This is a genomic window from Enhygromyxa salina, assembly GCF_002994635.1.
GTDB classification, from domain to species: domain Bacteria; phylum Myxococcota_A; class Polyangia; order Nannocystales; family Nannocystaceae; genus Plesiocystis; species Plesiocystis salina_B.
In genome coordinates this window covers 1-50,633 of record NZ_PVNL01000060.1, presented here as the reverse complement: position 1 = coordinate 50,633, position 50,633 = coordinate 1, and the positions used below count along the sequence as shown (strand labels likewise).

The following is a 50,633-nucleotide window of genomic DNA, read 5'->3' as shown; positions in this document are numbered from 1 at the left end:
CCCCAAGCCAGCCCCGACCCGCGTGCCCGCCAGCCCGACCCGCGGCGACGCCAAGGGCGAGCCGACGCCCAGCATCACTCCCAACTTCGCGCCTGACAGCAACTCCCCGAGCGACATCGCGCCGAAGAAGGCGGCGCCGAGCAGCGGCGGCGTCAGCAGGTAGGCCGCACCAGCGGAGCTCCCGGTCGCCGCTCGCTCACTCGGCTTTGTCGAGCAGCAGCAGCAGGGCCGGGAGCATCAACACGCTGGCGACCAGCGTGCAGCCGATCCCAATGACCATGGTCGCGCCGAGCTGGACCATGCCCAGATGGCGCCCGAGCAACAAGCCGGCGAACCCGACCATCGTCGTCAACGATGACAGCACCACGGCGTTGCCGGTCCCGCGGATGACCTCGTCGAGCCGGGCCCGGCCGCCGTGGGTCCGCGCGTTGAGCTCCCAGCGATGCATCATGTGCACGCCCGCGTCGATGCCGATCCCGAGCGTCAGCGGCAGCACGACGATCGTCGCGACGTTCAGCCGCAGGCCCACGATCGCAAACCCGCCGACCATCCACCCCATCCCGACCAGCACGGGGAACAGCGCGAGCAATGACTTGCGGAGGTTGGCGAAGTCGAGCAGCAGCAGGACGACGACCAGGCACAGCGAGAAGAACGCGGCGCGCTTGAACCCGTCGACGATCATCACGTTGTGGTGATACAGCGACACGCCCTGGCCCGCGGCCTGCGGGTCGACTGACTCGAGATCCTCGGTGAAGTGCCGCGCGGGTGCGTTGTGATCGGCACCCGAGGCGATGTCGCCGGCGGGGTACACGTAGAGCGAGATCCGCTCGCTACCATCCCGGGCCACGAACCGGAGCGCGAACAGCTTGGGCAGGTCACCCGGGACCCAAACGCCCCGCTCGGCGACGGCCCGCGCCGTGGTCCAGGCCGGCCCGAGCAGCGCGGCCATTTGATCTTCGATCTCGTCGAGGGTCGCCGAAGCCTGGGCGCGCGGCAGCGTGTCGAGCCGCTCCTTCAGCTGCGTGAACGCCTGCTTGGTCTGCAGGATCGGCGCGCTCGCGGTGCTGTCGAGGCCAGCCTGCTCAGCCGCGAACACCAGCTCGTCGAGCGCGTCGACGATCGCCAGGACCTGCTTGGCCAGCGCCGCCGGATCACGCTCACGGCTGGCGAGCTTGCGCCAGTCGGGGTTGCGCTCGAGCCCAGCGAAGTCGGCCCGCAGCCCGGCGAGCCGGTCGTCGGTCAGCTCCGGCAGCATGTCGGTCGGGCTGTCGACGCGGGCCACGCTCTGCATCGATCGCAAGCTGTCGGCCCGGCGTCGGGCCTGATCGAGATCGTCGGCGGTGACCCACGCGAACCAGGGGGTCATCGCCCCGTCCTTCTCGAGGGTCTGGAGTCCCTGCGTCGACTCCCACGACTTGGGCAGGAACTCCAAGAACCCGGGGTTGTAGGTGGGGGTGGCGGCGATCCCCAGCAGCGACAGGACCAGCCCGCCGAGCACGATCAACAGCGGGGAGCTGCGCGCCATTCGGGCCAGGAAGCTGATGTCGCCGAACGGTCGCGGCGGGTCCTCGTGTGCGCTCAAGTCACCGCGACCGAGCACGACCGGCAGCAGCAACAAGGTCGCGACCAGGGCGACGACCAAGCCGATCGCCGTGATCACGCCCATGCGGCCGTACGAGGTGAACTCGGTCGTTGCCACGGTCAAGAACGCCAGCGCGGTCGTGACGGCGCCGGTCACCACCCCCGGCCCCGCCTTGGACAGCGAGGAGAACAATGCCTCGCGGCGGGTCCGGCCCTGGCGCAGATCTTCGTCGTAGCGGGCGAGCAAGTGGACCGAGAAGTCGATGCCCAGACCCATGAGCACCGCGGCGAAGCTCGACGTGATCGGATCCAGCGTGTCGAACAGCAGGTACATGGCGCCGAGGCTGACCAGCGTCCCGACGCCGATCGGCAGCAACGCCACGGTCGCCCGCTTGAACGAGCGAAACCCGATCAACAGCAACAAGAAGATGCCGATCCCAGCGGCCGCGCTGGCCCGGACCATGCCGCTCGCGAGCGCGGCTTCCTCGTCGACGACCAAGAACGGCACGCCGGTCAGCGTGATCGAGACCTCGCTCGTTCCGTGGGCCAGCGCCTGGGCCCGCAGCCGCTCCACCGCCGGGCTGAAGTCGGCCACTTCGTCGCCCGCGAACTCGGGGAACGCCACGACGAGCAGCCGCTCTCCGTCGTTGCTGACGAAGTAGCCGTGCTCGTCGAGGCCGCGCTTGCGCAGCTCTTCGGTGTCCGGGAACGCGCTGGTCGCCGCGTCCCCGCCTGCGATCGTGCGCAGCAGCGCGTCGGTGTCGACCCCTGGACCGACCCCCGCGTCGCCAGCGAGCTTGGCGTCGAGCGCCGTGGCGAGCGCGGCGAGCTGCCCGAGCTGGGCGTCAGCGTCGTTGCGGTCGACCTCGATCTCACCGTCGAGGGCCGCGAGCAGCTGGGTCTCGACCAGGCCCAGCATGCCCTCGAGCCCGCGCTCGAGCGCCCCCGGTAGATCCGCGTCGGCTGGCAGGCGTCGGCGAAACTCCGCGAGCTGGCCGGGTGCGTGGACCAGCAGGGTCTCGGCGACGTCCTTGGCCTCGAGCCGCGCGAGCACCCGGCCGTGGAACATCTCGTCTTGCTCGAGCGCGCCAGCGAACCCGTCGACGACCGCGCGGCGCTGCTCGGGCGTGCCGCCAGCGATGATCGCCACCGGAGAGTCGTGGTGACCGAACTCCTGATAGAAGTTGACGATCCGCCGCTGGTACCAGTTGTCGCCGTCGACGAGCCCGACCCGCGAGGTCTTGATCGTCAGCTGGCTGGCGAACACCATCCCAACGACCGTCAGCAACGCCAAGACTACGGTGACCGTGACCGGCCACCGAAGCCCGAGGCGTCCGAACACGACGAAGAACTTGTCGCGCCGACGATCGAGTCGGTCACGCTGGGACATCGGCACCTGTTAGCTCTAACCGGGCCGTGAATGCAAGAGCTGGGCATCACTGGGTGGTGCGACCCCCACCCCGAACCTGCGCGGATCCGACAGCGTGAACCACCATGCGCGGGGAACCGCGTCCCAACCGCGATCGCGCAGGCCAGCTTGCCGGCGTGCCACCCTGCCAGCCCCCTGCCAGTCGAGTAGCTAAGCAGCTAAGAGCCGGTGTCTTCGAGGTCGGTCCCGTCGAGCTTGGTCAGCTTGCGACGCACGAGCTTCTGCAGCGGCGGCTCCGGAAGCAGGGGCTTGGTCACCACCGGCTCGAGCTCGACCTCTTCACGGGTCACGAGCTTGCGCCCGCCCACGCCGGCCGCCTTGCGCTTGGCCGCGGTCCGCTTGGTCTTGGCCTTGGTCTTGGCGGTGGTCTTGGCGGTGGTCTTGGCTGTGGTCTTGGCGCTCGAGCGTGCGGCCTTCTTCTTGCGGCCGGTCTTGGTCTTGGCCTTGGTCCCGGCTTGCTTCGCTGCGCTGACGGTGTTGAGCTGACGCTTGAGCTCGACGCTGGGCTTGAAGTCGACCGTCTCGCAAGCCTCGATGTCCATCGGCTCGAGCGTGCGCGGGTTGACCCCGCGACGACTCGAGCGCTGCTTCTTGGTGAAGGTCCCGAACTTTGGGTAGGTGAAGCGCGGGCTGGTCGAACGAGTCACGCGCGACCGCACGAAGTAGGCGGACAGCTCGGCGAACGCGAGGTCGAGGATCTTGACGATCACCTTCTTGGTGACCTCGGGCGGCAAGTCGCCACTCCGAGCGCTACGAGCGATACGATCGATCAGTTCGGCCTTCGTCATGGGCGTGAGAGAGCGAGGAGCGAGGCGTCGAAGGTCGTCGGGTCAACACGCACGATGCCACCTGCGGCGCGTACGATCGACCGAGACAAGGCTGGCCACTCTAGGGGCGAGGGCTCGGCGAGTCAACATCCTCGCCGTTGCGGGCCCCGAAGTTTGTCCGCTGTATTGGTTGTATCGGTCGCGGGGTGAGCCAGCGACACGGTGGTCTGATCGCTGCGCGAACCCACGTTCGAGTCGTTCCGTCGACACGCACGTTCGTGCACGAATTGATCAGGTGAACGGACAGCGGTAAGCGAAGTCGCTACCGCTCGTGCGCTGATGTCGGTGCACGCATGAGTGAGAGTGCACGCTCGAGATCATCGAGAACTTTTTGGTCTTCGGACTTGATCACGCCGCCACGATCTGTTTGTGCCCGTGGTCCGCGAGCGCCAGTCCCCTTGCGCTCGGTCCTGATTACGTAGGACGGGTGGTAGGTCACCACCACGGGGATCTCGGCGCCGGTTTTTGGCTCGCGATATCGCTGCGCCTGGCCCCGCATCTTGTACAGCGGCGCGTCGACGCCGAGCAGCAAGCAGCCCGCGAAGCGACCCAGCGCGACGATCACCTTGGGCTCGATCGCCCGCAGCTGCGCGTGCAAGAACGGCGCGCAGCGATCGATCTCGACTGGGTGTGGATCACGGTTTCCAGGCGGCCGACACTTGAGGACATTGGCGATGTAGACCCGATCTCGCCCGAGCCCCAGGTGCGCGAGCCAGCGATCGAGCCGCTGCCCGGCGGCGCCGACGAAGGGCTCTCCCAGGCGATCCTCGTCGGCGCCCGGTGCCTCGCCCACGAACATGAGGTCGGCCTCCGGGTCGCCAACGCCGAACACGATGTGCTGGCGCGTGGCCGCCAGCGGGCAGCGCTGGCAGTCGCCGACGTTTCGCTCGCGCAGGTAGGCGAGCTTCTTGGCCGCCGGCCATGCTTCGGCCCGCGTTGCGGTGACACGCGCGCTGGTGCCAGCCGGCGCCGCAGCCACGGGCGGCGCGACGACAGTCACGACCGGGGCGGCGTCCGGCGGCTGGGGGCGACGCGGTTCGACGACTGTGGCAGGAGCGGCGGCCGGTGTCGCGCCGGGCGAGACAGCGCGCGCCATCTCGGGCGCCGGAGCGCTCGCGTGATCGTGACCGGCTTCGCCATCGCCATCGTCATCGTCGACGGCGACGACGTCGTCGTCGTCTGCTTGCGAGCGCCGCATCTCGATCGGCGCCGCGCCGACATAGTGGACGCCCCGGAACTCTCGCAGGTGCTCGAGGTGACGCGCGAACGCCCGCGCGAGCGCCTCGACCTCCCCCTCATGCTCGGCCGTGCTCACGATCCACCTCCGCTCGGCCACCAGCGCGCCTCGAGCTGCGCGAGCATCCACTCGGCCAGCGCGAGCTTGGGCTGGGGTGGGCCAGCGTCGACGGCCTCGGCGTCCTCGGCGAAGATCATGAATCCCGCGTTGGTCGGGCTGCCGAACCCGACACCTGGGACGCCGACGCGATTGACGAACAGCGCATCGCAGCCCTTGCGCTCGAGCTTGGCCCGTCCGAGTCGGCGCAGCTCGGCGCCCAGCCGCTCGCCCGCGTCGGCACCGGGCGGCGTGTCCACGGTCTGCGCGGCGAACCCCAAGAACCGGGTCCGCGGTCGGTGACGCGCGGCCAAGGTTGCGAGGATGTCGACCTCCGCTCGCCAGCGCATGTCCGACAGCGACGCCAACACCCGATCCTTGTCCAGCTTGCCCGGCGACGGCTCGGCCGGGACCAGATCGGCGACCGCGGCGACCATGGCGACCAAGTCGATGTCCTCCCCGGCGAGCTCGCGCTCGCACGCGTCGAGCATCTGCGCGCCCGTCTCGACATCGACGCGACGAACGCCCGCCGGGGTCGGCAGCGCGACGGGCCCGGCGACCAGCACCACCTCGGCGCCGCTCGCCGCAGCCGCGGCGGCGATGCCAAACCCCATCTCCCCGGTCGACGCGTTGCTGATGAAGCGGACCGGATCCAGGAACGCGCGGGTGGGCCCAGCGGTGACCAGCAGCTTGCGACCGACCCAGCTGCGCCTCGTGGGCGTCACCAGCTCGGGGTGGGGCTGGCGATCGACCAGCGCCCGCGCAGCCGCGGCGATGATCGGTGGATCGATCATCCGGCCCTCGCCGATCCACCCGCACGCGAGCTCGCCCCGATCCGGCCCGACGAACGCAGCTCCGCGCTCGCGCAGTAGCGCGAGGTTGGCCTGCGTGGCCGCGTGCGACCACATGTTGGTGTTCATCGCGGGCGCCCACAGCACCGGCGCCCGCGTGGCCAGCAAGATCGTGGTGGCGAGGTCGTTGGCCATTCCCGCGGCGGCACGAGCCATGATGTCTGCGGTGGCGGGCGCGACCAACACGAGCTGCGCCCAGTCGGCGATCTCGATGTGGCCGACCCGCCCCTCTTCGGCGGCGTCGAGCAGGCTCTGACGGACCGGGCGACCGCTCACGGTCGCGAGCGAGAGCTCGGTGCAAAACGCCGCCGCGGCCGGGGTCGTCACGACCTGGACCTCGCAGCCCACGGCGATCAATTTGCGAACCAGGTCGGGCGCCTTGTAGGCCGCGATCCCACCGGCCACGATCAGCACGACCCGAGTCATCGCGGGGCAGTGTAGGGGATCCGCGTGGCGTGAATCCAACCTGATCGGCGCGCTACCCCAGCGGGACGCTGCCGATGACCTCGATGCCAAACCCCTCGAGCCCGACGATCTTGCGCGGGTTGTCGGTCAGCACGCGGATCGCTTTGACGCCCATGTGCTTGAGCACCTGCGCGCCGAGCCCGAACTCACGAAACCCAGACTCGCGCGGCCGCAGCCCCGGCGAGGCCGGCGCGCGACTGCGCATGCCTTGCAGGTCGAGCTGCTCGGTGACCTCGTGGCCGGGGCCGCCGAGCACATACAAGAACACGCCACGACCAGCCTCGTCGATCCGCGCCAGCGCCGAGCGCATGCGCGTGGCCGAGTCGTCGCCGAACCCAAACACGTCGCCGATCAGCTGCGCACGCTGGGCCCGGATCAAGACCGGCGCGCTGTCGTCGATCTCCCCCTTGCTGAGGGTGACGAACCGGCTGACCGGGCTGACCAGCGACCGATAGCTGCGCATGGTCCAGCCGTCGCGCTCGGTGATGCCGAGCACCGCCGACTCGAACGGAGCGGCGGCGATCTCTTCGATCAGGGACTCGCGCTGCAGCCGGTACTCGATCATGTCGGCGATGCACACGATCGGCAGGCCGTGCTCGCGGCCAAACGCCTCGAGGTCGTCCATGCGGGCCATCTCGCCGTCATCGCGCATGATCTCGCAGATCACCCCGGCGGCCGAGCACCCGGCGAGCCGCGCGAGGTCGACGGAGCCCTCCGTGTGGCCCGAGCGGACCAAGACCCCGCCCGGCTGGGCGCGCAGCGGGAAGATGTGGCCGGGGCTGACGATGTCTTCGGCGCCAAACTTGGGATCGGAGGCGACCCGGATCGTCTCGGCTCGATCGCCAGCGGAGATCCCCGTGGTCACGCCGCGCCGGGCCTCGATCGAGACCGTGAACGCGGTGCCCATGCTGCCGGGATCGGTCGGGACCATCATCCGCAGGCCGAGCTGCTCGATTCGCTCGGTCATCAGCGACAGGCAGATCAGCCCGCGCCCATGCTTGGTCATGAAGTTGACGGCGTTGGCGTCGCAGTGCTGGGCCGCGATCACCAGGTCGCCCTCGTTCTCGCGGTCTTCGTCATCGACCATGATGACCATGCCGCCGCGACGCGCCACGTCGATCGCGTGCTCGACTCGCTCGAAAGGATGAGATTGTTTGATCACGGCTGCACCTGCTCGCTGGAGGACTGCGTTGACGGGGAAAACTGAAGGAGTCGCTCGACGTAGCGCGCGAGCATGTCGACCTCGAGGTTGACCTTGGCCTGGTCGCCCGTCTGGTCGCCGGCCTGACCGACCAAGTCGACCAAGCCGCCGAGGGTCGTGATCGCGAGCGTGTGGGGGATCAGCCCGACCATGAACCCGACCTCGTCGACCTGGTTGACCGTGAGGCTGACGCCGTCGACGACGATCGAGCCCTTGACCGCGATGTAGCGGCGCAGCGGCTCGGGTGCCCAAAACCAGCACTCGCGGGCGGTCCCGCGCGGCTCGACCGTGCGCAGGTGACCGACGCCGTCGACGTGGCCGCTGACGAGGTGCCCCCCGAGCGCGTCGCCGAGCCGCAGCGAAGGCTCGAGGTTGACGACCGACCCAGGCTCGAGGGCCCCGAGGGTGGTGACCGCCAGGGTCTCGAAGCCGACGTCGGCGACGAAGTGTTGGTCACTCGACTCGGTCACGGTCAGGCAGACCCCGGCCACGCACACGCTCGCCCCGATCGTTCGATCGGCCGCGGCGAGCTGGGCCGCGATGACCAGGCGTCGACTGTGTGGGCGCTGGCTGAGCTCGCGGACACAGCCAGTGGTCTGCACCAAACCGGTGAACACGGGCGGGGTATAGCACCCCCGTGCGGACCCGGAGCCGGTTCGGGCTCACCTCACACGCGGCGCCGACACTGGAGCGTACACACACAGCTGATCGACCCCCAGCGTGCGCGTACGCAAGAGCTCGAGTCGCGGCGCGTCGGCGACGCTGGTCCACCCCACCCCCGCGATGACCGGGCGCCCTTCACCGAGCACGAGCGGCGCGCGATACAACCACAGCTCTTGCCACGCGCGCGCGGCCACGAACGCACCGAGCAGGCGGCCGCCACCCTCGACCATCAGCGAGCGCACGCCCCGAGCACCGAGCTGGTTGAGCGCGGCCTCGATGTCGACACCGCCCGCGTCGCGCTCGGGCAGCTCGAGGGCTTCGGCGCCGGTCCTGGCCAGCGCCGCGCGAGCGCGCTTCGAGGCCCGGTGGGTGTGCAGATACAAGACGCCCGGTCGCAGCAGCTCGAACCCTCGCCCCGCGCTGGCCACCCGCAGGCGAGGGTCGAACACGATCGGATCCGGGCTCACGCCACGCACCAGGCGGACGTCGAGCCTCGGGTCGTCCGCGAGCACCGTCGCCGCGCCCACGGCGATCGCGTGATGCCGCGCCCGCAGCCGATGAGCGCTGCGGCGCGCGGGCTCTCCGGTGATCCACTTGCTATCACCGCTCGCCGTCGCGAGGGATCCGTCGATCGACGTCGCAGCCTTGAGCGTCACGAACGGTCGACCACGCGCGACCTGGTGGAGATAGTGGCGGTGGACCTCCCGCGCCCGCTCGGCGAGCAGCCCGAGCTCGACGATGACGCCGTGCGCCCGCAACCGACGAACGCCCGCGCCGGCCACGTGCGGGGCCGGGTCTTCGATCGCGGCGACGACCCGCGTGACCCCGGCGCCAAGGATCGCGTCGACGCATGGCGGCGTGCGGCCGCGGTGGCTGCACGGCTCGAGCGTCACGTAGAGCGTCGAGCCCTTGGCCGCGCGGCCGGCCTGGACGAGCGCCCGGACCTCGGCGTGATCGCCACCGGTGACGTCCGATCGCGCCTTGCCGAGCAGCCGACCACGCTTGACGATCACGGCTCCCACGCACGGGTTCGGGTAGGTCGAGCCGGTCCCCGCGTTGGCCAGGCGCAGCGCCTCGCGCATCCAGTCGACGTCGCTCACGCTCACTCGCCACCAGTCCACGCGGCGCCCCGGCCCGCGCTCGCGGGAGCGGCGGACGCAGACGCCGGGCCGGCGACTTCGGCCGGCTCGTCCGCGGCTGGCTTGCGCGCCGGCTTGCGCTTGCGGGGCACCAACCCCGGCTCACCGCTGTCATCCTCGCCGTCCGCACCCAGCTCGGGAAACAAGGTCCGCTGGCCCTCGATGTTGACGCGCTCGGCCTTTTGCATCTCGCGGAGCAGGTGCTCGAACTCGGCGATCGACTCGAAGCTGCGGTAGACCGACACAAACCGGACGTACGCGACCTGATCGAGCACGTAGAGGTGATGCATGATCCGCTCGCCCAGAGCCTCGGAGCTGAGCTCCCGATCACCTTGGGTCGACGCCCAGGTCTCGATCTGCGTGACGATGCGATCGAGCGCGTCGGACGGGATGCCGCGCTTGCGACAGGCGATGTCGAGCCCGCGACGGATCTTGCTGCGATCAAACGGTTGGCGCTCGCCGGTCCGCTTGAGCACGATCGGCAGGGTCTCGTCGATCCGCTCGCGGGTCGTGAAGCGGTGCCCACACTCGTTGCACACACGCCGCCTGCGGACCCCGTCGCGACTGTCGCGCGAGTCGACCACCTTGGTGTTGCGTCCGCCGCAGACCGGGCACTCCACCGCGGGTCAGCTCCCCTCCCCGTGTTGTCGGGTCAGGGATTCGATCAGCTCGACTCGGTTCGCGTGACGGCCACCCTCGAAGCTCGCCTCGATGAACTCGCGCAGCAGCAGCTTGGCGAGCCCGGCGCCGAGCACCCGCTCACCGAGGCACAGGACGTTGGCGTCGTTGTGGGCGCGGGCCATCTGGGCGCTGAACCCGTCGGCCACGACGCCCGCGCGAATGCCCGGGATCTTGTTGGCGGTCATCGCCACACCTTGGCCAGTCCCGCACACCAGCAGGCCGTACACGTCAGCGGCTCCGCGCGCGCGGTCTCGCAGGACCCGCTGGCAGACCTCGACGGCGATGGAGGGGTAGTCGACCCGCTCCGTGGCGACGGCGGGGCCCGTGCGACTGAGCACCGCGTGGCCCGACTCGCCCCCCCACTCTTCGAACTCGGCGATCAAGGCATCGAGCAGCGTGACGCCGCCGTGGTCGCTCCCGACGTGGAACTGCATGACTGGTTTGTACCCCATCCACGGGCCGCTCGCGTGGGGAGAGAGCGCCCGCCCGCGCGGGAGTTGGATCCTCCGGCGGTGGAGCGAGGCACGCGTCGCGCGGCGGGGTCGACCACGGGCGCCGTCAGGGCGCGCGCTTGAACAGCAAGCAGGCGTTGGTGCCACCAAACCCGAAGCTGTTGGACAGGGCGTACTCGACCTCGACCCGCCGGGCCTCGTGCGGGATGTAGTCGAGATCGCAGCTCGGGTCCGGGTCGTCGAGGTTGATCGTCGGCGGTAGCACGCCGCGCTGCAGCGCGAGGCAGCACAGCGCGCCTTCGACGGATCCGGCGGCGCCGAGCAGATGGGCGTGCATCGACTTGGTCGACGAGACCTGCAGCTTGTCTGCGTGGGCCCCAAACACCTGGCGGATCGCGCTGGACTCGATCTGGTCAGCCGCGGTCGAGGTCCCGTGCGCGTTGATGTAGCCGACCGCGTCACCGCTGACGCCCGCGTCCTCGAGTGCCAGGCGGATGCACGCCTGCGCGCCCTCACCGTTGGGACTCGGCGCGGTCACGTGGTGGGCGTCGGAGTTGGCCGCGTAGCCGACGAGCTCGGCGATGATCGTGGCACCGCGGGCCTTGGCGCGGTCCATGTCCTCGAGGACCAACAGCCCGCAGCCCTCGCCCATCACGAAGCCGTCGCGGCTCTTGGTGAACGGCCGCGACGCCTTGGTCGGCTCGTCGTTGCGCTTGCTCAGGGCTCGCGCGGCGGCGAAGCCACCCACGCTCAAGGCGGTGATCGTGGACTCGGTGCCGCCGGCGAGCATGACGTCGGCGCGACCGTAGCGGATCGCCAGATAGGCCTCACCGATCGAGTGCGCAGCGGTCGAGCACGCGGACACGTGGCTCATGAGCGGGCCCTTGAAGCCCTGAAAGATCGAGATCTGGCCGCCCGCGAGGTTGATGATCAGCGCGGGGACAAAGTACGGGCTGATGCCGTGGCGCCAGCCCTTCTCGCGCATCGCCAGATGCGTCGACTCGATCGTGGTGATCCCCCCGAGGCCCGAGCCCACGTAGACCCCGGTGCGCTCGGCCGGGGGCCGATCTTCATGCAGGCCCGCGTTCTCCAGGGCCATGTACGAGGCCGCGACCGCGTACTGAATGAACAAGTCCATCTGCCGCAGGTACTTCTTGGAGAAGTACTTGGTCGGCTCGAAGTCCCGCACCTCGGCGGCGATCTGCGTGGGCAGCTCGCTCGCGTCGAACTTGGTGATCGGACCCACGCCACTGCGGCCCGCGATCACGGCCTCCCAGGTCTGCTCGGTGTCGAGCCCGAGCGGCGTGATCATGGAGGTTCCTGTGACGGCTACTTTGCGCTCTGCCACGTGTGTCTCGTGTGTCTTGGCTAAACCCTGGGTGAATGGGCGGGCGCCCGCACGATCGGGGGCACCCTCGCCGCGAGCGGCAATCTCGAGCTGTCGCCCGGCGACCGCTCAGCCTGCGTTGTTCTGCTTGATGTACTGAACCGCGTCGCCGACGGTCTTGATGCTGTCGACCTTGTCGTCCGGGATCTTGATGTGGAACTTCTCCTCGAGGGCGAGGACGAGCTCGACGATCGCGAGCGAGTCGGCCTGGAGATCGTCGGTGAAGCTCTTCTCGGCTGAGACGTCCTCTTTTTGGACGTCGAGCTGCTCGGCGATGATCTCTTTGATCGTGTCGAGGATGGGGTCGGAAGTTGCGTCGGACATGTCTGGATTCGCTCGTTGTTGGTCGAAGGTCTGATGGCTTCGGGTTGGGGATTCACATCGCGAGGCCGCCGTTGACACGCAGCACGTGGCCGGTGACGTAGGCGGCGGCCGGCGAGGCCAGCCACGCGACGGCCTCGGCGACCTCGGTCGCGGCGCCAATTCGGCGCAGGGGGATCTTGGCCAGCAGCTGCTCGCGGGCGTCGCCCTGCAGCGCGGCGTCGGTCATGTCGGTCTCGATGAAACCTGGGCTCACGGCGTTGACGGTGACCCGGCGACCCGCGAGCTCCTGGGCCAGCGACTTGGTCAGCCCCAGCAGCCCCGCCTTGGAGGCCGCGTACATCGACTGGCCCCCGTTGCCGGTCTCGCCGACGACGCTCGAGACGTTGATGATCCGTCCGGCGTCCTTGGCCTTGAGCAGGTGTCGCGCCGCGGCTTTGCTGCAGTACACGGCGCCCTCGAGGTTGACGGCGAGCGTGCGTCGCAGGTCCTCCCGCTTGGCTCGCATCAGGAGGCCGTCGATCGAGATGCCGGCGTTGTTGACGAGGATATGGAGCGCGCCGAGCTCGTCGATGACGCGCTTGATCCCGGCCGCGACCGCGTCCTCGTCGGCGACGTCGAAGCCGACGGCGATCGCCTTGCCGCCCGCCGCGATGATCTCGTCGCACAAGCTGGCGGCCGCGGCCTCGCTGCTGGTGTAGTTGACCGCCACGCTCGCTCCACGAGCGGCGAGGGTCGTTGCGATCGCGCGGCCGATGCCCCGCGAGGCACCCGTCACGAGCGCGACCCGGTCGGTCAGAGATAGCGATGGAGGAAGGGCCGTCACGGCGCCAGACGTGTATCGCATCGGTGCATCACTGCCCAGCCCTCAATCGCTTCGAAGCTCACGAGCAACAATGGGCCACCACGTCACCGCGCATCCAACTGCTCAGCGAACTGCTCAGCGCTGCGCGACCAACTTTGGGAGCTTGTCGACGTCGGCCGGCTCACCGAGGCCATAGACCTTGAAACCACGCTCGATCCGTCGAAGCAGGCCACGAAGCACGCCGCCGTTGCCCAGCTCGATCGCCTGTTCACAGCCCATGTGCAGTGCCTTTCGCACGGATTCCTCCCAGCGAACACGATGCGTGACTTGAGCCACGAGCAGCCCACGGACCCGATCTGTGTCGGTGATCGGCTCGGCGTCGACGCAGCTGATCACGGGCGCACGCATCGGCGCAATGTCGACCTTGGCGAGCCACTCGGTCAGCCGCTCGGCCGCGGGCTGCATCAGGGCGCAGTGGAACGGCGCGCTGACCTTGAGCGAGATGGCGCGACCCTCGGCGTCGTGGGCGAGATCCGAGATCCGCTCGACCGCGTCGTAGTGACCGGCGACGACGATCTGATTGGCGCCGTTCAAGTTGGCGGGGCTGACGATCTGGCCATTGATGCTGGCCGCCTCGCACATCGCCTCGACCTGCTCGATCGGCAGTCCGATGATCGCCGCCATCGACCCGCCCGTGGGCACGGCCTCTTGCATCGCTTGGCCGCGCAGGCGAGCGAGCCGAACCGCCGTCCAAAACCGAATGCTGCCGACGGCGACCAGCGCCGAGATCTCGCCCAGGCTGTGGCCCAGCGCGAGCTTGGGGCGGATGTCCGTGCGGGCCTCGAGCACCCGCAGCGCGGCGATCGAGGTGGTCAGGATCGCCGGCTGGGTGTGTTCGGTCCGCGCAAGGTCGGACTCGGGGCCCTCGAAACACATCTTCGACAGCGGCTCGCCGAGCGCCTCGTCGGCCTCTTCGAACACGAGCCGGGCCTCGGGGAACTCGCGCGCGAGCGCCCGGCCCATGCCGAGCGCCTGCGTGCCCTGTCCAGGGAACATGAAGGCGGTAGTGCTCACGATTTGCTCGGTCATCATGGGGTCTAGCGGTGGTTTCGGGCCAGCTCGAACAACTTCGCGTGGCCTTCGATCGCGCTGGCAACAGCCTGTGTCAGACCGCTCTCGGCGCTGCGTCGGGCCCCGAGCAGTGCATTTTGAATTGCTCGAGGCCTGGCGGCACCGTGGCAAATCATGACGGCGCCGTCGACCCCAAGCAGCGGCGCGCCCCCGTGAGACTCCGGGTCCAGACGGCGTGCAACCCCCTGCAGCGCGGGCTCGATCGCAGCCGCGATCGAGTGTTCACCCTGGACGCCTCGCGGTGAGGTCGCGGGGTCCGCCAGCGCCGCGCGCAACATGGCAGGCCACGCGTGCATCGCCGCCTCGGCGAGCTTGAGCAGGACGTTGCCGGTCCAACCGTCGGTCACCGCGACGTCGCAGCTGTCGCCAAACAGCTGACCGGGCTCGACGTAGCCGATGAACTCGAACGCATCGGATCGCCTGGCCAGATCGTGCGAGAGGAGCTCGTGGGTTCCCTGCGTGAGCGCGGTCCCCTTGGCGACCTCGGTGCCGTTGGCGAGGACCCCGACCCGCGGACGAACGACCCCGGTCTCGACCCGCGAGAACGCGGCGCCGATGACCGCGAACTGGACCAAGTTGAGCACCTTGCACTGGACGTTGACCCCCGCGTCGAGCAGGACCGTGCGTCCGCCGGGCGTCGACGTGCTGGGAAAGCTGGTGGCGATCGCCGGACGATCGACCCCGGGCAGGCGGCCCAGCCGCAGCAGCGCCGCCGCGAGGATCGCCCCGGAATTGCCAGCCGACACGACCGCGTCGACGTGACCTGCGGCCAGCCGATCGATCGCCACGCACAGCGAAGCGCGGGGCTTGCCGCGAACCGCCCGAGCCGGACTCTCGTCCATCTCGATCTGGTCGGGCGCGTGGGCGACGCTGATCCCCTCGGGCAGCGCGGCCAGCTCGGCCAGCTTGGCGTCGAGCACGGCTCGATCACCGACGAGTTCGACGCCGAGCCCATCCTTGGCCGCCCGCACCGCTGCCTCGATCTCTGGATCGGGCCGGCGGTCCGACCCGAACCCGTCAAGCCCAATACGAAGCTTGCGACCCTGAGCCATGACATCAGCGTAGCGGGTCCACGAGCGACTGCGCCCGCAACCCCGCTGGTTTGCGGGACCTGCCCGTGGTGGGCCGCGCCCCGCGTCGACAAGCCCCGCCCCGGCGAAGGAGCGGAGCGACCGACACTAGTCGCGCTCGACGGCGAGGACCTCGCGGCCCTTGTAGAAACCGCAGGCCGGGCACACCCGGTGACTGAGCATCAGCTCTTCACAGTTGGAACAGGGCGAGAGCACCGGTGCGGTCCGGCGATCGTGATTGGCCCGACGCATGTCGCGACGAGATTTGGACTTGCGCTTCTTCGGTACAGCCATGACGGGGAGTCCAGTGGAGGCGGGAGTGTGGAGGGTTTGGAGAGGAGATGAAAGCCCATGCGCCGGAGTTGGCTCACAGGTCTTCGTCGGACTTGACCTTGGCTAACGCCCGCTTCCATGGCGAATCCGGGGTCTCGTCGTCGGCCGCGCCGCCGTCTGGCAGCAGGCGCAGGCCACATTTGGGACAGCTGGCGGCGGCCTCGCTGCCAACCACCTGGGAATTCAGCTCGGTGCCGCAACGCATGCACAGGCCCCGACACGCGTCGCCGCGACTGCACAGCGCGCGCATGGGATACGCGAGCAGCAGCTGCTCGGACACCAGGGCGCACAGATCGACGGTCGTGCCCTGGTAGCCGATCTCGTCGAGCTCGGACGCCTCGAGCGGCTCGATCTCGTCTTCTTGATCGGGCTCACCCGTGAACTCGGCCCAGCTGCGCACGCGGTCAGCCGGGACGAAGGTCACGCACAGATCACCCATCTCGCCGCCGACATCGACGGGCGCGGGCTCGAGGCAGCGTGCGCACGGGACCTGGTAGCGAAGCTCGAGCCGACCGCGAACCAGCAAGGTGCGATCGGTCTGCAACATCAGCTCGAGTCGAGCGATCCCGGCGCCGTCGGTCGGCGAGACGATCGCGTCAGTCTCGGCGAGCACCGACGCGATCCAGGCCGCGGGGATCTGGGCCTCGAGCGGCTGCGGGCCGAGCTCGAGCTCATCGAGGTCGATCCGCAGGGCCTCGACGCCAGCAACTGGCTGCTGCGCCGCGTTGTCTGGCTGGGCCGGATCGGGCTCGCCGGATCCTCGTCCGGTTCGCTGGTGTTTGCGGGGGGCCATTTCGAACTGGCGTGTCTAGTACACGGCACCTCGCCCGACAAGGGGTGCGCGATGGTTGTCGACTCAGCGGTCTTTGCGCCCGGACGCAGAGGTGTCGGCCCGTCTGGCCCTGGCCCGAGGCTTCGCATACCCTCGCGCGACTTCAGCCGGGCACCGGACCGCACGTCGGCCTCGCCCGTCGTGCAAGCCGTCACCAACGCCTCCGTTGGTGCGCCCTGCCCGTCCGAAGCTGTCCAGAGCGGCCCGCATCTCGATGAGCCAGCGCCCCCGAACCGACCTCCGCGCCAGTGGCCAATCAGGCTCGACTTTGGCGGCCTCCCGCACCCTCGAAGCCCGCCTGCTCGGGCTGCTGGTCGCGATCGCGTCGGTCGTCGCACTGGCGTGGCCCAGCGAGGCGCTGGCCGGCGAGCCGCCGTGGTCGCGCCGAACCCTGCGCAACCCGGCCGGCCCGCTGACGATCGGCGGGCCGTTCCGCTCGTTCGCCGCCCCTCCGGCTCCGGGCCCAGCCCCCGGCCCGGGCGCGACCATCCCGGTCAGGCCAACGGCGCCGTCGGAGACGGAAGCCGGGGAGACGGAAGCCGGGGACGACGAAGATGATGACGATCTGCTCGAGCAGCCGCGCGGACACAGCGATCCGGCCGCGCTCGAGCTCGAGGTCCCCGAGCTGCTGAGCAAGCGAACGATCCCGCCGTTTTGGCTCGAGCGCGACTACACCACGCACACCACGACGGCGCTGACGTTTCCGCCCCTGTACTTTCACCGTCAGCCCAAGCCCGGCCACCCCGAGAAGCTCGCCCACGTCGATCTCAGCCTGACGATCGCCTACTACAACAAGACCCGTCGCAAGCAGCGATGGATGAACCCGCTGGCGCTCTACTTCGGCGGCTACTCCGAGCACAAGACGGTCTGGGCGGCGCTGCCCTTGTTGATGGGCTACCGCCGGGTCGGCGAGCAGTTCAACTTCGGCCAGTTCCCGTTCGTGTGGTGGTGGGGCAACCGCCACGTCAAGAACCTGTTCGTGTTCCCGGTCCACTTCCGCAAGAAGGCCCCCGATCAGGTGTTTGGGGTCTCGGGCTTCCTGGCCTGGTACGGCAGCCGGAACCTCGACGACGAGACCATCGACAATGATCGCCGGCACTTCGTGTTCGCGCCGATCTTCTTCCGGTTCCAGCGCGGGCTCAAGACGATCGATGCCAGCCCGCTCTACTTCGGTGGCAAGAACCTCGCCAACGGCCTGACCCACCGCACGATCCTGCCCTTCGTGCACTGGGAGAGCCGCGAGTTCGGCAACCGCAAAGAGCTGTGGACGATCCCGTTCATCCGTCGCACGGACGTCGCCCGGGGGCGCAGCGCGTGGGCGCTGCCGCTGCTGCTCAGCTTCCGCGATCGCAACCCCGAGCGCGATCTGATGGCGCTCACGCCGTTGCTCTGGCACCACCGCGATCGCCTCCGCGACCGCAACACCTGGGTCACGCCGATCGCCGGACACCTCCAAGATCCAGCTCAGAGCATCTCGTGGGCGGCCCCCGTGTGGTGGCGCTTCGCCGATCGCCGGACCGACACCTCCGTCAACGTGATCGCGCCGCTCGCGGTCTGGAAGCGCAGCCCGACCAAGCTCAGCCTCCACACGCTCGCGTTCTCCTACTGGCGCGACAAGTCCGAGGCCGGCGGCGGCGGCGGTTCGTTGCCGCTGCTGACCTTCATCCACCACTCGCCCGCTCGCAGCCGACAGTTCGTGCTGGGCGGGGTGTTCTGGCGGTTCGTCAACAACGCGCCGGGTGGCCCGGATGCGCAAACCTCTGATCCCACGGCGCGGCGCAGCGCCTGGGGTGTCGGTCCGCTGGTCTATCGCAGCAAGCGCATCGAGCAGGGCGTCGAGCGAGCGCGGCTTGGGCTCCCGCCGCTGCTCACCTTCATGGGCCGCGACGGCAGCAAGAGCCACCAGGTCGTGACCCCGCTGTTTTGGCACTACCGCGACCGCGATCCCGCCAACCAACACGACACCTGGGTCCTGCCTCCCGTGTACGTGCAAAAGCGGGCCGACGGATTCCGCGCCGGGCTGCCGCCGCTGTTCGTGGCCGCCAACGACGAGCGCTACCGCTACGCCGTGATCCCCGGGCTGTTGTTCGGCCACGTCGAGGACAAGCAGACCCAGACCGCCCGCACGATCTCGCCGCTGTTCGTGCGGACCAAGTCGCCCGACTCGCGCGTGATCGGAGCGGGCATCATCGGGTGGGACGTCAAGCGCGAGCTGACGGGCGTCGGCGGGGTCGTCGAGCAGCAGCGCGACTCGGTGCTGTTCCCGCTCTACTACCGGCGCCAGCGCGGCGACCGAACCTTGCACGTCAGCCCGCTCGGCGGGGCGCTGCGGGGGCCCGACGGCCACGCCTGGCTGGGCACGCTCGCCTACGGGTTCGCGCGCGAGTCGACCGACGAGGCCGGCATCCAGCGCAAGGGCGGCGGCCTGCTGCCTCTGATCCACCACGAGACCCGCCGCGACGCGAGCGGCGAGCACGTCGGCGCGACCACCAGCGTGTTCCCGCTGTTCCTGCGTGACCGCCGGCCCGAGCGCGACCTCGACATCTGGTCACCGCTGATCTGGCGCGGGCGCGTTCGGGGCGACAACCCCCGCAACAACCTGGCGATCGTCCCGCTGTACTTTGGTCAGCGCCAGCCCGACGGCATCGACGTCGACGCCAGCTTCTTCTTCGTGTGGTCCCGCGATCGCGCCCGCCACACCCACACTTTGGTCGCCGGGCCCTTCTACCACCGGCTGCAGCGCGACAAGCTGATCACCGGGCTCGGGCCGCTGAGCTACTGGGAAGACTCGAGCAAGCGGCGGCTGCTGGTCGTCCCGCCGCTGATCGTCAGCCTCGAGGACAAGATCAAGCGCACCCGCACCAGCGTCGCGCTGCCGTTGTGGTTCGACCGCGTGCAGGCCAACCGGCGGGTGTGGATGGCGTTCCCGTTCATGGTCGGCGTGCACCGCAAGCACGACTTCACCAAGGCCGGCCTGGTCGTCCCGCTGTTCTACGACATCCACCGGCTCGGCAAGAACTACCGCTTCACTGGGTTCGTCCCGCTGTTGTTCCGCTACCAAAAGGGCGGGTTCCAGGCCGACGACGACGCCTCCGATCGCTACACCCTGTGGGGCAGCTTCCCGCTGTTCTTCTATGGTCACGGCGGCGGCCCCGACGGCCGCGCTCGCACGACCCACTCGGCCGCCGGGCTGTACCTGTGGGACAAGAGCCCCGAGGGCTGGAAGTTCTTCACCCCGCTGGGCGGCGTCGCGCAGAAGCCTGGCAAGCAGGTCAGCTGGTACGCGCCGTTGATCTACCGCAAGGTCACCAACGAGCAGCACACCACGTTCGTGTGGCCGGTGTTCGCGTACCACAAGGGCTACCGCAAGGGCCGGGACGGCAAGCCCTACAAAGACATCAGCACCACGTGGGTCCTGCCGCCGCTCTACGTCGGTCGCCACGACGAAGACCGCAGCTGGTGGCAGTCCACCTTGTTGGTCTGGCAGTTCAAGCGCCCGCACAAGGTCAGCACGGCCGTGCTGCCCCCGGTGTTCTTCATCCAAGACAGCTACAAGCAGCGGCGCCTGCACTGGCTGCTGCCGCTCTACGTCCGCGACAACAACATGGCCAAGGGCGAGGCCTGGACCGCCGTGTTCCCCGGTCTGTACCTGCAGCACCGCAGCCGCGAGCACAACAACGCGGTCCAGTTCCCGTTGCTGTGGCACTTCGACAACCCCAAGCGGCGCGTCACGATCGGCGGGTTCCTCTGGTACGACGTGCGGCTGCCACAGCGGGGTACGGCCACACAGGTGCTGCCGTTCATCTACGCGCGACGCGAGACCCCGGAGCAGGTCGGGCACATGATCGGCCCCGGGCTCGGGACCTGGCGCCGCGAGGCTGACGGTCAGCCCCCTGCCCTGCACTGGCGCGCGCTGTTTTGGATGATTGGCGGCGGCAACGAAGACGGCCAGCGCTACCTGTGGCTGTTCGGCGGCAAGATCAAGCTTCCGCCGAAGCCGCTCGCGCCTCGCAAGCAACGTCGCGGTCGTCGGTCCAAGCCCGCCGACGGCGACGCCGCTCGCAACGACGCGATCGAGTCGGCGTACTTCGGCACCGCGATCTGAGCTCGACGTCGGCGCTCGTCGACTTTCGTCGAGCGAGCCCCGAGTCGTCTCGCCCAGCGTCGTGCGTGGTGATCTCCAGAAGATCCGCCTGTAGCGCGACGCTCGCGGGATCTCTCGCGACCTTCGATCGCCCGCGGCGGCGCCTCGATCGGGCCCGCGACGATCGTCATCGAGGCCGCGATAGCCAGCCCAAGTGCCTGTAGATCGAGTCAACCGCGAAAGCGGGAAAGGACGACTCGAAATGATCAAATCACTCCTACTCACCTCCCTCGCGCTCGTGACCCTCAGCTTTGGCGTGGGCACGGAAGCACCCCCGGACCGATGCGCGGAGCTCTCGACCGACGGGTACCCGCTCTACTGCTCCCCCACCGGGCCAGACGCCCCGTGGTGGAGCGACGAGGTCTGCTGCGACGGCGCGAAGTGCGTCGAGATCGGGACCGGCGGCTGCCCCGACGGTACTGAAGACTACCTGTGCCGATACGCCGAGATCGACGCCCTGGGCAACGTCACCTGTCTGTTCGAAGTGCCAGACTACTGCGAGGGCAACAATTGCCCGGCGCCGCCGGCCGGCTACCAGCCCCAGCCCCAAGGCAGCGTGATCTGCTGCTTCGCCCAGGGCTGCTACGACGCCAGCGAATTCATCTGCACGGGCGGCGAGCTGTACTGGTGCGACAACGGGGTCAGCAACCTGGACGGCACGGTCACCTGCTTCGACAACGACGTGCCCTGAGCTCCCGACCACGCACCCGCAGGCTCATGGCTCATGGCTCATGGCTCACGTCGGCTCATCGGGTTGCTGGCGGTGAACTTGGCGACCAGCGCCTGCGCGTGCTGAAGCGTTGATCCACAGACCTCGCGGCCGGGTGACTCCAGCCCGAGGATCAAGTCCTCGAGGGCATCGACCACGTCGGTGTTGTCGAGCCGCCCCTCAGGGCCACGACTCAGGTACGTCGTGGTCCTGAGGCGCTCGAGCGCCGCTGAGGCCAGATCACAGCGACCTGTGCGGGCCGCGATCCGTGCACGCAGCAGCAGCGCGTGCGGCACCAACGTCTCCGCCCAGACCGCCCGTCGTTCGTGAGCGACCGCCAGCATCGCGTCCACGTCGTGGAGCGCCTCGTCGAAGCGGCCGGAGTTCGTGTGATCGTGCGCGCGCACCAACATCAGCTCGAACCTGAGCTGCGGGGCGTGGACCTGAGCTGCGTCCAGGCTGGCCAACGCCTGGGTGACGCGGGCTCCGACGGCGTTGGCTTCTGCCTTGGCTTCTGCCTTGGCTTCCAGGACCACTAGCTCGGCCAAGGCGGCGACCTCGACGCCCGCCTGAACCTCGCTGCGCTGGGCCAGACTGGTCAGCGCCGCCAGATCGTCGAGCCCGTCCCCGCCGGCCGCCTGGGCCAGGCGAACGCGCTCGAGCAACAGATGGAACCGCAGCCGATCGAGCCCCAGACGATTGGCCTCGGCCAGGGCGCCGCGCAGGCGCAGAGCGGCCCGCTCATGTTCGCCCGCGTCGATCAGCAGGCGCGACTGCCAGCGAGACACGCGGAGCCGCGCGGCCGCGATGAACGGCTCGGGTTCGGGCGCCGCGTCGGCGAGCTGCACCACGCGAGCCTCGATCTCCGCCAGCGCCACGCCAGCTCGATCGTGGTCGCCGGCCAGAACGGCCTGTTCAACCTGCGCTTCAAACCCAGCGAGATCCGCGACATGAGCGAGCGCCAGCGGCCCAGGCGAGGCCGCGGCCACGCCGGCTGTCGCGTTGACGCAGTCCGCAGGCTGGCCAAGCTCGGACAGCAGGACCCGCGCGACCGCTGGCGACATCTGCCCGCGCGAGTCGTCCTGCTCCAGCAACAAGCCAACCACCGCCCGCAGGCGCTCGCGCTCGTGCTGCAGGCACTCCGTCACCGCGTCATCGACCGCGCACGAGCGGGCCCACAGCCCGGACCAGCTGGCGGACCAGTCTGTCAGCCACGCCCCCGCAAAGGCCAGCTCCGGACGCCGCTCGAGCGCCAGGCGCTGTCGGGGACCCCAGTCGGTGGCGGCGGTCTCAGCCGCGCACAGGTCCCCGGGGATCGGCGAGTTGCTGCTGGACAGGCTCAGCGCGGCGAACAGAGCGATGGCGAACCCCAGCCCGAACGCAGCGCCGACCCCCCCTCCGAACAGCCCGCGGACCAGCCCGCGGAACAGGCCGCGAAACAGGCCCGGAACCGCTGCCAGACGGCGGCTGGCCTCGAGCGCCTCGAGCAGCGCCTCGACGCTGGGCCAGCGTTGCTCGGGCACCTCGCTGAGGCCGCGCAGCAGCGCCGCCTCGATCGCGCGTGGCATCCCAACCGGGCGGCCGCGGCCCCGCTCGAGCCGACCGGCGGCGATCGAGCCAAGGATCGTCGCGGCGCATCGACCCGCATACGGACGCACCCCAAACAGGGCCTCCCAGGCCATCGCACACATGCTGTACTGATCTGCGCGGACGGGGTCATGCGGGATCCCGGCCAGACACTCGGGGGCCATGTAGGGCTTGGTGCCGCCACCGGGCTCCCGATCTGGTCCACTTGGTCCACATGGTCCACATGGCTGACTGGGCTGACTGGGCTGACTGGCCTGACTGGGCTGACTGGGCTGACTGGCCTGACTGGGCTGACTGGCCTGACCGGGCGCGCCTGGATCGCTCGACTCACCTGGCGGCGGGGGCCGGCCTGGGTCGGGCTGGCCGGCGTGTGGCGCCCCCGGCCCGCCCCCGTCGTCACCCGCGAGTTCAGCTGCGACCGCCACCGCGGCGCGGCGGACCGCGGCGGCGACCTCGGGGCCCGAGACCCGCGAACCGACGCGCGCGAGCCCGAAATCCGCGATCCGGACCCGCCCGTCCGCGCCCACGATCACGTTGCCGGGCTTGACGTCGCCGTGCACCAGGCCGGCCCGGTGGACCGCCACGAGGCCGCGGCCGGCTGCGATCACGCAGTCGAACACGGTCGTCCAGCGCCGGGGTCGTGCCCGCAGCCACCGGCCGAAGTCGGGGCCATCGACCAATTCCATGGCAATGAACACCAGGCTCTCCACCTGGCCAATGTCGTGGACCGAGACCACGTTCGGATGGGCAACGCGAGCGAGGCAGCGGGCCTCACGGAACGCGAGGTCATCGCAGTGGCCGTTGGTCAGCACTTTGATGGCGACCCGACGCTCGAGTTGGGTGTCCCAGGCCTCGAAGACCTGCCCCATGCCGCCGCGACCGATCACGCGCAACAGCTGGTAGCGGCCAAACTCGACGACCGGCTCAATGGCCAATTCATCGAAGAAACCCGCGATATCGGCGATATCGGCGTTCTCGTCCGTATGTGGACCGCGTGCTTGGCTACGCGGCGCATCATGGCCATTCGAAAGCTCCACTCCGATTGCTCGTGTGGCGATTATGGGAGGAGCCCGAGGTGGAAGTAAACTGAACGGCGGTTAATTTTGGCGGCTCGATTTCGGGCCACCCCTGTGCGGACCGGCGCTGATCGCGATCGCGATCACGCGCCGATCGCGATCGCGATCAGCGCTGTTCGTCCGCGTGGTGCCAGCTGCCCGTCACCAAGCGGGTCGAGTCACCGCAAAAATCAGCTCCGCGGGCGCGCTCGACCCCGAGATCTACACGAGATCTCTCTTGGGCAAACGTGAGCAATACATGATCTCGAATATTTGTCGGATCAAAAGCGGCACATAATCATAGTACTCGCGACTATGCCCATTCGGTAACATAAGCAGGGCAGTACCACGTTGATGTGTCGGGCTGAGCTTGCAAGCAAGAGTTGGGCCGCGCGCGTTTCGCGACACCGTCACCACCAGCTCCCTGGACATCGAGCCCCCGCGATGCGCCTACGCGCGAGGGACCGGTCGACGAACGACGCGGACCTCTTGCACGATTTCGTCCGTGACCGGCTTGTCGTTGGGCCCGACCGCGACATTGGCGAGCTCGTTGGCCAGCTCGACGCCGGCCTTGGTGCACCGCCCAAACACCGAGTGGTCACCGTCGAGATGGCCCGCCGGCTCGAGCACGATGAAGAACTGCGCGCTGCCAGTGTTGGCCCCCTTGTTGGCCATGCTCAGCGCGCCGCCGTCGTGGCCAAGCTGGGGGTGAATCTCGTCGGGGATCACGTAGCCCGGGTTGCCCCGGCCGGTCGCCGTGGGGTCGCCACCTTGGATCATGAAGTCTGGGATCACGCGGTGGAAGATCGTGCCGTCGTAGTAGGGCTGACCCTCGACCCAATCATCGGCGTCGCTGTCGAACCATGGCCGCAGCCCGCGAGCGAGGCCGACGAAGTTGGCGACGGTCACGGGGGTGAGATCCTCGAACAGCCGGCAGTCGATGATCCCGCGCGCGGTGACAAACTCGACCCACAGCTCGCCCTCGGCCGGCAGCCCGACCAGCGCTTCATCGAGCGAGAACAGCCCGTCGACCGGATCGCCCTGGGCTTTGTTGAAGGCCTGGATCTCGTCGAGGGTCATCCCGACGTCGGGCTCTTGGCCACGCTCGAACCGGGTCGAGAGATCGCCGGCGCGGCCGGGCGCCTCGCTGTCCTGGCCGTCGCGCAGCGTCGAGCGCTCCGGCGCAGAGCCACCACCGCCCGACGGCCCCCCGTTCACGCTGCTCAGGCTGTCTTCCTCGCCAGGCAGCGGCGGCGGCGGCGTGAACACACATGCCGACGTGAGCGCGAGCACGAGAGCCGCCGCGAGCGGGCCACAGGGCAGGCCCGTGGCCAAGCTGAAGTCGCCGAGAGAGGGCATCAGGGGCGCAGGTTGACCGGCCCGCGATGGCTTGACAAGCCCGAAGCTACGGGCAACAACATGCGGCCCCCGGCGCCCCCGCCGGCCAGCGAAGCAAGATCGAGTCAGCGAAGACACCATGGCGAATCACAAGCAGGCTGAGAAGCGCAACCGACAGCGGATCAAGCGACGGGCTCGCAACCTGATGCACATCAGCTCGATGCGCACCTACATCAAGCGGGTCCGCAAGGCGATCGCCGAAGGCGACGTCGAGGCCGCCAAGACCGCCCTCCCCGTCGCCCTCAAGGCGATCGGCAAGGCCAACGCCAAGGGCGTCATTCATCGCCACACGGCATCGCGCTACACCTCGCGCCTGACCCTCGCGGTCACCAAAGCCGAGACCACCGCCTCCCCCAGCTGAGTTGAGCTGCGCGTCCGCTGGCTGGGCCCACGCATCCGTCAGCTGGACCTGCCGCACCGAGAGCGGAGTTCCTTCGCACGACACGACCCCTGCCACGCAGCGGGTCGTGTTCGCAATTCGTCGGCCCTGATGAGCTGATGAGGCTGACCAGGCCTCATCAGCCTGAGCAGTCCTGCGTCACGACGCGCCGCGAGGATCGACGAGCGGGAGCGCGCCGCAGGTGTCGAGGACCCACCGCTGCAAGGCGATGTAGGGCGACTCGTAGGCCAGCTTGGAGCCGCCCTTCAGATCCGCGTCGAGCCGGGCGAGCCCCGCGTAGGCGGCCCGCAGCCGGTCCTCGTCGAAGCCGCTCGCCTGGTCCTGCAGCTTGCGGACCGCGTAGGGCTTGCTGTTGAGCGCCGCCGCCGGATCACGCGCGAATTTCACCGTGCACAGGCGCCGGGTCTGCCACAGCAGCAACCCGAGCAGCTTCATCGCCTGCCCGGAGTCCTTCTCGCCCGTGTGGAACATGCGCGCGAGGATCTCGAGGGCCTGGGTGTGATCGGAGCGACCGATCGCGTCGGTGAGATCGAACGCGTTGGCCTCGCGCGTGGTCGCAACGACGGCTTCGACGTGCTCTCGCTCGACCCGCGCGCCACCGGAGAACGCCACCGCCCGCTCGAGCGCGGGGATCAGCTCGGACAGGCTGGTCCCGACGGCGCCGACCAGCGCGTGGGCGCCGGCCTGACTGAGCGGCAGCTGGCGACGCTGGGCCTCGGAGAGCAGCTCACTGGCGGCCTCGCCCTCGCCGGCTGGCGCCATCTGACACTCGACCACGTGCTTGGCCTTCTTCGCGGCCTTGACCAGCTTCGAGGTCCCGTTGATGCCCGAGCTGGTCACCACCAGGACGGTGCTGGGGTTGGGCGCGTCGAAGTAGTCGATCAGCGCCGCGATCGCGTCGTCGCGCTTGGACTCGGGCGCCTTGACGTCCCCGTCGAGCTCCTCGGCCCGCTTGTGGCGGCCCCAGTCCTCCGGCGAGGACAGCTCGACCAGCCGCCGATCGCCCATCATGGGCACCTGTCCGCACGCGTTGAGGACCTCGGCGGCCGACAGCACATAGGGCGCGTCGAACTGCTCGTGGTTGAACGCCTCCATGCCGGTCGAGACCCCGCCGGGGCGCAGCGCCGCGTCTCGCAGCAGCGCCACTGCAGCGCTGATCGAGGTTTGGTCGGCCCCCCACAGCAAGTACACCGGCGCCAGGCCACCCGCCGCGACCGAGCGGGCGATCCCGTCGCTGAGGTGCTTCAGGCCGCTCACGCAGCCCCGCTCCCTCGACCTCGCCGCTTCAGCGTGACCACGACCTCGACCTCGGCGGTCATCGGCATCATGTCGAACACGCGCAGATCGACGACCTCGAACGGCGAGCCGGGGCCGACCATCGCGGCCAGGTCGCGCGCGAGCGTGGCCGGATCACACGACACGTAGACGATGCGGTCGCTCGCCACCGCGATCAGATCCTTCGCCGCCTGGACCCCGATCCCCGCGCGCGGCGGATCACACACGACGACCTCGTAGGTGCGCCCGCCCGCGGCGAGCTTGCCCAGCAGCTTCTCGGCCTGGCCGCGCTTGACGTTGATCGGCAGGCCCCAGCGCTCGGCGGTGCGCTGCAGGTTGGCCACGGCCTCACGATCGCCGTCGATCGTCCACACCCGCTTGGCCGAGCGCGCCAACGCCCGCGAAAAATTACCGACGCCAGCGTGAAGCTCGAGCACGCGCCGCTCGGCCGGCTGGGCCATCGCGACCACGTGCTCGACGAGCGCCGCGTTCTGGCGAGCTTGAGCCTGACTGAACGTGAACGGGCCCTGCGTGACGGGCGGGATCGGGCCATCGCCGTCGAGCTCGAGCGAGGTCCGACCCACGCCCACGTGCTCACGACCCCCGCGCAGCTGGACCCCGACCAGCGTCGGCCCAGCCTCGGACGCGCTCGAGCTCGCGATCAGCTCGCGGATCGCGACCTCGAGCTCCGGGTGCGGGCGGACGCCAGGCAGGCCCAGCACCACCTCCACGCCGTTGCTGAGCCCGTGCACGCTGCCGGTCGCGGGCAGCCAGCTGGCCCACCCGCGCAGCTGCTGCATCGCCCAGTCGAGGGCCGGGTCGAGCACCGGGCAGTGATCCGCGTCGACCAGCTGGTGGGATCGCTGACCAAAGAACCCGAGCTCGAGCGTGCGGCCTTCCACGCGGTAGTGCAGCCGCGCGCGCCGACGGTAGCCGAGCGCGAGCGGGCTCGGGACCGCGACCGGCGTGGGCAGGTCGATCCGGCGCAGCTGGTTGGCGACGATGTCGGCCTTGAGCTGGGCTTGCGCGGCCGGATCGACGTGCTGCCAGGTACAGCCGCCGCAGCGATCGGCGACCGGGCACGGAGGCTCGACGCGCAGCGCCGAGCGCTCGAGCAGCTCGACCACGTGACCTCGCAGCCACCGCTTGTGCTCGCCCGTCAGCCCGACGCGGACCCGCTCGCCGGGCAGCGCCCCCTCGACGAACCACACCCGCGCGTCGTCGCCGTCGGCGGCCTTGCCGACGCCTTCACCGCCATGCGCGAGATCGCGGATCTCGACGATTGTGGTGCTGTCTGGGGTCGTGGAGGTCGAGTTGCTCACCAGGCGCCGGTACTACCCCGGCGTCTGTGCGCCGGCAAGGCCGACGTCCACCACCCACGCGTCGGGGCAGCGCTGGCCCACGACCAGGCCGGTCAGATCGAAGTGCGCGCGCGCGTGATCGAGGATCCACGCGTCGCTCGTCGAGACCACGCCCTCGAAGCTCGCAAGCCGCCGATCGGGGTTGTGGTCGAGCTCGATCTCCCACGCCCAGCCGCGGTCGGCGGCCTGCTGCGCCAGCGCCAGCGCCAGCCGGCCGCTGTTGGACACCGGGCGATCGAGCAGCCACAGGATCGACGCTGGCCCCAGCTCGGCGAGCTGCTCACCGATCGCGGCGCTCGCCGCCAGCGTGTGGGCGGTTCGCCGGTAGCTGCCGTGCACGCTGGCGAGGTCGCGCAGCATCGTGTCGCGACCGCGGAGCAGCACCCCACCGGCGAGCGCGACCTCGAGCGAGATCAACACGTTGAAGCCGTCGATCGCCAGCGGCTGGCCCGCGACCGCGCCCGGGTCGAGTCGCCGCTCGCTGCGCCGGGTGGTCGCCGCGTCGGTGCAGGTGCTGCGCAACACCGCCGTGCGCTGCCTGGTGCGGAGCCCGTGACGATTGCCGACCAGCTCCAGCGCAGCGGTCTGGGCGTAGCCGCGATCGAGCAACCACGCGAGCTCGGCGACCGCGGCCCGCAGCCCGAGCAGCTGTGGATCGGCGAACAGCGAGCCGTCGTCGTCCGCTGGCCCGCGCGTCATGACTACAAGTACACCGCGACGCCGAGCACCGCGACCGGCGAGATCAAGTTGGGCTGCAAGACCACGGTCTCGCCGAGCGGCCGGCCAAGCTCGTCTGCGTAGCTGACCGAGTAGAGGGTGTCGATCAGGGCGACCCGCACCCCCAGCGCGATGAACAGCGACAGCTGGACGAGCGGCAGGTAGTCCAGCTGCAAGCGCGGCTCGATCGCCGGGATCACGCGCAGCCTGGACCCGCCAAATTCCAGGCTGATGTCACCGATCGGATCGGTGGCGCGGCGGTGGTGGAGCTCGGCGACCACGCGCAGCTGGGCGTCGAGCGCCAGCCCCGACCGGGCCCACGCGTGCTGGTAGCCAGCGATCAGCGAGATCGGGTAGCGGGCCACGCGATAGGTCATCACCCCCGACCCCGTGGGGTGGCTGACCGTGCGCTCGAACCGGGGGATCAGCGCGACACCAGCACCGACGTGGGCGCCAGCGGCCGCGCGCCAGCCGAGGGACAGTTCGGCGCCGCTGTCCCACGCGCGCTCGCGGGCCCACGCCTGGCCGACGTACGCGACCTGCAGGCGTGCGTGGCTGCGCTCGCGCAGCAGCTCGGTGGCCGTGAGCGGGGCTGGCTCGGCGACCGGTGTTGGCTCGACCTGATCCGCCGCGCGGGGATCGGGGTCCGCGGCGTGTTCCTGGCCGTGATCGCCCGCCACCGACGGCGGGGTCAGCCCGATCGGCCGCCCCGCGATCAGATCCGTGGTGAAGTGGCGAATGATGACGGCGGCCGCCTCGATCGCCCCGATTCGATCGCTGAACCCAAGCACCGGGCGAAGCAGCACCGACCCGTCGCCCACGACCAGATGCAGCGTCAGCCCGTCGGGGCGCGGGTCGAGCCAGACCAAGCCCACGGCCGAGCGCTCGCGGACCAGCTGCTGCCCGGCGTGGATCCTCGCCTGCAGATCCTGCGATGGGTCCAGATCGATCCGCTCGAGCGCGACGTCGACGTCGTTGAGCTCAATTCCGACGGCGCGGAGCATGGACGCCGCGAGTTCGCCGTCGTCGGCGGCGAGCAACAGCAGCGGTCGCTCGGCGTCAGGCTCGTCGAGGTCACCTGTCTCGGTCGACGCGTCGGCGACCGGATCAGCCGGCGCGGCCGAGGCGTGGGTCGCCAGACCCCACGCCAGCGCGGCCCCCAAGGAGGCCAGCAATGAGGCCCCCAGCCGGGCCGCGGCTCGTTTCGTGGGCGGTTCCTGCATCCGGCAGCGCGACCGCGGCGAAGCGTAGCACCTTCACGCCGCGCGGTGCTCCGTGGCCGGACGGCGCAGATGCGGCAGCACGACCGTGTTGGCGACGAGCACCCCGGCGACCAGCGAGACGGCGACCAGCACCATCCGAAACGCGGCCTCGATCCCGCCGAGCGCGTCGTTGGCCATGAACGAGGTCACGCTCTGAAATCCGATCGCGCCCGGGACCAACAGCAGCAGACAGGGCAGCAAGATCACCGCGGCGGGCAGCCGACGCCACGCCGCGTAGCCGTTGGCCGCGAGCGCGACCGCGAACGCGCCCGTGAACGCGCCGAGCTCCGGACCGACGATCGACGCGGCGAAGCGCGCGAGCTCGGCCGCGAAGATCCCGGTGATCGCGATCGCCGGGATGTCGGCGCGCCGGGCCTGGAACAGCACACAAAACCCGATCGGCGCCAACACCAGCGCGAACGAGCGGGTCCAGGCCGGCAGCGCCTCGACCAGCCAGGGCGCGACCTCGTGGGTGGGACCGAGCGGCAAGACCTCGACGATCGCCCGCGCGACGGCGACCCCGAACGCCATCGTCACGAACACGGTCAGCGAGCCGGCCAGCCGCGCCGTGCCGGACACCAGGTGGCGCGTCGCCAGCTCCGTCATCGCCAGGGTCAGGCTCAGCCCGGGCACCAGCACGATCAACGCCGACAGGATCGTCACCTGCTCGTGGACCCCGGTGATCCACCGCGCCGCGAGCAACGACACCAGCGCGGCCAGGAACGCGGCGAGCGGCGTGAGCACCCGCCCCAGCCCCGCGCGCGCGTTGGCGAAGCGCGACAGCACCCCCAGCCCCAGGCCCAGGCCCAGCGAGAGCAGCACCTCCGCGAGGTTGCCCCCGAAGAACCGGGCGGCGCCGGCCGAGGCCAGACCAAACGCCGCGATGACCGCGGCGCCGCCGTAGACCGGTGGCGCCGCGGCGACCCTGCGGAGCTTCAGCTTGCCCGCGACCGGATCCAGCCGGCCGGACCCGACCTCGGCGATCACGGCATCGAGCGCGACGAGCCGGCCGAGCTCGGCCTCCCCCGCGTCGGCCCGGATCAGGTACGACCGCTGGCGCCGACCGCCAAACGCCAGCTCGACCGCGGTCGGCGTGGCCAACACCTGCAGGCGCTGGCCCAGCCCCTTCGCGCAGACCACCAGCGTGTCCTCCAGCCGATGGGCCGGAGTACCGTGGCGATGCAGGTACTTCGCGGCGCTGACGAGGAACGCCCGCGAATCGCGCTGGGCGCGACGAAGATCATGCGACATTGTGCGCATTTTTCCGTATAATCCGTGTCCAGCGACGGATTCGCTCGAATTTATCTCCATTCTCGCCGCGCGCCACCGAATTGAAATCGGATGAAACCAGAGAATCGTCTCCTCGACCGAATTGACCACGAGATCCTCGCGGCGCTGCAAAACAATGCTCGGCAGAGCAACAAGGAGCTGGCCGCGTCGATCGGCCTGGCGCCGTCGAGCTGCCTCGAGCGAGTCAAGCGGCTGGTCCACGACGGGATCATTCGGGGCTTCCACGCCGACGTCGATCCCAAGGCGCTCGGCATCACCCTCGAGGCGCTGGTGTTCGTTCGGATCGTCCGACACCAGCGCGAGCTGATGGAGGCCCTGTGGGCTCACCTCGCCGCACAGCCCGAGGTTCGGGATCTGTACGACGTCGCCGGCTCTCACGACCTGGTCGTGCACGTGGCCGTGCGCGATGTGGAACACCTGCGCCGCCTGGTCGCCGAACAGATCGCGGGTCGGGCCGAGCTCGGGCAGCTCGAGACCTCGCTGATCTTCCAGCACCGCCGCAGCAACCAGCTGCCTGATTATGGCCACGAACACGCTGCGCCCGCCCGCGGGCGGCATGGGTGATACACTGCCGCGCTACATGTGGAGGCGAGCGATCAGCCCCGAGGTGCGCGACCGGATCGATCGGCTCGAGCTGCCCTTCAACCGCTGGGGCTTGGACCCCTACGGCATCTCCAAGGATCACCTCGGGCTGTTCCTGACCGTGCTCGGTCAGGCTCACAAGCACTACTTTCGGCTCCGGGCCCACGGCGTCGAGAACGTCCCCGCCCACGGTCCGGCGATGCTCGTGTCCAACCACTCCGGTGGGTTGCCCACCGACGGCAGCATGATCCTCGCCTCGATCTTCTTCGACCGCGAGCCGCCTCGCCTCGCCCACGGCATGGTCGAGAAATTCGCCCAGAGCATGCCGTTCATGGGCCCATGGTTCTCGCGCGTGGGTCAGCTGCCGGGTCTGCCCGAGCACGCCAAGCGACTGCTCCTCGATGGGCGCCTGCTGATGGTGTTCCCCGAGGGCGCGCGCGGAACTGGCAAGCTCTACCGCGATCGCTACCAGCTGGTCCGGTTCGGCACTGGGTTCATGCGTATCGCCCTCGAGACCAAGGTGCCGATCGTGCCGATCGCGTTCATCGGCGGCGAAGAGGCGATCCCCACGATCTACCACGCCAAGGGTCTCGCCAAGCTGCTCAACGCGCCCTACGTGCCCGTCACGCCGTACCTGCTGCCGATCCCCCTGCCGGTTCACTGCGAGGTTCACTACGGGGAGCCCATGAAATTCGAGGGCACGGGCAACGAGCCCGACAACGTGATCGATGGCTACGTGGCGCAGGTCAAGGAGCGAGTCGAGGAATTGATTGCGGTGGGTCGGGGCTCGCGAGCGCGGGGGCTCGCGGATCTAGAGCACCAATCAGAGGGCATGGAGGCCGAATAGCGCGGTGCCGCTTGCGACCTCCGGCGCATCCGTGGCCTAATCCAACCCTCGTGAAGGTCCTCATCACCGGCATCGCTGGCGCCCACGCGCAGCTCGTCGCGCTCCGCCTGGTCGACGGCGGCCATGAGGTCTTGGGCATCGACGTGCGGCCGTGGCAGGGCGCGCCGCGGGGCGTGACGATCTTCCAGACCGACGTCCGCAAGCGCCCGGCCGCCGACGTGTTCCGCGTCCACCGTCCCGACGTGGTCATCCACATGGCCACGGTCACCCACTTCAACGCCAGCGCCGAGCAGCGCTACCGGGTCAACCTGCGCGGGACCCAGGCGGTGTTCCGCTACTGCGAGGAGTTTGGCGTCAAAGAGGCGGTGTTCGTCGGGCGCCACACCATCTATGGCGCGGCCGCCGACGCGCCGCTGTACCGCAACGAGAGCGAGCCCCCGCTCGCGGTGTCCACGTTCCCCGAGCTCGCGGATCTGGTCGCCGCGGATCTGTATGCCAGCCGCGCGCTGTGGTCCTGCAAGCACATGCGCACGGCCGTGCTGCGGATCGTCTACGCGCTCGGCCCCAGCGGGCGCGGCACGCTGGCGAGCTTCCTGGCCGGGCCCCGCGTGCCGATGGCGCTGGGCTTCGATCCGCTGTTTCACGTGATGCACGAGGACGACGCCGCCAAGGCGATCGTGCTCGCGGCCGAGTCCGAGATCGCCGGCGTGTTCAACGTCGCCGGGCCCCCGCCCGTGCCGCTCTCGGTCCTGTGTCGCGCCACCCATCGCTCGGCCGTGCCGCTGCCAGAGGCGCTGCTGCCCCGCGCGCTCGGGCGGTTTGGCCTGCCCAAGCTTCCCCCGGGCGCGATCGCTCACCTCAAGCACCCGGTCGTGGTCGACAACAGCGCCTTCATCGAGGCCACCGGGTTTGCGTACAGCCACGACGAGCACGCGACCATGTCGTCGTTCCGCGACGCCAACATCCTGCGAGAAGATCGAGGTCTATGATGAGCGAAGCGTTTGGAGAGCTGCCCCAGAGCTGGCACGCCGTGCTCGGCGACGAGATCGCCAAGCCCTACTTCCGCAAGCTCGAGGCCTTCGTCGCCAGCGCCCGCGCCACCCAAGAGGTGTTCCCGCCCGCGCCAGAGGTGTTCGCGGCGTTCGAGCACACCCCCTACGAGTCGGTCCGCGTGCTGATCCTCGGCCAGGACCCGTACCACGACAACGACCAGGCCCACGGCCTGTGCTTCTCGGTTCGGCGCGGCGTCAAGATCCCGCCCTCGCTGCGCAACCTCTACAAGGAGCTGCAGTCCGACGTCGGCGTCGACGCTCCGGATCACGGGTTCTTGCAGGCGTGGGCCGACCGCGGGGTGATGCTGCTCAACACCGTGCTCACGGTCCAGGCCCACAAGGCCAACTCGCACCGCAAGCAGGGCTGGGAGACCTTCAGCGATCGCGTGATCGAGGTCCTCGCCGCCCGCGAAGATCCGCTGGTGTTCGTGCTGTGGGGCAAGCCCGCGCAGAAGAAGCTCCCGCTGATCGAGCGCAACGGCAGCCACCACGAGATCATCGTCGCGGCTCACCCCTCGCCGCTGTCGGCCAGCAGCGGGTTCTTCGGCAGCAAGCCGTTCTCCAAGGTCAACGCCGCGCTCGATCGCTGGGGCAAGCCGCCGATCGACTGGTCGCTGCCCGACTGAGCCCCTGCGCCTGTCTCGCTGACAACCAGCGAGACAGGACGCAGAGCTGCCCGCGAGCAGGTCAGCAGTCGCCGGGGTGGTCGACGTCGAACCCCGCGGATTGGGCCTGGCACGCGTTGGAGTAGGTCTGCCCGTTGCAGGCGCAGTGCGGATCGAAGATCCCCGGACAGAAGTTCGGGTTGTCTAGACACAGGCCGATCGATCCGCCTTCGCCGCAGTCGTCGTTGGGCCAGTCGCAGTATTGACCGTCGGGGCATCCGACCATCTGTACGCCGCCACATTGGCCGGGCAGGAGGTCTCCGTCTCCGTCTCCGTCTCCGTCTCCATCGCCGTCTCCGTCCCCATCCCCGTCTCCATCGCCGTCTCCGTCCCCATCCCCATCGCCGTCTCCGTCTCCGTCTCCGTCCCCCGGGTCACCATCTCCCGGGTCGCCGTCCCCGTCCCCAGTCTCCGACGTGGTGCCCGTCTCGGCGCTGTTCACGTCGTCACCACAGGACACGAGCAGAGGTAGACACAGCACCCAGGCCAAGTTCAATCGTATCGAGTTCATGACCTCAGGATATCCGGCGACACAGCGCGTCGCCATCCGCTGGCTGTCGACCCCGCCCACTGCCGCGGTTAGGCTCTGCGAAGATGCCCGCGCCCGCCGACGACAAGCCCGGCGTGTGGACGACGCTGGTCCGCTACGCCAGCCTGGTCCGCCTCAGCCACACGATCTTCGGTCTGCCGTTCACGCTGGCGGCGGGCGTGCTTGCGCACCGCGCGAGCGTGTACGACGGCCTCGGCGACGGCACCGGGATGACCTGGCTCAAGCTCGTGTGGATCGTGCTCGCGTTCACGGGCGCGCGCACGACCGCGATGGGCTTCAACCGGATCGTCGACCGCAAGATCGACGCCGCGAACCCGCGCACCGCGACTCGGGAGCTCCCGGCCGGCCAGATCGGCCTGGGCGCGGCGTGGGCCCTGACGATCCTCGCGAGCTTGGTGTTCGTCGGCGCCGCGGCTGCGCTCGGCCCGGTCGCGCTCGCGTTCACGCCCGTGTGCCTGCTGATCATCTGCGGCTACAGCCTGTTCAAGCGGTTCTCATGGGCGGCCCACCTGATCTTGGGTGCAGCGCTGTCGCTCGGCCCGGCCGGCGCGTGGGTGGCCGTCACGGGCGGGCTCGAGGGCTTTGCGATCCCCGGCGTGATGATGGTCGCGGTCGGCACCTGGGTCGCGGGCTTCGACGTGATCTACAGCCTGCAGGACCACGACTTCGACGCCCAGGCCGGGCTCCACTCGATCCCGGTCGCGTTTGGGGTCCGCGGGGCGCTGTGGGTCTCGGGGCTGTTGCACCTGCTGACCGCCGCCGCGCTCGTGGCCCTGCAGCTGCTCGCGGGGCTCGGCATCCCGCACCTGGTCGGGCTGATCGCCGTCGTGGCGATCTTGGCCTACGAGCACTGGATCGTCCGCCCGAGTGATCTGAGCCGGATCGACAAGGCCTTCTTCGACCTCAACGGCTGGATCAGCATCGCCTACTTTGCCGCGATGATCGTCGACGTGGTCGTGCTGCCCTGGGTCCGCTGACGCGGGTGAGCTCGTGCATGGCCACCACGCCGCGGTCGCTTCACGGTTTGTGATCTCGCGCCAAACCCGGCTGGGGCAAGTGAATTTGAACGCGCGCACGGGTTTGACAGCCGCCGCGGGTGCCCGGATGCTGTGTCGGTGACGCGCGGATCGAGTCGGATCGTAGCCGGGTTCGGATGCACCCTCGCCGCACTCACGATCGCGTTGCTCGATCCGCAGACCGCGAGCGCCTCGGAGCCGAGCCCCGCGTCAGTCGCGGCCCCGCTCGAAGGTCCGCTGGCACCGCTCGGCCACGACATCCAGCAGCTCGAACCAGATACAGGCACCGACGCCTCGCTGAGCTCGCCCGGGCAGCTCGCGCTCGAGGTCCCGTCGCTGATCGCGATGACGCCGGCGCCAGCGAGCTTCATCGCCCCCCCGGTGCTCGCCAAGCGAGCCAAGGACCGCCAGTTCGACACCAGCCACGGCGAGGTCGACCCCCGGGTCCGCAGCCTGCCGCGGACCCACCGGTTCCGGTTTGCTCTGCACGCGCAGCACATCCGCCTGACCCAGGCGGCCGACTCCGAGACCGGCGAGAACGTCCGCTACCACTTCGCGCCGATGATGCTGGACCTCGGCTACCAGGCCCAGTTTCTCAAGTACGTGATGGTCCGGCTGGCGGTCGCCGTGGGGGGCAACGTCGCCAACTCCCGCAACGCCCAGCCGCTCGCCGTGTTTCCGCAGGGCTACCTCGGGTTTCAGAGCAGGATCATCGGCCTCGCGTTCGGCTATGGCTTCGACTGGACGATCCCACCCGTCTTCCACGCCATCACGCCGGGCACCCAGAACGAGCAACCCACGATCACCCGCAACCATGTGGTGATGGGTGAGCTCAGCGCGACGAGTCGCATCGATCGGGTCGCGCTGACCTTCAGCTTCGCGTTTGGTGGGGTCCAGTCGGATCTCACCCACTACGCGTTCTACGAGCGCAAGTGGCGGCCGTACTTTGGCCTGCAGGCCGGGATGTTCTTCGACGGGACGATCCGCCGCGAGAAGAAGGCCCGCAAGCGCGCCGAAGCTGAAGGCCGCTGACGCATAGCGCAAGCTCGACCCGAGCCGAGTCATGCACGGCACGGACGGCCGATGGAAGGAACCGGCGACCGAGCCAAGCGCCCTCGCCGACGCGACGTAGGCTGATCACGATTGCGGCGCATGGCACGGATCTCCACTGCGTGCGACGATCTGCGTCGTGTCCCGCTCGCACGATGCCCTGCCAGCGCTGGGTCGCGCCCGTGCTGCGCTCGAGATTGGAGCCGGCGCCACGGCTCTGCGAGCGCTGATCGATGCCTGGCGCGTGTGTCGAACGCCGGAGCTGGCCGAGCTCGTCGAGCGGCTGTCGGTCCGCGTCGCGCAGGGACGCTCGCTGCCGCCGGCCAAGACACAAAAGCAAGCGCTGCTCGACTGGATCGAGCGTGCTCGCCGACGCGACCCGGCCGATCTGCACCTGCTCATCGAGGCGTTCGAGCGCATCTTCGAGCGGGGTTACAAGCAGCAGATCATCGCGTGCCTCGACGAGCTCGCCGAGCGGCGCGACGACCCGCGCCTCAGCATGAGGGTCGCAACGTGGCGACATGGGAACTTCCGGATCTTCGGGCACCAGCACAAGCTGTCGCAGCGCTACGACCGACTGCTGCTCGCGTGCGGTGATCCACGGCTGCTTCCGGACGGTCGCTTCCGCTCGGCCGCGTTCCAAGCCGAGATCGCGGCGCGCCTCGTCGAGCTCGGCAGCAGCATCGAGCCCGAGACCGAGCCCAACGCGGAGCTCGACGAGCTCGCTGCCAGCGAGCGCGAGCAGCTGCTGAAGCTCATCGCCAGCGCCAAGCTCGATCCCGCCGCTGACCCAAAGCCGCGCGCGAGCGGACCCAAGACCCGCGAACAGTTGTTTGAAGCGGTCTACGCCGATCCTGGCGACGACGCCGCGCGCATGGTGCTCGGCGATTGGTTGCTGTCGCAGGGCGATCCACACGGAGAGCTGATCAGACTGCAGCTCCACCGGCCCGACCACGAGCCGAGCCGCGAGATCCGGAGCCGCGAGCGAGCGCTGCTGGCCGAGCACGCCACGACGTGGCTGGGCCCGCTCGCACGCCTGGCGGTCAAGCGCGGCCTGATGTTCGAGCGCGGCTTCCCGGTCGCCGTTGCGCTCAAGCCGATCGCGGCGCGACTCGTCGAGGCCGAGCAGGACCACCGCGAGTGGGCGACGCTCGAGCGTGTGATCTTCGCCCGTCGGTCGCGAGGCTCGGCCGCGATCATCTCGCCGCACATGCGTGCCGTTCGCGAGCTCGAGAACGTGTGCGACGCGGGACTGCTGGCGCTGGCAACCCGGCACGACACGCTGCCGGTCGAGCACCTCTCCTATCATACGGTCAACCGGTGGGGCTGGACTGGCAAGGGCATCAAGGCGCTCGGCGAGTGCGAGGGCCTGACGCGCCTGCGTAGCTTCTGGATGCTGCACGATCTCATGCCACAGGACGCCGCGTGGCTGTGGGACTCCAAGCTAGGCGAGCGGCTGCGGGCGTTCCACATGGAGTCTCGGCAAAGCCTGGCCGATTGGCGTCAGGTGCCCATACACGTGCAGCGGATCGTGCTGCACCGCGGCGAGAGCTGGTGGATGCTCGAGCGTGATGACCGGGGCCGTTGGGCGCGCGTCCACGTGCACCTCGCGGAGCGCGACGGCGAGGTGATCGCGACCACGCCACTCGCGGGACTGGCCAATGACCTCGACGAGGTTCGTGTCGAGGTCGACACACGCCACGCCAGGCTCGCCGCGCGCGTCGAGCAGCTCACACGACAGCTCGCGCACTTCGACCACGCGCGCCTCGACATCGGCGAGTGGACGCGCGAGCGACCGGTGTGGCTCCCCGAAGCTCGACCTGCAATCAAGGCTCGATAGGCTGCGCGAGCTCGGCCCACGCCGGGATCGGGTGGGGCCGCCAGTCTTCGTCGCAGTGCGGATCGGCGAGCTTCGGCTCATCGGGCGAGACCAGGTTGCCGGCCCCGAGCAACGCGACGATCAGCGCGCGCGCGTCGGCTGGGCCCTGCACGCGATCGATCGCCTCGACGAAGAACTCGTCGCCGGCCTGGCGCACGTGCAGCGGCAGGTGACGGACACCCGCGATGTGCAGCTCGCCGTCCTCGGCCTGGACCAAGCTCAGGTACATGAGCAGCGAGCTGCGGCGGGCGAGCTCGGGCTGATGACTGGCGAAGTTGCCGAGCGAGTACATGACCAGCCCCTCGCGGCCGTCCTCGCTGACCAGCTTGGTCCACGGCTGGACCACGTGCGGGTGACTGCCGATCACCGCGAGCGCCCCCGCCTCGATCCACCGCTTCGCGAGCTTCTGCTCCGACTCGCGCGGCGCGTGGACGTACTCCTTGCCCCAGTGCGGGGTCACGATCACCGCGTCGGCCTTGGCCGCGCGATCGTGCTTGCGCCCGGTCGAGCGCAGCTTGCGGATCACCGCCTCGACCGCCGACCCCGATCCGCACTGGAGGACCTGATCGAGATCGTCGGGGACCCGATTGGTGTTCTTGGTGCAGGCGATCCAGGCGATCTTCAGGCCGTCCACCTCGGTCACCGTGTACAGCCGCTCGAGCTCGCTCGACCCGCGGGTGCCCACGAACTCCAGCTTGGCCTTGCGCAGCGCCGCGACCGTGCGGTCGACCCCGAGCGGGCCCCGATCCAGCGAGTGGTTGTTGGCGGTCGACACGATGTCGACGCCCGCCGCGACCAGGTCGGCGGCGATCGACGCGTGGTAGTTGAAGCGCGGATAGCTGGTGTAGACGATCCGATCGAACACGCGACCGGGATCCTCGACCTCCAGGAAGTCACGATCGAGCCCGTGCGCCAGCGGGCCCTCGAGGTTGAGGTAGGTGAGGTCCGGCTCGGCCAGCAGATCGGCGATGTTGGCCCACAGCACCGCCGCGCCCTGCTTGGATGCGTAGGCCTGCTCTTGCAGCTCTTTGTGCAGCAGCAGATCGCCGCCGAACGCCAGCGTGATCCGCTTGCCCGACGCGCACGCGCCATCGAAGCGCAGGTAGTCGTCGGGGAGTGTGTACGGGGGCTCGGGCTCGGGTTGTGGCTGGGCCGGTAGGCCGGGGCCGTCGGTGAGGGTGTGTTGATCCGCGCCGATCAGGATCGCCTGGGCAGCGACCAGCGCCGCGCTCGCGTCCTTGTCTGGCTCGACGGTGCTCGAGGCGTCGAACAACGCCATGCCCGGCTCGATCGCGCCATCGTCGACCGGCGCCGGCTTGTTGCAGCCTCCCGCGAGCAGGGCAGCCGCGAGCAGCGTGGCCCGGGAGAGCGGAGCTGAGGAAGCGAAGCGAGGCACCTACGGGGATTGTAGTCGCTGCGCGTAGCCTCGAGCTAGCTCGACATGGCCAGCCTCGCGGCGGCCGGGCGCATCACCTCGAACCTCGCGCGAGTGTGAGTTCAACGTCGACGATGCCTACGCATACGATGACGTCGGCCGTCGCGTGACTGATCCGCCCTGGTGACGGCACCTACCACTAATCCACCACGAGCAGCGCCAACAGGCCGACACCGACCACCACCGGTGCGGTCCCGAACACCAACACAGCGATCACGACACCCACCAATCCGAAGCCCAGGCCCACGCTCGGGGTGTCGATTGCGCTGCCAATCAGCTTGGCGAGCCCGCGTTGCTGGAGGCGGCGCCTGGAGGCGGTGGGGTTCACTGGGGTGGATTCGCGGTCGGTCATCAGCTGGCGGGGCGGTAGTACCCGGCCGGTCCACGAGGGATTGCACCACACTGAATATTTTTTGCTCCGGTAGCTAAACCCCGCAAACCGGCCCCTGACGGCGCGAATCGTGCGATCCTGGACGCGTGGGCAGGCGGAACTCCAAGCCGAAGAACAAGCGTGGCACCCGGGCGCAGCGGTTCGGATGGACTTACGGCGGCTTGATTCTGCTCGCGTTCGCAGCCCCCGCGCCACTGTTTGGCCTGCTCGAAGCTGGCGGTGGTTGGGGGGTCGCGGGCTGTTGGGTGGTTCTGCACGCGATCTTGGCCGCGTATGTCCACGTCCAGAACCGAACGCTACCGCGGTTTCACCCGGCTGGGTTTGGCAAGCCCAGCGACCCGGGCTTTCGCGAGCGAGGCTTCACGAAGGAGCACCCGCCGACCCGGAGCAAGTGGGAGCTGGCGCTGTTCCTGCTCGCAGGGTGGATGATCGTTGGCATCGGGCCGGCGATGCCGGACTACCCGAGTTGGATCGCACCGAGCTTTGTCAGCCTGCTCGGCCTCAGCGTTGGGTTGCTCGCCTATCGGTATGATCACAAGTCGGCGAGGGATGCTCGACGGTTGCTCGGCGCCCAGCCGATCCGCGATGCGACGCACGCCAGCGAAGGCCGGCTGGTCGGCACGGTTGTCGGCGAGCGCAGTGCCAAGCCCGTCTTGTGGCGCGAGGTGCTGGAGTACGCCTGGTCCGAGAGCCAGCAGGTGACCAAGGACATCACCGACAGCAATGGCAACCCGCAGACCGTGCAGGTGACCGAGACCTCGCACTACAGCTGCGGGCTCAGGCGCGAGCGCGAGCTCGAGAGCCTCCGCCTCGACACGGAGCTGGGGATCATCGAGGTCCCGCTGCGGGGGCTCGTATGGGCGGCCGAGCGCGAGCTGAGCTTTGGGCGCCGGGGCGAGGAGGCGTCGGGCTGGCGACCGCCGAAGCCCAAGGGGCAGGCCATCCCCGACCGCACGCGGGCGGTCGCCCTCGAGCGCATCCACGCGGGCGATCGCGTAGCGGTGCTCGGCGAGCTGCGTCGCGAACAGGGGCGGATCGTCGGTGGCAAGGACAGCGCGGCGGTGCTGTTCGCGGCCGGCGGTTCAGACCCGCAGGTGGTGCTGAGGCGCGCGCTGCTGGGTCGCCGAGCGTTGCTGGCTGCGATGGTGCTGCTCGGGGTCGCGACGTTCATGAGCTGAGCGTCAGCGAGACGCCCGCGATCACGCCGACGCGTGAGCGGGCGAGATGCTCCCCAGTCGGCGTCCGTTGGCGTATCCTCGAGCGCGATGGCGCTTCGGCCTGGGCTGCACGAGACCTTGTTGACCCGCGAGGTCGCCGAGGCGCTCGAGGCCATCGACCCACGCTTCAAAGACGTCGCCGAGCTGTCCGACGAGGCCGCGGCCGAGCTGCTCACTCGCCACGTGACGCAGCTGCTCCACCACGTGCTTCGCCAGGCAAAAAAGGACCGCGCGGGCCAGCTTCAGCTCGTCAACGAATTGGTCACCTGGCTCGGGGATCAAGCCAAACGGGGCGAGATCGACGAGCACGACCGCGTCGCTCCACCCGGCCGTGTGCTGCGCTCGCTGCTCTCGAGCGACGAGATCCGCCTCGCCGCCAACCACCCGCCGCGCCCGCTGATCTCGCCGAGTCACAGCGACCTGCTCGTCAACGGCCCCCGCGACGTCCGGCTCGGCCACCTCGTCGCGCGCGAGCTCCCGAGCGCGGATCGGGTCGATATCCTGATCTCGTTCCTCAAGTACTCCGGCCTCCGGGTGATCCTCGATCCGCTCCGTCGCTTCATCGAGCGGCGCCCCGGCCAGCTCCGCGTGCTCACGACCACCTACCTCGGCGCCACCGAGCTCCGCGCCCTCGACACGCTGCAGGAGCTCGGCGCCCAGGTCCGCCTGTCCTACGACAGCCGTCGCACCCGTCTACACGCCAAGGCCTGGCTGTTTCACCGCGACAGTGGGTTCTCGACGGCGGTGGTCGGCTCGTCGAACCTCAGCCACAGCGCGCTGCTCGACGGCTGCGAGTGGAACGTGCGGGTCGGCCAGATCGACAACGCGACCGTGCACAAGAAGCTCGAGACCACCTTCGAGCAGTACTGGAGCGACGAGGGATCGTTCGAGCCGTTCGACCGCGAGCGCTTCCTCGACGACCTCGACGCCCAGCGAAGGCCCGACGCCGACCGCGACGCGATCGCCCGCGCGATCGACATCCGCCCCCACCCGCACCAACAAACTGCCCTCGACGCGCTCGCGGCCGAGCGCGACGCCGGCCATCACCAGAACCTCGTCGTCGCCGCGACCGGAACCGGGAAGACGGTGATCGCGGCGCTCGACTTTCGCCGGCTGCAGCGAGAGCGCGGCCCGCTGTCGCTGTTGTTCGTCGCCCACCGCGAAGAGATCCTCAGGCAGAGCCTCGGCGCGTTCCGGGCCGTGCTCCGTGACGGCAACTTCGGCCGTCGACTCGAGCCTGACCGGCCGCTCGAGCGGGACCGGCACCTGTTCGCGTCGGTCCAGTCGCTGCATGAAGGCCGCCTCGCCGAGCTGCGGCCCGAGGCCTACGACGTGGTCATCGTCGACGAGTTCCACCACGCGGCGGCGCCAACCTACGACCGGCTCCTGAGCCACCTGCGCCCGAAGATCTTGCTGGGCCTCACCGCGACCCCCGAGCGCGCCGATGGCCAGTCGATCCTCGCGTGGTTCGAGCAGCGCATCGCCTACGAGATCCGCCTGTGGGACGCCCTCGACCTCGGCCTGCTCTCGCCCTTTCACTACTTCGGCGTCCACGACGAGACCGATCTGAGCACCGTCGACTTTCGCGCGGGCCGCTACGACACCCGCGATCTCGAGCGCCTCTACACAGCCGACGACGTCCGGGCCCGCGCGGTCCTGCGCGCGACCCAGGACAAGGTCGCCGACCTCCACGCCATGCGTGCGCTGGGCTTTTGCGTGAGCGTCGAGCATGCGGAGTTCATGGCGGCGTGGTTTCAGCGAGCGGGGGTGCCAGCGCTGGCGGTGAGCGGCAAGACCAGCTCGAACAAGCGCGCGGCGGCCCTCCGAGCCCTGCGCGACGGCACGGTCAAGATCCTGTTCGCCGTCGATCTGTTCAACGAGGGCGTCGACCTTCCGGCCGTGGACACCGTGTTGTTCCTGCGCCCGACCGAGAGCGCGACGGTCTTCCTTCAGCAGCTCGGACGCGGCCTCCGCCTGGCCGAGGGCAAGGACTGCCTCACGGTCCTCGACTTCATCGGCGACGGCGTCCACGAGCGGTTCCGGTTTGACCAGCGGTTCGCGGCGCTCGTTGGTGGCACCCGCGCCCAGGTCAAGGGCGCGGTCGAGGCCGGCTTCCCTCACCTGCCAGCTGGCTGCGAGATCCTCCTCGATCACCGCAGCCAGGAGATCGTCGTCGAGAGCATCGAGCGGACCCTCCGGCTCGGGCGGCAGGAGCTGGCCCGCGACCTCGCAGCGATCGGCGACGTCGGCCTGCGCCGCTTCCTCGATCAAGCCGGCGTCGAGCTCGACCAGGTCTACGGTCGCGGCGGCACGTACACGGAGCTGCTCCATCGCGCGGGTCTGCGCGAGGGCCCTGCCCCCAAGCACGCGACGACCCGCGCGATGGAGCGCCTGCTGCATGTCGATGATCCGAACCGGCTCGGCACCTGGCGTCGCTGGCTGACGCTCGACAAGCCCCTGCGCGCGGATCCGTCGGACCCGCTGCAGCTCATGCTGTTCGTCGCGGCCGGCCACGTGCGCCGCCCGATCGCCGAGCTCTCAGCCGCGTGGGACGAGCTGTGGGCCGCCCCCGACCTGCGCCGCGAGCTGGCCGAGCTCATGGGTGTGCTCGACGATCGACGTCGGCGTCCCACGCTCGAGCTCCCGGGCCTCGCCCCGCTGCGGATCCACGCGACCTACAGCCGCGACGAGGTCATCGCCGGCCTCGGCGAGCTTCGCCAGGGCAAGCTCCTGCGCCTGCAAGGCGGCGTGTATCGCCACCAGGCCACTCGGTCCGACCTCTTGTTCGTCACCCTCGACAAGGACGCCAAGCAGTTCACGCCGACCACCCTCTACGAGGACTACCCGATCAGCCGCGAGCGGTTTCACTGGGAGTCCCAGGGCCGCACCCGCGCCGACTCGGAGACCGGCCGCCGCTATCAGAACCACCGCGCGATGGACTGGAACATCCTCCTGTTCGTCCGCCAGCGGACCCACGAGCGCGGCGTCACCAGCCCCTACACCTTCCTCGGGCCCGTGGACTATGAGTCGCACGAGCGCGAGAAGCCGATGCGCATCATCTGGCGGCTCCACCACGCGATGCCGCCGGAGCTGTGGAGTGACGTGAAGGTCGCCGCGGGCTAGCAGGCCGGAAAAAACCTCGACACGGCCCAGAGCACGCCCCTGGCCTCCGAATGCCTTTGTCGCCAAAGCTCGCGGTATGCCCGATACAGCTTCGCTTTGGCTCCGCGGCCTCGAAGCCCAGTGACGCACTCTGGGCCGCGTCGAGAATTTCCCCGGCCTGCTAGCGCGAAAAAACGAACGGGTCGCGCCGCGGCTCGGACTGGGTTGGTGAGAGCCAACCATGTCCAAGCCCAATCATTTGGTCCCGTCCACGCTGGTGATGGCGCTGAGCCTCGCGCTGGCGGCCTGTGAATTCGATCCACCGCCGACACCTGCCGTCTTCTTGGATCTCGCGCGGGCCGGCGACGCGGCCCAGCCGAGCTCCGCCGAGTTTGGTGTGCACCTGGTCGTGCAGACCTGGGGCGGGCAGAGCGTGTGGCTCGAGGTCGACGGCGGGACGCTGCGCCGCGCTGGGCAGGATCTGGCGGCGGGCTGCGTCTCCGCACCGGGCGACGGCGAGCTCGTGGATGTGTTCGTGAGCCCCGAGCAAGTCGAGGCGCTGGTGTCGGCGTCGCTCTACGAGACCGGGTGTCCGACCGGCGGCACGACCCGTCCGAGCGGCGAGGTGCTGGCATCGGACGCGACGTTGGTGACCCGCGAGGTCAGCAGCGCCAACGACTCCGAGGGCGGCGAGAGCAGCACGGACACGAGTGACGAATCGACGACTTGAGGAGACCGACATGCAAGACAAACAAACGATCGGATTCGCGGTGGTGCTCGGGCTTGGGTTGGCGTTTGGCGTGCCCGGCTTCGCGTTGGCAGCAGCGCCTGTGCGACCGGTGGAGCAGCTCAGCGATGATGATGGGCTCAAAGTGTTCGAAGCTGCGGGCTGCGAGCCGGCCAACGTCCTGTGCCTCGACGGCGACGGCGTCGGTTTGCCACGGAACTCCAACGCAGACCGCGATCGCCTGCCGGCGAACCTCGATCAGGGCGAGAGCGTGACGGTCAAGGTGGTTGGCTGCGCGGCCCGGTATGCCAACGTGGAGTTCAACCTGAGCCTCGTCGGTGGACCCAAGCGAGAGCAGCTGTTCCGGGCCGACGCTGCCGCGGGGAGTGAGATTAAAGCGGAGGGACTAGATGGACCCCCGCCGCCATGCTCGACTCCGACCGAGTTCACCGTGCTCAGCTCGATCGTGCTCGAGGTCCCCGCCTCCGCGAGCGTCGAGCTCAGGTTCAAGCGCAAGGCTGTCGATACCCCACCGCTCCCCGCCGCCGAGCATGTCCACGTCGCGCACGTCCTGCGACCGCTGTACTTCCTCGACGTCAGCGTGGCCGCGCCGTTCGTGATTGGCGGCAAACGCAAGGTCTCGAGCAGGGTCGTGCCCGATCTCGACAAGAGCGTGCTGACCCTCGAGGAGGACCTGCGAGTCTCGCCAGCCGTGATGCTGCACGTGTTCCCAGGCGGCCGTCGACTGGGCGCGATTTCCTCGTTCAGCAGCGATCGTGTGTGTGTTCGCATGGAGGCCGCCGATGTGAAGCTCGCGGACGCCCGGACCAAACGAGACGCAGAGAAGGTCAGTCGAGACCAAGCGCTCTTGGTACTGGACCAGGTCAATTCCGAGCTGAACAAGGCCCGCGAAAAATTGAAAGACGCAGACGACGAACTGGCAGGGGCCGCTATCGAACGAGACCAGGATCAGGCCGCTCTCAATGAGGCTCTGGTCGAATTCGAGACGGCCAAAGCCGGGCTCAAAGCGGCGCAGACCAAGCTTGATGGGACCAAGCAGAGCAAAGCCAGGAAAAGCGCCGAGGCTGAACTAGAAGTTGCTCGAGCCAAAGTCGAGAAGGCCGAGAACGACAAAGATGCGGCTGAGGTGTCGTTGAGGGAGGCGAGCGACGCGCTAACGAACGCTACGGCTGACCAAAAGACAGCCCAACGGCAAGTGAGCGATTGGGAGGGACGCCTAGCGCCCGCCCAACGGGATCGAGACGCAGCGCAGAACCCACTCGACCACGCCGAAGCCGACTTGACCGCAGCCGAAGCCAAGCGTTGCCAGCACCTACGCCGGGCTCGCTACGCCGCCAACAGCCTCGGTCTCCAGCTCGGCGTTGGCCTCGATCTCTCCAAGTTCGGTGACGAGTTCTACTCGGGTCTGTTCTTCGAGCCCGTCACCGGGCTCAACCTCGGCGTCGGCATGGCGATCATCAAGGGCGATCAGCTCAACCCAGGCTACGCGGTGGGTCAGGTCGTCGATCCCACACAGCTCGGCCCCTACGCCAGCGAGCGCTACATGATCCGCCCCTACGTCGGCATCAGCGTGTCGTTCGACATCATTCGCAACATCCGGGCCGCGTCGAAGGCCCCGGAGGTGACGAAGCTCGAAAACGGCTGATCCCAGCGGCGACAGCTCGCACACCCGCCTGCGTGGGGGCGTTCGCGTGCGCAGACGCGCGGCCCTCGATCGTGGCATGCTCCGCCCAACTCGATGCTGCACCTCAAGCGAACCTCGAAGCTGATCCTGTCCTCGTTCTTGCTGTGCGCGCTGCTGCCAGCCTGCGACAAGAAAGAAGAGAAGAAGGACGACAAGGTCGAAGAGAAGTCGGAGGCCGACAAGGAACTCGAGGAGCGCCTGGCCAAGAAGAAGGCCGACCGCGCCGCCGAAGAGCAGGCGCTCGCCGACAAGGCCGCGGCGATCAAGGCGCTGGCGGTCCTGCCCGCCGAGCTGCCCAAGGATCTCGAGGCCGCCTGCGCCGGGGTTGCGACCGCGCAAGACGAGTTCATGCAAAAGCACTACGACGGCGAGGGCCTGGCCAACTGGAACGGGGCCAAGGAGTCGCAGCTGGGGATCATCAAGGCCGGCTGCGTCAAGGCTGGGAGCATCGAGGTCGCCGCTTGCCAGGCCAACGCGATGGCCAACGCGCCGGGTGACTACAAGAAGGACCTCCCCGACATCCTGGGCGCCTGCATCGAGGCCTTCAGCGGCGAAGCTGCAGCAGCGCCGGCCCAGTAGGCCCCGGGAACCCAGCCCCCAGGACGGCGCCAGCGGCAGGGCCCGTGTGGTTCAGGTCGGGTGACCTGAGGGGGCGCGGGAGCTTTTCCCCGGCCTGCCCGCATGCTGTACGCTCGGGTCGTGTCGAGCGATCCACCCTTCGACGGCCCTCCGCTGTTGACCGATACCCTGGCCGCGCCGCCCAGCGCCCCGCTCGGCGTCGGCAGCGTGCTCGCGGATCGCTACCACATCACGGGCGTGCTCGGCGACGGGGGCATGGGCGCGGTCTACCTCGCCGAGCACGTCGTGCTGGGCAAGCTCGTTGCGATCAAGGTGCTCAAGCCCGAGCTGACCCACGACTCGCATCTGGTCGAGCGCTTCTTTCGTGAAATGCGGGCCACGGCTGCGGTCCAACACGAGAACATCATCGACATCCTCGACTTCGGGCAGACCCCCGACTACGCGTACTTCGCAATGGAGGCGCTCGACGGCTGCGAGCTGGCCCACATCGTTGGACGCGGGCGCAGCATCGGCTGGGCGCGCGCCAAGCCGATCATCGTGCAGATCGCTCGGGCCCTCGCGGCCGCGCACCGAGCCGGCATCGTCCACCGCGACATGAAGCCCGGCAACGTGTTCCTGATCACCCGTCACGGGACCGCCGACTTCGTCAAGGTCCTCGACTTTGGCATCGCCAAGATCGACGACGGCCAGCAGCTGACCCAGGTTGGCATGGTGTTCGGCACCGCCAGCTACATGGCGCCCGAGCAGGCCACGGGCGGGGAGATCGACGGCCGCGCAGACCTGTACGCCGTCGGCTGCATGATCTTCGAGATGCTCAGCGGCACCGTCCCCTTCCCTGGCGACAACTTCATGCAGGTGCTGCGTCAGCACGTGACCGAGCGACCTCGGCGGCTGCGCGACGTCGCCCCACAGCTCGACGTGCCCGCCCATGTGATCGATGGGCTCGAGGCGCTGATCTTCAAGGCGCTCGGCAAGTTCCCCAGCGAGCGCTTCGCCGACATGGTCGAGTTCGAGCGAGCCGTGCTCGAGCTCGACGGGGCGCTACCACGCGGGATCGATCACGGCGCCCCGCTCCCCGCTCCGTTGATCGGCCACGCTCAGCCCCCGCGCGTCGCGGCCGGTTATACAGGCGCGGCCGGTTATACAGGCGCGGCCGGCCATGCGGGCGCTGCCGGCCACACGAACGCTGTCGGCTCTGCGGGCGCTGCCAGGCCCCCACAGCACGTCGACGCTGGCCCGCCGACCGACTCGACCGTGATGATGCCAGGGATGGGCGGCTCGGCGATCGACCCGTCCCACGGTCAGGCGCTCGCGCCGATCGCCTACTTGTTCGTGGCCTTCGCCCACGGCACCGACGGCGTACTGACCACCGAAGAGATGCGCGCGCTCGCGGATCGGCTGCGCCGCTGGGGCCCGCAGGTCGGCCTCGACGGCATCGGTCACGTGCTGCGCGAGGCGGTCCTGGGCTACCGCGGCGCCAGCAACAAGATCGCCGCGCTGGCCCAGTGTCGCGCGCAGCTGGCCGCCAGCTTTCCGCCCGCGAGCCTGACCCAGCTCGTCGTGGATCTGCGCGAGATCGCGACGGCCGACGGGCACATCTCGGAGTCCGAGCAGCAGTTCGTCAGCGAGACCGCGCGGGCGTTCGGGCTGCAAGGCGACAATCGGCTCAGCTCGCTCGCCTTCCTGTACCTCGCGCTGGGCTCGGCGACCCAGGGCACGGTGGCCGCGACGGAGATGAAAGTCCTGGGCGAGCAGCTGCGCCAGTGGGCGCCCGGGGCCTCGATGACGGACACCGCCGCCGTGCTGCGCGAGGCCGTGAACGAGTACAAGGCGCTCGCCAGCGTCGAGGCTCGCCTCGACCGTGCGCGCGCGGCCGCCGAGACCCTGCGCCACTCGACCGACGCCGAGACCCTGCGCCACGTGCTCGCGGATCTGTGGCGAATCGCTGGGGCCGACGGCCACATCTCGCCGGAAGAGCAGCGCTTCATCATGGAGATGGTCCAGCGGTTCGGGACCCGGACGTGAGCGCGACCCGGCCGCACGGACCGTCCGCCCCCACTCCTGCCCCCACCCCTGCCCGAGGCGGCCCGGCGTGACGCCGCCCAGATTGAGCGAGCCAAGCGGGCCCGGGGCCACC

At 69.3% G+C, this 50,633-nt stretch carries 42 protein-coding genes; 16 read left to right on the top strand and 26 right to left on the bottom strand.

What is annotated here, in order from left to right; genetic code table 11:
• Positions 1-196: 196 nt before the first annotated feature.
• The 16 genes from ENSA7_RS16645 to ENSA7_RS16570 form a co-directional block, all read right to left on the bottom strand.
• The gene (locus ENSA7_RS16645; RefSeq protein WP_106090280.1) at positions 197-2,971 is read right to left on the bottom strand and encodes an MMPL family transporter; all 2,775 of its coding nucleotides are present in this window, start codon (positions 2,969-2,971) and stop codon (positions 197-199) included.
• 197 nt (positions 2,972-3,168) lie between these two features.
• Entirely contained in the window at positions 3,169-3,798 is a 630-nt protein-coding gene (locus tag ENSA7_RS16640) for an HU family DNA-binding protein (protein ID WP_106090279.1), read from the bottom strand.
• A gap of 301 nt (positions 3,799-4,099) precedes the next feature.
• Positions 4,100-5,152, bottom strand: coding sequence for a uracil-DNA glycosylase (locus ENSA7_RS16635; RefSeq protein ID WP_146157771.1), 1,053 nt, complete (start codon positions 5,150-5,152; stop codon positions 4,100-4,102).
• Complete coding sequence (coaBC, locus tag ENSA7_RS16630; protein WP_106090277.1) at positions 5,149-6,447, bottom strand: bifunctional phosphopantothenoylcysteine decarboxylase/phosphopantothenate--cysteine ligase CoaBC; 1,299 nt, start codon at positions 6,445-6,447, stop codon at positions 5,149-5,151. The genes ENSA7_RS16635 and coaBC overlap by 4 nt, the downstream gene beginning before the upstream one ends.
• Before the next feature lie 52 nt (positions 6,448-6,499).
• Complete coding sequence (gene ribB, locus ENSA7_RS16625; protein WP_106090276.1) at positions 6,500-7,648, bottom strand: 3,4-dihydroxy-2-butanone-4-phosphate synthase; 1,149 nt, start codon at positions 7,646-7,648, stop codon at positions 6,500-6,502.
• Complete coding sequence (locus tag ENSA7_RS16620; protein ID WP_106090275.1) at positions 7,645-8,304, bottom strand: riboflavin synthase; 660 nt, start codon at positions 8,302-8,304, stop codon at positions 7,645-7,647. The genes ribB and ENSA7_RS16620 overlap by 4 nt, the downstream gene beginning before the upstream one ends.
• A gap of 45 nt (positions 8,305-8,349) precedes the next feature.
• A complete protein-coding gene (ribD, locus tag ENSA7_RS16615) occupies positions 8,350-9,450 on the bottom strand; it encodes a bifunctional diaminohydroxyphosphoribosylaminopyrimidine deaminase/5-amino-6-(5-phosphoribosylamino)uracil reductase RibD (protein ID WP_146157770.1) in 1,101 nt (366 codons plus the stop codon).
• A 2-nt stretch (positions 9,451-9,452) separates the two neighbouring features.
• Positions 9,453-10,109 carry a transcriptional regulator NrdR gene (nrdR, locus tag ENSA7_RS16610; protein ID WP_106090273.1) on the bottom strand — a complete coding sequence of 219 codons (657 nt, stop codon included), beginning with the start codon at positions 10,107-10,109 and terminating at the stop codon, positions 9,453-9,455.
• A gap of 6 nt (positions 10,110-10,115) precedes the next feature.
• A complete protein-coding gene (gene rpiB / locus ENSA7_RS16605; RefSeq protein WP_106090272.1) occupies positions 10,116-10,604 on the bottom strand; it encodes a ribose 5-phosphate isomerase B in 489 nt (162 codons plus the stop codon).
• Positions 10,605-10,728: 124 nt separating this feature from the next.
• Positions 10,729-11,970 carry a beta-ketoacyl-ACP synthase II gene (gene fabF / locus ENSA7_RS16600; protein WP_106090271.1) on the bottom strand — a complete coding sequence of 414 codons (1,242 nt, stop codon included), beginning with the start codon at positions 11,968-11,970 and terminating at the stop codon, positions 10,729-10,731.
• A gap of 108 nt (positions 11,971-12,078) precedes the next feature.
• Entirely contained in the window at positions 12,079-12,333 is a 255-nt protein-coding gene (acpP, locus tag ENSA7_RS16595; protein WP_106090270.1) for an acyl carrier protein, read from the bottom strand.
• A 52-nt stretch (positions 12,334-12,385) separates the two neighbouring features.
• Positions 12,386-13,156, bottom strand: a complete 771-nt coding sequence (locus ENSA7_RS16590; protein ID WP_244923827.1) for a 3-oxoacyl-ACP reductase family protein — start codon at positions 13,154-13,156, stop codon at positions 12,386-12,388.
• 114 nt (positions 13,157-13,270) lie between these two features.
• Positions 13,271-14,224, bottom strand: coding sequence for an ACP S-malonyltransferase (gene fabD, locus ENSA7_RS16585; protein ID WP_106090283.1), 954 nt, complete (start codon positions 14,222-14,224; stop codon positions 13,271-13,273).
• An 8-nt stretch (positions 14,225-14,232) separates the two neighbouring features.
• Complete coding sequence (plsX, locus tag ENSA7_RS16580; RefSeq protein ID WP_106090268.1) at positions 14,233-15,318, bottom strand: phosphate acyltransferase PlsX; 1,086 nt, start codon at positions 15,316-15,318, stop codon at positions 14,233-14,235.
• A gap of 126 nt (positions 15,319-15,444) precedes the next feature.
• Positions 15,445-15,630 carry a 50S ribosomal protein L32 gene (gene rpmF, locus ENSA7_RS16575; RefSeq protein ID WP_106090267.1) on the bottom strand — a complete coding sequence of 62 codons (186 nt, stop codon included), beginning with the start codon at positions 15,628-15,630 and terminating at the stop codon, positions 15,445-15,447.
• Positions 15,631-15,703: 73 nt separating this feature from the next.
• Positions 15,704-16,462 (bottom strand): YceD family protein, encoded by a 759-nt coding sequence (locus ENSA7_RS16570; protein ID WP_106090266.1) that lies wholly within the window; start codon positions 16,460-16,462, stop codon positions 15,704-15,706.
• A gap of 307 nt (positions 16,463-16,769) precedes the next feature.
• Between ENSA7_RS16570 and ENSA7_RS16565 the strand changes: the two genes are divergently transcribed.
• Positions 16,770-20,606, top strand: a complete 3,837-nt coding sequence (locus tag ENSA7_RS16565; RefSeq protein WP_106090265.1) for a hypothetical protein — start codon at positions 16,770-16,772, stop codon at positions 20,604-20,606.
• Positions 20,607-20,847: 241 nt separating this feature from the next.
• Complete coding sequence (locus tag ENSA7_RS16560) at positions 20,848-21,336, top strand: hypothetical protein (protein ID WP_106090264.1); 489 nt, start codon at positions 20,848-20,850, stop codon at positions 21,334-21,336.
• Between the two features lie 38 nt (positions 21,337-21,374).
• On the opposite strand, the gene ENSA7_RS16555 is transcribed toward ENSA7_RS16560, so the two are convergent.
• Both ENSA7_RS16555 and ENSA7_RS16550 read right to left on the bottom strand, forming a co-directional pair.
• The gene (locus tag ENSA7_RS16555; protein ID WP_106090263.1) at positions 21,375-23,876 is read right to left on the bottom strand and encodes a serine/threonine-protein kinase; all 2,502 of its coding nucleotides are present in this window, start codon (positions 23,874-23,876) and stop codon (positions 21,375-21,377) included.
• 570 nt (positions 23,877-24,446) lie between these two features.
• On the bottom strand, positions 24,447-25,355 hold the full coding sequence (locus ENSA7_RS16550; RefSeq protein ID WP_244923826.1) for a peptidylprolyl isomerase: 909 nt from the start codon (positions 25,353-25,355) through the stop codon (positions 24,447-24,449).
• 118 nt (positions 25,356-25,473) lie between these two features.
• On the opposite strand from ENSA7_RS16550, the gene rpsT reads away from it, so the two are divergent.
• Positions 25,474-25,755 (top strand): 30S ribosomal protein S20, encoded by a 282-nt coding sequence (gene rpsT, locus ENSA7_RS16545; RefSeq protein WP_106090262.1) that lies wholly within the window; start codon positions 25,474-25,476, stop codon positions 25,753-25,755.
• Positions 25,756-25,932: 177 nt separating this feature from the next.
• On the opposite strand, the gene holA is transcribed toward rpsT, so the two are convergent.
• The 5 genes from holA to ENSA7_RS16520 form a co-directional block, all read right to left on the bottom strand.
• Positions 25,933-27,051 (bottom strand): DNA polymerase III subunit delta, encoded by a 1,119-nt coding sequence (holA, locus tag ENSA7_RS16540; RefSeq protein ID WP_106090261.1) that lies wholly within the window; start codon positions 27,049-27,051, stop codon positions 25,933-25,935.
• Positions 27,048-28,391 (bottom strand): class I SAM-dependent RNA methyltransferase, encoded by a 1,344-nt coding sequence (locus ENSA7_RS16535; RefSeq protein ID WP_106090260.1) that lies wholly within the window; start codon positions 28,389-28,391, stop codon positions 27,048-27,050. Before ENSA7_RS16535 ends, holA begins: the two co-directional genes overlap by 4 nt.
• A 12-nt stretch (positions 28,392-28,403) precedes the next feature.
• A complete protein-coding gene (locus ENSA7_RS16530; RefSeq protein WP_106090259.1) occupies positions 28,404-29,129 on the bottom strand; it encodes a DUF434 domain-containing protein in 726 nt (241 codons plus the stop codon).
• A gap of 2 nt (positions 29,130-29,131) precedes the next feature.
• On the bottom strand, positions 29,132-30,322 hold the full coding sequence (locus ENSA7_RS16525) for a hypothetical protein (RefSeq protein WP_146157769.1): 1,191 nt from the start codon (positions 30,320-30,322) through the stop codon (positions 29,132-29,134).
• A gap of 81 nt (positions 30,323-30,403) precedes the next feature.
• Entirely contained in the window at positions 30,404-31,669 is a 1,266-nt protein-coding gene (locus ENSA7_RS16520; protein ID WP_181233806.1) for a threonine/serine exporter family protein, read from the bottom strand.
• An 81-nt stretch (positions 31,670-31,750) separates the two neighbouring features.
• Between ENSA7_RS16520 and ENSA7_RS16515 the strand changes: the two genes are divergently transcribed.
• The 4 genes from ENSA7_RS16515 to ung are packed head-to-tail and all read left to right on the top strand — an operon-like array spanning position 31,751 to position 34,806.
• Positions 31,751-32,263 carry an Lrp/AsnC family transcriptional regulator gene (locus tag ENSA7_RS16515; RefSeq protein WP_106090256.1) on the top strand — a complete coding sequence of 171 codons (513 nt, stop codon included), beginning with the start codon at positions 31,751-31,753 and terminating at the stop codon, positions 32,261-32,263.
• Entirely contained in the window at positions 32,220-33,128 is a 909-nt protein-coding gene (locus tag ENSA7_RS16510; protein ID WP_280524013.1) for a lysophospholipid acyltransferase family protein, read from the top strand. Before ENSA7_RS16515 ends, ENSA7_RS16510 begins: the two co-directional genes overlap by 44 nt.
• A gap of 50 nt (positions 33,129-33,178) precedes the next feature.
• Positions 33,179-34,117 carry an NAD-dependent epimerase/dehydratase family protein gene (locus ENSA7_RS16505; protein WP_106090255.1) on the top strand — a complete coding sequence of 313 codons (939 nt, stop codon included), beginning with the start codon at positions 33,179-33,181 and terminating at the stop codon, positions 34,115-34,117.
• Positions 34,117-34,806, top strand: a complete 690-nt coding sequence (gene ung / locus ENSA7_RS16500) for a uracil-DNA glycosylase (protein WP_106090254.1) — start codon at positions 34,117-34,119, stop codon at positions 34,804-34,806. Before ENSA7_RS16505 ends, ung begins: the two co-directional genes overlap by 1 nt.
• Positions 34,807-34,867: 61 nt before the next feature.
• Here ung and ENSA7_RS16495 read toward each other — a convergent pair whose 3' ends face one another.
• A complete protein-coding gene (locus ENSA7_RS16495) occupies positions 34,868-35,356 on the bottom strand; it encodes a Kazal-type serine protease inhibitor family protein (RefSeq protein ID WP_146157768.1) in 489 nt (162 codons plus the stop codon).
• An 83-nt stretch (positions 35,357-35,439) separates the two neighbouring features.
• Here ENSA7_RS16495 and ENSA7_RS16490 point away from each other — a divergent pair, with 83 nt between their 5' ends.
• The 3 genes from ENSA7_RS16490 (at position 35,440) to ENSA7_RS16480 (ending at position 39,301) form a co-directional block, all read left to right on the top strand.
• Positions 35,440-36,372, top strand: coding sequence for a UbiA-like polyprenyltransferase (locus ENSA7_RS16490; protein ID WP_106090252.1), 933 nt, complete (start codon positions 35,440-35,442; stop codon positions 36,370-36,372).
• Positions 36,373-36,510: 138 nt separating this feature from the next.
• Positions 36,511-37,443, top strand: coding sequence for a hypothetical protein (locus tag ENSA7_RS16485; protein WP_146157767.1), 933 nt, complete (start codon positions 36,511-36,513; stop codon positions 37,441-37,443).
• A 157-nt stretch (positions 37,444-37,600) separates the two neighbouring features.
• Positions 37,601-39,301 (top strand): TIGR02996 domain-containing protein, encoded by a 1,701-nt coding sequence (locus ENSA7_RS16480; protein WP_106090250.1) that lies wholly within the window; start codon positions 37,601-37,603, stop codon positions 39,299-39,301.
• On the opposite strand, the gene ENSA7_RS16475 is transcribed toward ENSA7_RS16480, so the two are convergent.
• On the bottom strand, positions 39,288-40,736 hold the full coding sequence (locus ENSA7_RS16475; RefSeq protein WP_106090249.1) for a CapA family protein: 1,449 nt from the start codon (positions 40,734-40,736) through the stop codon (positions 39,288-39,290). The genes ENSA7_RS16480 and ENSA7_RS16475 overlap by 14 nt on opposite strands.
• A gap of 178 nt (positions 40,737-40,914) precedes the next feature.
• A complete protein-coding gene (locus ENSA7_RS16470) occupies positions 40,915-41,127 on the bottom strand; it encodes a hypothetical protein (RefSeq protein WP_106090248.1) in 213 nt (70 codons plus the stop codon).
• 125 nt (positions 41,128-41,252) lie between these two features.
• Between ENSA7_RS16470 and ENSA7_RS16465 the strand changes: the two genes are divergently transcribed.
• From ENSA7_RS16465 to ENSA7_RS16440, 6 genes are all read left to right on the top strand, one after another.
• Positions 41,253-42,344 carry a hypothetical protein gene (locus ENSA7_RS16465; protein ID WP_106090247.1) on the top strand — a complete coding sequence of 364 codons (1,092 nt, stop codon included), beginning with the start codon at positions 41,253-41,255 and terminating at the stop codon, positions 42,342-42,344.
• Positions 42,345-42,431: 87 nt separating this feature from the next.
• Positions 42,432-45,506: a DUF3427 domain-containing protein gene (locus ENSA7_RS16460; protein WP_106090246.1), complete on the top strand. Its 3,075-nt coding sequence runs from the start codon at positions 42,432-42,434 to the stop codon at positions 45,504-45,506.
• Between the two features lie 220 nt (positions 45,507-45,726).
• Positions 45,727-46,215, top strand: a complete 489-nt coding sequence (locus ENSA7_RS16455) for a hypothetical protein (RefSeq protein WP_106090245.1) — start codon at positions 45,727-45,729, stop codon at positions 46,213-46,215.
• 448 nt (positions 46,216-46,663) lie between these two features.
• Complete coding sequence (locus ENSA7_RS16450; RefSeq protein ID WP_146157766.1) at positions 46,664-47,878, top strand: hypothetical protein; 1,215 nt, start codon at positions 46,664-46,666, stop codon at positions 47,876-47,878.
• A 93-nt stretch (positions 47,879-47,971) separates the two neighbouring features.
• The gene (locus ENSA7_RS16445; protein WP_106090243.1) at positions 47,972-48,496 is read left to right on the top strand and encodes a hypothetical protein; all 525 of its coding nucleotides are present in this window, start codon (positions 47,972-47,974) and stop codon (positions 48,494-48,496) included.
• Positions 48,497-48,616: 120 nt separating this feature from the next.
• Positions 48,617-50,521, top strand: a complete 1,905-nt coding sequence (locus ENSA7_RS16440; protein ID WP_181233805.1) for a protein kinase domain-containing protein — start codon at positions 48,617-48,619, stop codon at positions 50,519-50,521.
• The last annotated feature ends 112 nt before the right edge of the window (positions 50,522-50,633 follow it).

Excerpts from the sequence above, each read along its gene's own strand:
- ENSA7_RS16470 (WP_106090248.1), bottom strand. The coding sequence starts at position 41,127 with ATGACCGACCGCGAATCCACCCCAGTGAACCCCACCGCCTCCAGGCGC.
- rpsT (WP_106090262.1), top strand. The coding sequence starts at position 25,474 with ATGGCGAATCACAAGCAGGCTGAGAAGCGCAACCGACAGCGGATCAAG.
- rpiB (WP_106090272.1), bottom strand. The coding sequence starts at position 10,604 with ATGCAGTTCCACGTCGGGAGCGACCACGGCGGCGTCACGCTGCTCGAT.
- ENSA7_RS16645 (WP_106090280.1), bottom strand. The coding sequence starts at position 2,971 with ATGTCCCAGCGTGACCGACTCGATCGTCGGCGCGACAAGTTCTTCGTC.
- ENSA7_RS16460 (WP_106090246.1), top strand. The coding sequence starts at position 42,432 with ATGGCGCTTCGGCCTGGGCTGCACGAGACCTTGTTGACCCGCGAGGTC.
- ENSA7_RS16515 (WP_106090256.1), top strand. The coding sequence starts at position 31,751 with ATGAAACCAGAGAATCGTCTCCTCGACCGAATTGACCACGAGATCCTC.
- ung (WP_106090254.1), top strand. The coding sequence starts at position 34,117 with ATGAGCGAAGCGTTTGGAGAGCTGCCCCAGAGCTGGCACGCCGTGCTC.
- ENSA7_RS16455 (WP_106090245.1), top strand. The coding sequence starts at position 45,727 with ATGTCCAAGCCCAATCATTTGGTCCCGTCCACGCTGGTGATGGCGCTG.
- ENSA7_RS16445 (WP_106090243.1), top strand. The coding sequence starts at position 47,972 with ATGCTGCACCTCAAGCGAACCTCGAAGCTGATCCTGTCCTCGTTCTTG.
- ENSA7_RS16640 (WP_106090279.1), bottom strand. The coding sequence starts at position 3,798 with ATGACGAAGGCCGAACTGATCGATCGTATCGCTCGTAGCGCTCGGAGT.
- ENSA7_RS16510 (WP_280524013.1), top strand. The coding sequence starts at position 32,220 with ATGGCCACGAACACGCTGCGCCCGCCCGCGGGCGGCATGGGTGATACA.
- ENSA7_RS16560 (WP_106090264.1), top strand. The coding sequence starts at position 20,848 with ATGATCAAATCACTCCTACTCACCTCCCTCGCGCTCGTGACCCTCAGC.
- ENSA7_RS16570 (WP_106090266.1), bottom strand. The coding sequence starts at position 16,462 with ATGGCCCCCCGCAAACACCAGCGAACCGGACGAGGATCCGGCGAGCCC.
- ENSA7_RS16495 (WP_146157768.1), bottom strand. The coding sequence starts at position 35,356 with ATGAACTCGATACGATTGAACTTGGCCTGGGTGCTGTGTCTACCTCTG.
- fabD (WP_106090283.1), bottom strand. The coding sequence starts at position 14,224 with ATGACCGAGCAAATCGTGAGCACTACCGCCTTCATGTTCCCTGGACAG.
- ENSA7_RS16520 (WP_181233806.1), bottom strand. The coding sequence starts at position 31,669 with ATGCGCACAATGTCGCATGATCTTCGTCGCGCCCAGCGCGATTCGCGG.
- acpP (WP_106090270.1), bottom strand. The coding sequence starts at position 12,333 with ATGTCCGACGCAACTTCCGACCCCATCCTCGACACGATCAAAGAGATC.
- coaBC (WP_106090277.1), bottom strand. The coding sequence starts at position 6,447 with ATGACTCGGGTCGTGCTGATCGTGGCCGGTGGGATCGCGGCCTACAAG.
- rpmF (WP_106090267.1), bottom strand. The coding sequence starts at position 15,630 with ATGGCTGTACCGAAGAAGCGCAAGTCCAAATCTCGTCGCGACATGCGT.
- ENSA7_RS16530 (WP_106090259.1), bottom strand. The coding sequence starts at position 29,129 with ATGACGCGCGGGCCAGCGGACGACGACGGCTCGCTGTTCGCCGATCCA.
- plsX (WP_106090268.1), bottom strand. The coding sequence starts at position 15,318 with ATGGCTCAGGGTCGCAAGCTTCGTATTGGGCTTGACGGGTTCGGGTCG.
- ENSA7_RS16490 (WP_106090252.1), top strand. The coding sequence starts at position 35,440 with ATGCCCGCGCCCGCCGACGACAAGCCCGGCGTGTGGACGACGCTGGTC.
- ENSA7_RS16550 (WP_244923826.1), bottom strand. The coding sequence starts at position 25,355 with ATGCCCTCTCTCGGCGACTTCAGCTTGGCCACGGGCCTGCCCTGTGGC.